The 55,036-nt window shown below is 66.6% G+C and carries 56 protein-coding genes and 1 riboswitch (2 of these 57 only partly in view); of the genes, 20 read left to right on the forward strand and 36 right to left on the reverse strand.

Annotated elements, in window-relative coordinates; all coding sequences use genetic code 11:
- On the reverse strand, positions 1-128 hold the 5' end (the start) of the coding sequence (locus H9638_RS11455) for an amidohydrolase (protein WP_191747411.1). The gene continues 1,519 nt to the left of window position 1, outside the view; the window shows 128 of its 1,647 coding nt (coding positions 1-128); it begins with the start codon at positions 126-128; its stop codon lies off the left edge, out of view.
- Positions 129-294: 166 nt separating this feature from the next.
- On the opposite strand from H9638_RS11455, the gene H9638_RS11460 reads away from it, so the two are divergent.
- The gene (locus H9638_RS11460) at positions 295-1,221 is read left to right on the forward strand and encodes a LysR family transcriptional regulator (RefSeq protein WP_191747413.1); all 927 of its coding nucleotides are present in this window, start codon (positions 295-297) and stop codon (positions 1,219-1,221) included.
- A gap of 84 nt (positions 1,222-1,305) precedes the next feature.
- On the opposite strand, the gene H9638_RS11465 is transcribed toward H9638_RS11460, so the two are convergent.
- The 3 genes from H9638_RS11465 to H9638_RS11475 are packed head-to-tail and all read right to left on the reverse strand — an operon-like array spanning position 1,306 to position 5,165.
- A complete protein-coding gene (locus tag H9638_RS11465; protein WP_191747415.1) occupies positions 1,306-2,877 on the reverse strand; it encodes an APC family permease in 1,572 nt (523 codons plus the stop codon).
- A complete protein-coding gene (locus tag H9638_RS11470) occupies positions 2,874-3,788 on the reverse strand; it encodes a universal stress protein (RefSeq protein WP_191747417.1) in 915 nt (304 codons plus the stop codon). The genes H9638_RS11465 and H9638_RS11470 overlap by 4 nt, the downstream gene beginning before the upstream one ends.
- A gap of 6 nt (positions 3,789-3,794) precedes the next feature.
- On the reverse strand, positions 3,795-5,165 hold the full coding sequence (locus H9638_RS11475) for a flavin monoamine oxidase family protein (RefSeq protein WP_191747419.1): 1,371 nt from the start codon (positions 5,163-5,165) through the stop codon (positions 3,795-3,797).
- Between the two features lie 182 nt (positions 5,166-5,347).
- Here H9638_RS11475 and H9638_RS11480 point away from each other — a divergent pair, with 182 nt between their 5' ends.
- The gene (locus tag H9638_RS11480; protein ID WP_191747422.1) at positions 5,348-6,034 is read left to right on the forward strand and encodes a TetR/AcrR family transcriptional regulator; all 687 of its coding nucleotides are present in this window, start codon (positions 5,348-5,350) and stop codon (positions 6,032-6,034) included.
- A gap of 105 nt (positions 6,035-6,139) precedes the next feature.
- Here H9638_RS11480 and gabT read toward each other — a convergent pair whose 3' ends face one another.
- The gene (gabT, locus tag H9638_RS11485) at positions 6,140-7,495 is read right to left on the reverse strand and encodes a 4-aminobutyrate--2-oxoglutarate transaminase (RefSeq protein ID WP_191747424.1); all 1,356 of its coding nucleotides are present in this window, start codon (positions 7,493-7,495) and stop codon (positions 6,140-6,142) included.
- A 153-nt stretch (positions 7,496-7,648) separates the two neighbouring features.
- On the opposite strand from gabT, the gene H9638_RS11490 reads away from it, so the two are divergent.
- The 3 genes from H9638_RS11490 to H9638_RS11500 all read left to right on the forward strand — a co-directional run bounded on the left by H9638_RS11490 (position 7,649) and on the right by H9638_RS11500 (position 10,273).
- Positions 7,649-9,067 (forward strand): PucR family transcriptional regulator, encoded by a 1,419-nt coding sequence (locus H9638_RS11490; RefSeq protein ID WP_191747427.1) that lies wholly within the window; start codon positions 7,649-7,651, stop codon positions 9,065-9,067.
- Positions 9,068-9,150: 83 nt separating this feature from the next.
- Complete coding sequence (locus H9638_RS11495; RefSeq protein ID WP_191747445.1) at positions 9,151-9,777, forward strand: putative glycolipid-binding domain-containing protein; 627 nt, start codon at positions 9,151-9,153, stop codon at positions 9,775-9,777.
- Positions 9,778-9,850: 73 nt separating this feature from the next.
- On the forward strand, positions 9,851-10,273 hold the full coding sequence (locus H9638_RS11500; RefSeq protein WP_191747448.1) for a hypothetical protein: 423 nt from the start codon (positions 9,851-9,853) through the stop codon (positions 10,271-10,273).
- A 63-nt stretch (positions 10,274-10,336) separates the two neighbouring features.
- On the opposite strand, the gene H9638_RS11505 is transcribed toward H9638_RS11500, so the two are convergent.
- The 3 genes from H9638_RS11505 to H9638_RS11515 all read right to left on the reverse strand — a co-directional run bounded on the left by H9638_RS11505 (position 10,337) and on the right by H9638_RS11515 (position 13,489).
- Complete coding sequence (locus tag H9638_RS11505) at positions 10,337-11,347, reverse strand: polyprenyl synthetase family protein (protein WP_191747874.1); 1,011 nt, start codon at positions 11,345-11,347, stop codon at positions 10,337-10,339.
- An 87-nt stretch (positions 11,348-11,434) separates the two neighbouring features.
- Positions 11,435-12,781, reverse strand: a complete 1,347-nt coding sequence (locus H9638_RS11510) for a geranylgeranyl reductase family protein (RefSeq protein ID WP_191747450.1) — start codon at positions 12,779-12,781, stop codon at positions 11,435-11,437.
- Positions 12,782-13,489, reverse strand: a complete 708-nt coding sequence (locus H9638_RS11515) for a demethylmenaquinone methyltransferase (RefSeq protein WP_191747452.1) — start codon at positions 13,487-13,489, stop codon at positions 12,782-12,784.
- A gap of 145 nt (positions 13,490-13,634) precedes the next feature.
- Between H9638_RS11515 and H9638_RS11520 the strand changes: the two genes are divergently transcribed.
- The 5 genes from H9638_RS11520 (at position 13,635) to H9638_RS11540 (ending at position 18,424) form a co-directional block, all read left to right on the forward strand.
- Positions 13,635-14,954 (forward strand): isochorismate synthase, encoded by a 1,320-nt coding sequence (locus H9638_RS11520; protein WP_191747454.1) that lies wholly within the window; start codon positions 13,635-13,637, stop codon positions 14,952-14,954.
- 116 nt (positions 14,955-15,070) lie between these two features.
- Positions 15,071-15,856 (forward strand): basic amino acid ABC transporter substrate-binding protein, encoded by a 786-nt coding sequence (locus H9638_RS11525; protein WP_191747456.1) that lies wholly within the window; start codon positions 15,071-15,073, stop codon positions 15,854-15,856.
- A gap of 153 nt (positions 15,857-16,009) precedes the next feature.
- Complete coding sequence (locus tag H9638_RS11530) at positions 16,010-16,795, forward strand: basic amino acid ABC transporter substrate-binding protein (protein WP_191747458.1); 786 nt, start codon at positions 16,010-16,012, stop codon at positions 16,793-16,795.
- A 75-nt stretch (positions 16,796-16,870) separates the two neighbouring features.
- Positions 16,871-17,656, forward strand: coding sequence for an amino acid ABC transporter permease (locus H9638_RS11535; protein WP_191747460.1), 786 nt, complete (start codon positions 16,871-16,873; stop codon positions 17,654-17,656).
- A 6-nt stretch (positions 17,657-17,662) separates the two neighbouring features.
- On the forward strand, positions 17,663-18,424 hold the full coding sequence (locus tag H9638_RS11540) for an amino acid ABC transporter ATP-binding protein (RefSeq protein ID WP_318241859.1): 762 nt from the start codon (positions 17,663-17,665) through the stop codon (positions 18,422-18,424).
- Positions 18,425-18,517: 93 nt separating this feature from the next.
- Here H9638_RS11540 and menD read toward each other — a convergent pair whose 3' ends face one another.
- The 3 genes from menD to H9638_RS11555 all read right to left on the reverse strand — a co-directional run bounded on the left by menD (position 18,518) and on the right by H9638_RS11555 (position 21,935).
- A complete protein-coding gene (gene menD, locus H9638_RS11545) occupies positions 18,518-20,248 on the reverse strand; it encodes a 2-succinyl-5-enolpyruvyl-6-hydroxy-3-cyclohexene-1-carboxylic-acid synthase (protein WP_191747462.1) in 1,731 nt (576 codons plus the stop codon).
- Positions 20,249-20,270: 22 nt separating this feature from the next.
- Positions 20,271-20,768, reverse strand: a complete 498-nt coding sequence (locus H9638_RS11550) for an ester cyclase (RefSeq protein ID WP_191747464.1) — start codon at positions 20,766-20,768, stop codon at positions 20,271-20,273.
- Between the two features lie 159 nt (positions 20,769-20,927).
- Positions 20,928-21,935: an o-succinylbenzoate synthase gene (locus H9638_RS11555; RefSeq protein WP_191747466.1), complete on the reverse strand. Its 1,008-nt coding sequence runs from the start codon at positions 21,933-21,935 to the stop codon at positions 20,928-20,930.
- Between the two features lie 183 nt (positions 21,936-22,118).
- On the opposite strand from H9638_RS11555, the gene H9638_RS11560 reads away from it, so the two are divergent.
- The gene (locus H9638_RS11560) at positions 22,119-23,018 is read left to right on the forward strand and encodes a phosphatase PAP2 family protein (protein WP_191747468.1); all 900 of its coding nucleotides are present in this window, start codon (positions 22,119-22,121) and stop codon (positions 23,016-23,018) included.
- On the opposite strand, the gene H9638_RS11565 is transcribed toward H9638_RS11560, so the two are convergent.
- Genes H9638_RS11565 through pdhA form a run of 5 tightly spaced genes read right to left on the reverse strand, consistent with a single transcriptional unit; the run spans position 22,993 to position 28,842 of the window.
- Positions 22,993-24,249 carry an MFS transporter gene (locus H9638_RS11565; protein WP_191747470.1) on the reverse strand — a complete coding sequence of 419 codons (1,257 nt, stop codon included), beginning with the start codon at positions 24,247-24,249 and terminating at the stop codon, positions 22,993-22,995. The two genes, H9638_RS11560 and H9638_RS11565, sit on opposite strands and share 26 nt — an antisense overlap.
- Positions 24,234-25,085, reverse strand: a complete 852-nt coding sequence (locus H9638_RS11570) for an MBL fold metallo-hydrolase (protein ID WP_191747472.1) — start codon at positions 25,083-25,085, stop codon at positions 24,234-24,236. The genes H9638_RS11565 and H9638_RS11570 overlap by 16 nt, the downstream gene beginning before the upstream one ends.
- Positions 25,086-25,136: 51 nt before the next feature.
- Positions 25,137-26,606, reverse strand: a complete 1,470-nt coding sequence (locus H9638_RS11575; RefSeq protein ID WP_191747878.1) for a dihydrolipoamide acetyltransferase family protein — start codon at positions 26,604-26,606, stop codon at positions 25,137-25,139.
- A 2-nt stretch (positions 26,607-26,608) separates the two neighbouring features.
- Complete coding sequence (locus tag H9638_RS11580) at positions 26,609-27,676, reverse strand: alpha-ketoacid dehydrogenase subunit beta (protein ID WP_191747474.1); 1,068 nt, start codon at positions 27,674-27,676, stop codon at positions 26,609-26,611.
- A 17-nt stretch (positions 27,677-27,693) separates the two neighbouring features.
- Positions 27,694-28,842 (reverse strand): pyruvate dehydrogenase (acetyl-transferring) E1 component subunit alpha, encoded by a 1,149-nt coding sequence (gene pdhA / locus H9638_RS11585; RefSeq protein WP_191747475.1) that lies wholly within the window; start codon positions 28,840-28,842, stop codon positions 27,694-27,696.
- 249 nt (positions 28,843-29,091) lie between these two features.
- Here pdhA and H9638_RS11590 point away from each other — a divergent pair, with 249 nt between their 5' ends.
- A complete protein-coding gene (locus tag H9638_RS11590; protein ID WP_191747476.1) occupies positions 29,092-29,544 on the forward strand; it encodes an Lrp/AsnC family transcriptional regulator in 453 nt (150 codons plus the stop codon).
- 120 nt (positions 29,545-29,664) lie between these two features.
- Here H9638_RS11590 and H9638_RS11595 read toward each other — a convergent pair whose 3' ends face one another.
- The 11 genes from H9638_RS11595 to paaA all read right to left on the reverse strand — a co-directional run bounded on the left by H9638_RS11595 (position 29,665) and on the right by paaA (position 38,200).
- Positions 29,665-29,928, reverse strand: coding sequence for a DUF6480 family protein (locus H9638_RS11595; RefSeq protein ID WP_191747477.1), 264 nt, complete (start codon positions 29,926-29,928; stop codon positions 29,665-29,667).
- Between the two features lie 95 nt (positions 29,929-30,023).
- Positions 30,024-31,280 carry a Dyp-type peroxidase gene (locus H9638_RS11600; protein WP_191747478.1) on the reverse strand — a complete coding sequence of 419 codons (1,257 nt, stop codon included), beginning with the start codon at positions 31,278-31,280 and terminating at the stop codon, positions 30,024-30,026.
- On the reverse strand, positions 31,280-31,876 hold the full coding sequence (locus tag H9638_RS11605) for a copper chaperone PCu(A)C (protein ID WP_191747479.1): 597 nt from the start codon (positions 31,874-31,876) through the stop codon (positions 31,280-31,282). The genes H9638_RS11600 and H9638_RS11605 overlap by 1 nt, the downstream gene beginning before the upstream one ends.
- Positions 31,877-32,015: 139 nt before the next feature.
- Entirely contained in the window at positions 32,016-32,648 is a 633-nt protein-coding gene (locus tag H9638_RS11610; protein WP_191747480.1) for a copper resistance CopC family protein, read from the reverse strand.
- Positions 32,649-32,703: 55 nt separating this feature from the next.
- Positions 32,704-33,321: a hypothetical protein gene (locus H9638_RS11615; RefSeq protein ID WP_191747481.1), complete on the reverse strand. Its 618-nt coding sequence runs from the start codon at positions 33,319-33,321 to the stop codon at positions 32,704-32,706.
- A 153-nt stretch (positions 33,322-33,474) separates the two neighbouring features.
- A complete protein-coding gene (locus H9638_RS11620; protein WP_191747880.1) occupies positions 33,475-34,242 on the reverse strand; it encodes an enoyl-CoA hydratase/isomerase family protein in 768 nt (255 codons plus the stop codon).
- 47 nt (positions 34,243-34,289) lie between these two features.
- Entirely contained in the window at positions 34,290-35,453 is a 1,164-nt protein-coding gene (gene paaE / locus H9638_RS11625) for a 1,2-phenylacetyl-CoA epoxidase subunit PaaE (RefSeq protein WP_191747483.1), read from the reverse strand.
- Between the two features lie 2 nt (positions 35,454-35,455).
- Positions 35,456-36,019, reverse strand: a complete 564-nt coding sequence (gene paaD / locus H9638_RS11630; RefSeq protein ID WP_225217345.1) for a 1,2-phenylacetyl-CoA epoxidase subunit PaaD — start codon at positions 36,017-36,019, stop codon at positions 35,456-35,458.
- Between the two features lie 5 nt (positions 36,020-36,024).
- On the reverse strand, positions 36,025-36,843 hold the full coding sequence (paaC, locus tag H9638_RS11635) for a 1,2-phenylacetyl-CoA epoxidase subunit PaaC (protein ID WP_191747485.1): 819 nt from the start codon (positions 36,841-36,843) through the stop codon (positions 36,025-36,027).
- On the reverse strand, positions 36,840-37,202 hold the full coding sequence (gene paaB, locus H9638_RS11640; protein WP_191747488.1) for a 1,2-phenylacetyl-CoA epoxidase subunit PaaB: 363 nt from the start codon (positions 37,200-37,202) through the stop codon (positions 36,840-36,842). The genes paaC and paaB overlap by 4 nt, the downstream gene beginning before the upstream one ends.
- Positions 37,203-37,204: 2 nt before the next feature.
- Complete coding sequence (gene paaA / locus H9638_RS11645) at positions 37,205-38,200, reverse strand: 1,2-phenylacetyl-CoA epoxidase subunit PaaA (RefSeq protein ID WP_191747490.1); 996 nt, start codon at positions 38,198-38,200, stop codon at positions 37,205-37,207.
- Positions 38,201-38,402: 202 nt separating this feature from the next.
- Here paaA and H9638_RS11650 point away from each other — a divergent pair, with 202 nt between their 5' ends.
- The gene (locus H9638_RS11650) at positions 38,403-38,990 is read left to right on the forward strand and encodes a hypothetical protein (protein ID WP_191747493.1); all 588 of its coding nucleotides are present in this window, start codon (positions 38,403-38,405) and stop codon (positions 38,988-38,990) included.
- Positions 38,991-39,058: 68 nt separating this feature from the next.
- On the forward strand, positions 39,059-41,242 hold the full coding sequence (locus H9638_RS11655) for a S9 family peptidase (RefSeq protein ID WP_191747495.1): 2,184 nt from the start codon (positions 39,059-39,061) through the stop codon (positions 41,240-41,242).
- A 137-nt stretch (positions 41,243-41,379) separates the two neighbouring features.
- On the opposite strand, the gene H9638_RS11660 is transcribed toward H9638_RS11655, so the two are convergent.
- Positions 41,380-42,147 (reverse strand): DedA family protein, encoded by a 768-nt coding sequence (locus H9638_RS11660; protein ID WP_318241860.1) that lies wholly within the window; start codon positions 42,145-42,147, stop codon positions 41,380-41,382.
- 157 nt (positions 42,148-42,304) lie between these two features.
- Between H9638_RS11660 and H9638_RS11665 the strand changes: the two genes are divergently transcribed.
- The 3 genes from H9638_RS11665 to H9638_RS11675 all read left to right on the forward strand — a co-directional run bounded on the left by H9638_RS11665 (position 42,305) and on the right by H9638_RS11675 (position 44,946).
- Positions 42,305-42,781 (forward strand): hotdog fold thioesterase, encoded by a 477-nt coding sequence (locus H9638_RS11665; protein WP_191747497.1) that lies wholly within the window; start codon positions 42,305-42,307, stop codon positions 42,779-42,781.
- Positions 42,782-42,906: 125 nt separating this feature from the next.
- Entirely contained in the window at positions 42,907-44,250 is a 1,344-nt protein-coding gene (paaK, locus tag H9638_RS11670) for a phenylacetate--CoA ligase PaaK (protein ID WP_191747499.1), read from the forward strand.
- A 60-nt stretch (positions 44,251-44,310) separates the two neighbouring features.
- Positions 44,311-44,946, forward strand: coding sequence for a TetR/AcrR family transcriptional regulator (locus H9638_RS11675; RefSeq protein WP_191747501.1), 636 nt, complete (start codon positions 44,311-44,313; stop codon positions 44,944-44,946).
- 102 nt (positions 44,947-45,048) lie between these two features.
- On the opposite strand, the gene paaZ is transcribed toward H9638_RS11675, so the two are convergent.
- Positions 45,049-47,142 (reverse strand): phenylacetic acid degradation bifunctional protein PaaZ, encoded by a 2,094-nt coding sequence (gene paaZ / locus H9638_RS11680; RefSeq protein ID WP_191747503.1) that lies wholly within the window; start codon positions 47,140-47,142, stop codon positions 45,049-45,051.
- A 267-nt stretch (positions 47,143-47,409) separates the two neighbouring features.
- Between paaZ and H9638_RS11685 the strand changes: the two genes are divergently transcribed.
- Complete coding sequence (locus H9638_RS11685) at positions 47,410-48,426, forward strand: SGNH/GDSL hydrolase family protein (RefSeq protein ID WP_191747505.1); 1,017 nt, start codon at positions 47,410-47,412, stop codon at positions 48,424-48,426.
- Between the two features lie 81 nt (positions 48,427-48,507).
- Here the strand turns inward: H9638_RS11685 and H9638_RS11690 are convergent, their stop codons facing one another.
- Positions 48,508-49,554, reverse strand: coding sequence for an NAD(P)-dependent alcohol dehydrogenase (locus H9638_RS11690; protein ID WP_191747506.1), 1,047 nt, complete (start codon positions 49,552-49,554; stop codon positions 48,508-48,510).
- Between the two features lie 131 nt (positions 49,555-49,685).
- Positions 49,686-49,825: riboswitch (SAM riboswitch) on the forward strand.
- 18 nt (positions 49,826-49,843) lie between these two features.
- On the opposite strand from H9638_RS11690, the gene H9638_RS11695 reads away from it, so the two are divergent.
- Positions 49,844-50,242 (forward strand): hypothetical protein, encoded by a 399-nt coding sequence (locus tag H9638_RS11695; RefSeq protein ID WP_191747508.1) that lies wholly within the window; start codon positions 49,844-49,846, stop codon positions 50,240-50,242.
- An 18-nt stretch (positions 50,243-50,260) separates the two neighbouring features.
- On the opposite strand, the gene H9638_RS11700 is transcribed toward H9638_RS11695, so the two are convergent.
- The 5 genes from H9638_RS11700 to H9638_RS11720 form a co-directional block, all read right to left on the reverse strand.
- Positions 50,261-51,007 carry a tyrosine-protein phosphatase gene (locus H9638_RS11700; RefSeq protein ID WP_191747510.1) on the reverse strand — a complete coding sequence of 249 codons (747 nt, stop codon included), beginning with the start codon at positions 51,005-51,007 and terminating at the stop codon, positions 50,261-50,263.
- Positions 51,008-51,103: 96 nt separating this feature from the next.
- Positions 51,104-51,952: a 3-hydroxyacyl-CoA dehydrogenase family protein gene (locus H9638_RS11705; protein ID WP_191747512.1), complete on the reverse strand. Its 849-nt coding sequence runs from the start codon at positions 51,950-51,952 to the stop codon at positions 51,104-51,106.
- Entirely contained in the window at positions 51,949-52,704 is a 756-nt protein-coding gene (locus H9638_RS11710; protein ID WP_191747514.1) for an enoyl-CoA hydratase/isomerase family protein, read from the reverse strand. Before H9638_RS11710 ends, H9638_RS11705 begins: the two co-directional genes overlap by 4 nt.
- Entirely contained in the window at positions 52,705-53,916 is a 1,212-nt protein-coding gene (locus H9638_RS11715; protein WP_191747516.1) for a thiolase family protein, read from the reverse strand. It lies immediately after the preceding gene.
- Between the two features lie 169 nt (positions 53,917-54,085).
- Positions 54,086-54,328 (reverse strand): hypothetical protein, encoded by a 243-nt coding sequence (locus H9638_RS11720; RefSeq protein WP_191747518.1) that lies wholly within the window; start codon positions 54,326-54,328, stop codon positions 54,086-54,088.
- Positions 54,329-54,443: 115 nt separating this feature from the next.
- Here H9638_RS11720 and H9638_RS11725 point away from each other — a divergent pair, with 115 nt between their 5' ends.
- The gene (locus H9638_RS11725; protein ID WP_191747520.1) at positions 54,444-54,884 is read left to right on the forward strand and encodes a VOC family protein; all 441 of its coding nucleotides are present in this window, start codon (positions 54,444-54,446) and stop codon (positions 54,882-54,884) included.
- Here the strand turns inward: H9638_RS11725 and H9638_RS11730 are convergent.
- Positions 54,877-55,036: the 3' portion of an AzlD domain-containing protein gene (locus tag H9638_RS11730; RefSeq protein ID WP_191747522.1), read on the reverse strand. 152 nt of this gene lie beyond the right edge of the window; only the last 160 of its 312 coding nucleotides appear in the window; its start codon lies off the right edge, out of view; the stop codon is at positions 54,877-54,879. The two genes, H9638_RS11725 and H9638_RS11730, sit on opposite strands and share 8 nt — an antisense overlap.

Here is a 55,036-nt window from a genome sequence, read left to right on the forward strand (position 1 = left end):
TGAACCCCATCAAGTTCGGCGTCAAGTCCGGCAATCCGCCCACCGAAGACGCCGACGCGGCTGGCCAGGGGATAGTCCGGATCCATGGTGCGGAACCGTCCGTTGGTAAAGATGGCATCTATGCGCAATTGGGCTTCCTAGCTTTAGGCCCGGCGCCGGAACATGTGGGGGAACGGGTTCCAGCGCCGGGAGACCTGCGGGGGCGCCGGGCGGACTCCAGCGCAGGATCTACACTGCAGCAGGTATGACATAACTGTCTAATGAATTTTCCGCACTGTGCCATAACCTATTGACATGATGGACCAGCGTGAATTGCAGTATTTTCTGGCCGTGGCCAACCACGGCACCGTGAGCGCCGCCGCAGCCGCTGTCTACGTTTCCCAGCCGGCTGTTTCCCGCCGGATTGCCGGATTGGAACGGAAGCTGGGGGTGCGTCTCTTTCGGCGGACAGCCTCAGGAATGAAGCTCACACCGGCCGGGGAACGCGTGCGCGAACTGGCGCAGGACCTGCAGAACCGGCAGGACAGGGCGGACGGGGTGCTGGAGGCTATGCGCCGGGGACACCAGTCCTTTACCGTCGCCTGCCCGGAAACAACCGCGAACTTCTTCATCGCCCCGTTCATTGCCGGGGGCGCCCCGATCGCAGACATCCAACCTGCTCATCCCGGTGAGGTTTATGCCCGGTTGTCCACCGGGGCGGACATGGCGGTTAATACCTCTGCGCCGCCGTCCCATCTGCGCGGGCACCATCTGGCCTCGGCACCGGTCTTTGTCCACTTCCGGTCCGGTGACCGGCTGGCCGCTGCCGGCGCCGAGGTGGAGCTCGCCGACGTTGCCCGCGAGCCTGTCCTGCTTCCGGGCCATGGCAGTGCAATCGGGAAAACCGTCAGGGACACCGCCCTCGCCGGCCGAATCGACCTGGCCCTGGCCCGGACCACGAGCAACGGCACCATGGCGCAGGCCATGGCGGCAGCCGGCCATGGAAACGCGGTCACCATTGAACCGGCAGGCTTCGGCTTGAAGAGCGCGTTCCTGATCCACCGGGGCAGGCGCCTCAGCATTGGCCTCTACGCGGGCTGGGAATCCGACCACTATGCTGCCGCCGAGCTTGGCGGGCTGGCCACCGCCCTCGGAGCCTGGATGCAGGACAGGGTTCCCCGCCTGGCGGGCCTGGCCCCCCGCTCCCCCGCTGCGCCTTCGGAACACCCGGCGTCGTCCTGACCTGTCCGTCGGCCGAAACGGGAAACCCGCGGCACTCCCCTCAACAGCGGGGGTGTCCGCGGGCTTCCCTGCAGGCTTTGCCGGCTAGATCGACGGCACGTCCTCCTTGCCGGGGGACTCATCCGGGGCGCTGCCGGAGTGTCCGACCCGCAGCGTCTCACCCCGGAAGAACCCCGGATGACGCCGGTACATCAGGAGCATCAGCACGGCACCAAGGGCGATGACGCCCATCCCCAGCACGAAGACCAGGCCAACACCGCCCACGGAGGAACCGGAACCGTACGCGGGATCCATGGAATCGATGGCCGTCTTCAGGAACATCACCCACAGGATGATGCCGCCAAGGGCCGGAGCCAGGAACTTCAGCAGGAAGTTGCGCATTCCGCTGAAGGCTTCCCGCCGGAAGTACCAGACGCAGGCCAGGGCGGTCAGCCCATAGTAGAAGCAGATCATCAGGCCCAGGGCGGTAATGGTGTCCCAGAGCGCGTTCTCGGACAACAGCCGGGTGATGACGTAGAACCCTGCCGCGGCCACGGCAGCCGCCACGGTGGCATAGCCCGGGGACTTGTGCGCGGGGCTGATCCTGCTGAAGCTGCGGGGCAGGGCACGGTAGTGTCCCATGGCCAGCAGCGTGCGCGCCGGAGAGACGAAGGTCGACTGCAGCGAGGCAGCGGAACTGCTCAGGATGGACAGGGACATCAGGATGGCGAACGGGCCCATCACGGGACCGGCCAGCACAGCAAAGATGCTCTCCTGGTTTTCCGGGTTCCCGGCACCCAGTTCCCCGTCTCCCACACCGGCGTAGGAGATCACGGCGAGGGCGATCATCATGTAGATCAGCACGATCACGAACACGGTGGCCGTGGCCGCGCGGCCCGGGGTTTTGTCCGGGTCCTTGGTTTCCTCGTTCATGGTGAGGGTAACGTCCCAGCCCCAGTACACGAAGATGGAGAGGGACACACCGGCGGCGAACGCTGAGAAGGATTCAACGGCGAACGGGTTGAACCATTCGGCACTGATCTGGGTGGGGTCAAAGGCCGTCCCGTTAGCTACATGGACGAACGCGGCCACGGAGAACCAGGTGAGCACCACCAGCTGGAAGGCTACGAGGACGTACTGCACGGTTTTGGTGGTTTCGACGCCGCGGTAGGAAATCCAGCAGGCCACGGCAATGAACACCAGCGTCGTTGCTATGTTCAGGGGAAGGTTCAGGGTCAGGTCTGCCAGGGCGTCATTGCCCGTCACCTGTGCCAGCATGAGGTAAAAGAAGTCCACCGCGACGGCGGCGAGGTTCGAGAGCACGATGATGGTGGCGGCAATCAGCCCCCAGCCGCCCATCCAGCCGACCCAGGGCCCAAAAGCCCGGGTCGCCCAGGTGAACGACGTCCCGGAGTCCGGCATCGCGGTGTTCAGTTCGCGGTACCCGATCGCTACCAGGATCATCGGGATGAAGCCGACCAGGAAGATCGCCGGGAGCTGGACCCCCACCTCGGAAACGGTGGGGCCGAGCCCCGAGGTGAGGGTGTAAGCCGGGGCGATGCAGGAGATGCCGATGACGACGGCGCCGATCAGGCCAACCTGCCCGCCCTTCAGTCCCTTGCTGGAGAGCCCGCTTCCTTCCGCGCCCGGGCGCGCTGCTTTTGAGTTGGCGCTCATTGCGGTTCTCCTGTCTGCGGTGCGGGTGCAGCCGGCCGCTCTGCAGTACCGGCCGTACTCGGGGTGCCCATGTAGCCGCGGGGCACCACGACCATCGGGACCGGGAGGCTGCGCAGTACTTTCGAGGCCGTGGTCCCCAGGAACAGCTGGTTGTGCAGGGCGAGGCGGCTGGACCCGATGATGAAGATCTCCCCATCCTCGAAGTCCAGGTTGTCGACGGCGTTTTCGATGGTGCGTCCCTGAGCGACCTCGCCGGTGACCTGGCACCGGCCGCGGGTGAGCGTTTCAGCCTTGGCGACGCGGTCGGCAACATGCAGCCTGGCTTCATCCAGGGCCGCACTCTCCGATGAAGCCAGCGCCACGAGCGAGAGCAGGCGCAGCGGCAGGCCGCGCTGGGCGGCAGACGCGGCTCCGACTTCCAGGACGTCCTCGGCCCCGCGCCGTTCCCCGACGGCACAGGTGACACGGGTAATCGGATCGGTCCGGCTGTAGCCGTACGGGGCCAGGGCCACGGGAACGTGGGCGGCGTGGAGCAGGGCGTTGGCCACGCTGCCCACCGTGTAGCGCTTGAACAGGCCGTTGCTGCCGGCGCCGACCACAATGAGTCCGGCGCCGAACTCGGCAGCGGCGTCAATGAGTCCGCGCGCATCGGAGTCGGCTGCCCGGATGTGGCCCCGCGCCTCGATGTCTTCCGGCACCATGGCCAGGGCCTCGTCCAGCCAGGCCCCGAGCTGTTCAGCCAGCAGCGTGGCGTAGGACCGTTCCGGGGGATAAACCGCCGCATAGGGCGACTGTTCGGGGTCGATCATCACCAGGTCCAGGGACGCCCCCTGGCTGCGCGCAAGCGCACAGGCCAGGTTCAGGGCATCCCTGCCCCGCTCCGTCGCGGCGTAGCCGACTACGTAGCGCACTGGAGATTAGCCCTTGAACCGTGACAGGATCCGGTCCGCCGTCTGCGCGCCCATCCGCACGGCGCCGTCGACGTGCTGGTAGCCCTCGGCTGCCAGGTCGGAGCTGGACCAGTAGATGGGGCCAACCGGAACCAGCTGGTCCGGGCCGTAGCGGTGCAGGCCGCCCAGATCGTAGCTGGCAGCGTAGGCGCCGCGGGTCCACTCCTCCGAACCCCAGTCGGATTCGTAGTAGACCTCGGGAGTCAGCGCTTCTTCGCCCAGGTAGCCGGCGATGGATTTGAGGATGGCCTGCTTGCGCTCTTCGGCGCTAAGTTCGAACATCGCGTCTGCCTTTTCGTCAGACACGAAGCCCACCAGGGTGCCGCGGGGGTCGCCGTGGTTGGTGTTGTCGTAGACCTCCTGGACCAGCTCGTGCGCGCCGAAGCAGGTGCCGGACAGCCCGGATTCGCGCCAGAACGGTGTTGCGTACACGGCGTGGACCTTGATGACCAGGCCCAGGGACTGGTGCTGGTGCATCTGGTGCTGGCGGCGCGGCAGCGGCGGGTCGAAGGAGACCCGGGAGTAGAGGTTCGGCGGCACTGCCATGACCGCGTAGCGTGCGGTGACGCTGACGCCGTCGGCAATGGCGGTGACGGAGGTGCCTTCGGCGCCTTCCGACCAGCGCAGCGTGCGGACGGGAGCGTTCAGGACGACGTCGTCACCGAGTTCCGCTGCCATGCGTTCGGAAACCTGCTGCATGCCGCCGGCAACGCGGCGGTCGAGGATGAAGTCCTCGTCCACAAGGTTGGAGAAGGAGCCTGCGGAGGCCGACATCAGCAGGGCCTGCAGGGTCGAGAAGGAATGTGCCGGCTTGGTCAGCATGCCGCCGGCCACGAACAGGCCGATGTTGTTGCAGGCTTCCTCGTCGTCGGACTGGCTGCGCAGCCAGTGGTGGAAGGAGATGGTGTCCAGTTCGCGGGCGTCCGGGTGCGTCCACGGCGCGGCCGGATCGGTCTTGGCCGTGAGCTCATCCAGCAGGTTGATGAGGCGTTCCATTTCCCTGGCCGTCTCTTCGGCGACCGGGAACATCTCCCCCGTGTAGCGGACGGCGCGGTGGTCCGCGCCGATGTAGACGGACTCGCCGTCCCGGTAGCGCTGGAAGGTCTCCAGGCCCAGTTCCTCCACCAGCTCGCTCAGGACTTCCTGGTCCGGGGAGATCCACTGTCCGCCGATTTCAAGGAAAGCACCGTCGATGGTGTCCGACCAGGTGCGGCCGCCTACCCTGTCCCGGGCTTCCAGCACGGTGACGCTCAGGCCGGCGGCTTTCAGCTTCCGGGCGGTTGTCAGGCCGGACGGGCCTGCGCCGATGATGACTACGTCGCGTTCCAGGTTCTGCACTGTATTTCCTCTCTCCTGCGGCCGACCGCCGGCCGCGCAAATGAACCACCATCAAGAACTCAATAAATGAATAGCGTTCATTTTGTATCGACACTCTAGCCGACACCCGGCGCCGTGGGGAGACTTTGTGCGAATATTAATTCCGGGTGCCGAAGTGCCCGCCAGACCATCGGAGGAAATGGATGCCGGCAGCACGCACCAAGCGGACGGCAGGGCGTCCGCACCAGCGCGTCCTGACCAGGGAGAACATCACCGAGGCGGCTCTGGCGGTGATCGGCACCAGCGGCTACGGCGGCTTCACCATGTCCTCGCTGGCCGGAAAACTCCAGGTTGCCCCCTCTGCCCTGTACAACCATGCGTCCTCGAAGCAGGAGGTCCTGCGCTGGATCCAGGACGATCTGATGGCCAAAGTGGACGTCACCGGGTTTACCGCCGGCCCCTGGGAGGACGCCGTGCGCACCTGGGCCCGTTCCTACCGTGATGTGTTTGTCCGCCACACCCCGCTGATTCCCGTGATCGCAGTGCTCCAGGTCAGCGGTGCGCCCCGCACCCTGGCCATGTATGAGGCGGTAACGGCCGGATTCCTGCGGGCGGGCTGGCAGGAAGCACGCATTATCCCGGCAATTATTGCACTGGAATCCTTCATTTTCGGATCAGCGTTCGATGCCGTTGCGCCGGAGGATATCTTCGAAACCGGCCCGTTGACCGACGAAAGCCCCCGGTTCAGCTCCGCCGTGGCCGCTGCGGCTTCGAGAGTTGGCGGCCAGGGAGCGGATGAAGCGTTTGAGGCCGGATTGGAGGCCCTGGTCCGCGGGTTCTCGATGCCCCGGCAGAAGCAGGTGCCCCGGCAGGAAGAACAGCACAGCTAGCCTGGCCGCAGCTGCAGTCACAAAAAGGGGCGGCATCCGGTTCATCCGGACACCGCCCCTTTTTTAGGACGTCTTGACGCTCGACGGCGCTGCGCGCCGCCAGCCTTAGGCCTGGGCGCGGATAGCCGCTTCCAGGACGTCGAGACCGTCGGAGAGCAGCTCGTCGCTGATCACGAGCGGGGGCAGCAGGCGGATGACGTTGCCGTAGGTGCCGCAGGTCAGGATGATGACACCCTCCTGCAGGCAGGCAGCGGCGATGGCCTTGGCTGCGTCAGCGTTCGGGGTCTTGGTACCCGGCTTGACGAGCTCCAGCGCCAGCATGGCACCGCGGCCGCGCACCTCGCCGATCACGCCGGTTTCCTCGGCGACCTTGCGCATGCGGGGAACCGTGATTTCCTCGATGTGGCGGGCGCGGCCGGCCAGATCCTGGGACTTCATGGTCTCGATGGCAGCCAGCGCCGAGGCGCAGGCCACCGGGTTGCCGCCATAGGTGCCGCCCAGGCCGCCGGGGTGGACGGCGTCGAGCAGCTCGGCGCGGCCGGTGACGGCGGAGAGCGGCATGCCGCCGGCAATGCCCTTGGCCATGGTCAGGATGTCCGGGACAACACCTTCATGGTTGACGGCGAACCACTCGCCGGTGCGGCAGAAACCGGACTGGACTTCGTCGGCGATGAAAACGATGCCGTTTTCCTTGGCCCACTCGGCCAGGCGGGGCAGGAAGCCCTCAGTCGGGACGATGAAGCCGCCTTCGCCCTGGATCGGTTCGATGAGCAGCGCGGCGAGCTGGTCTGCGCCGATCTGCTTTTCGATGGCGAGGATAGCGCGGTTTGCGGCTTCAACGCCGGTGATCTCCGGGTTTTCTTCGCGGAACGGGTAGCTCATCGGCATCCGGTAGATCTCGGAGGCGAACGGGCCAAAGCCGGTCTTGTAGGGCATGGCCTTGGCAGTCAGGCCCATGGTGAGGTTGGTGCGGCCATGGTAGGCGTGGTCGAAGGCGACAACGGCCTGGCGTCCGGTGGCTGAGCGGGCGATCTTGACGGCGTTCTCCACGGCTTCAGCACCGGAGTTGAACAGCACGGTGCGCTTTTCGTGGTCACCGGGGGTCAGTTCGGCCAGCTTTTCGGCGACCTCGACGTAGCCTTCGTACGGGGTGACCATAAAGCAGGTGTGCGTGAACCGGGCAACCTGCTCCTGGGCTGCAGCGACCACGGCCGGATCGGAGGCACCCACGCTGGTCACGGCAATGCCGGAGCCCAGGTCGATGAAGGAGTTGCCGTCAACGTCCTGGATGATGCCGCCGTCGGCGTCCTGGACGTAAACCGGAACACTGGAAGCGACACCCTTGGCAACGACCGCCGCACGGCGTTCGCTCAGCGCAGCGGACTTCGGGCCGGGGAAGGCCCCGGTGATATTCCGCTTCTGCTCCAGCCGGTAAGTCGGTTCGATGGCTGATGTGCTCATGGTTCTGCCTTTCGGGAACAAAGTGTGGGGCGGCGTCAGTCCGCAATGATCCCCAACTTACGCGCCGGAGAACCCGCTGGGGACAGCCACCCGCACAATGGCTGCATTCACTTGACGTGCAAACGCCCAATCCAGCCAGCATATAGTTGTTCGGTGCCTATCTCACTTTCTGATCTGCTCGCTGCCGAGGGCCTGGGCCTGGAGGTGCGCGGTACTGCTGCGGTCAGTCCGGAGCCGGTGCAGTGGGTTGCCGTAACGGAACTGGAAGACCCTTCCCCTTTCCTGGGCGGAGGAGAGGTTGTCCTCACCACCGGCATGCGGCAGCGGACGGGAGCAGCGCAGCGCCGGTTCGTGGAAAGCGTGCACCGGGCGGGTGCCCTGGCCATTGGCTTCGGCACCGGGCTCAGCCTGGACCGGGTTCCGGGACCGCTGGTGGAGGAGGCCAACCGGCTGGGGCTTCCGGTCTTCGAGGTTCCCTACAAGACCCCCTTTATGGCGGTGGGGAAGCTGGTGGCGGACGCACTCTCAGCCGATCATGTGGGGCAGCTCCACAATCTGCTCTCCGGCCACCAAATCCTGGCTAAAGCACTGCTCTCCGGCCAGGGGCTGGAAGGACTGCTGCGCGAGCTGGCGCAGATCCTCGGCACCAAGGTGGCGCTGCACCAATATGGTGCGCTCATCTACTCCGCCGGCGAGGCATCCCTCCCGGAGACAACCTGGCACACCACGCCGATCGCCACCGGACTGCGCGACCGCTGCACCCTCGCCGTGGCCGAACCGTTCCGTGCCCCGGACCTCATTGCCTACGCGCAGAGCCTGATCAGCGTGGAACTGAATAACCAGGCCAGGCGCCGGGTACGGGACCGGGCAGTCAACGGCCAGCTGCTGGCGGACATTGTTGACGGCAAGCTCAGCGGCCCGGATGCAGTGCACCGGCTGAGCTCCTCCGGGGTGAGCACCGGCCGGAGGCAGCTGACCCTCCTGGTGGAGGCAGCCCCCTCACAGGCCCGGTCACTGCCCTCCCTGCCGCTGCCGCCGGGCTTCGATCCAGCTGTGACGGCGATCCTCGAAGACAGGCTCGTGATCCTGTTCCCGGACGGAAATGCCGCGGAGCTGGCCGCAGCGCTCAGCAGCTACCTCCGGAACGCCGGGATGACGGCCAAGGTCGGCGTCGGCGGGGCGTACGCGGAACCGGCAGGCCTGCGCTGGGGCTATTACGAGGCCAAGGAAGGCCTCCTCCGTGGAGCTGCGGTCAACCAGCCGGACCGGCTGAGCCTGGCGTCGCTGCTGATGGCCAGCCGTGATGTACCGCTGGCGGACCTCGCGGCAGAAGCGCTGGATCCGCTCCTCGCCTTCGACGCAGCGCACGACGCCGATCTGGTGGCCACGCTGGAAACTTACCTGGCACTCAACGGATCGGTCGCTAAAGTAGCCCATACCCTCGGCCTGCACCGCAACACCGTGCGGTACCGGCTCTCGCAGATCGCTGACCTGTCCGGGTACGACCCCGCGCTCACGGCTGACCGCGTGCATCTTTACCTGGCCCTGAGCGTCCGCCGGCTCGCCGGCTGAACCTCCGGCTCCGGATTGCCCTGCGGCAGCGGGTCCGCGGTTTTGTGCCCCTTTGGGCCGGACTTTACGCTGTAGGAATGGACATGCCCGCGCAGCCCGCCAGGACCCTTCACTGGGCGGGCATTGACGACCCTGAACGCCGGGACTCCGCCGTCGTGTCCTTCCGTGCCGGAGAGCTGGCTGCCAGCGGCACCTCCACCTGCGCTGAGTATTCAGCGGCATGGACCCTGAACACCTCTCCGGGCTGGGTCACCCGCCGCCTGCAGGTGCACGTCACTGGCGAGGGCTGGACCCGGTCCCTGGACCTGACGCGGTCGGTGGACGGACGCTGGGATGCCCAGGTGGAGACCAGCGGCGACCCTGATCTGCCCGAACCCGGGATCGAAGATGCACTGGCGCTGAACAACGCCCAGGACTGTGACCTGGGCCTGTGCCCGCTGACCAACACCATGCCGATCCTCCGGCTGGACCTGCTCAACAATGCCGCGCCGCCGGACGAAACCCGGCTCACCATGGCTTGGGTGGAGATGCCCAGCCTGCGGGTGCTGGCCAGCGAGCAGGTCTATTCACAGGTCTCCCCTTACCGCGCCGAACGCGGCAGCGCGATCGTCCTCTACTCCTCCGCGACGCGCGGTTTCACCGCGGAACTTACGGTCGACGCCGATGGTGCGGTCCTGGATTATCCCGGCCTCGCCCGGCGGACCGGCTAGGCCTGGAACCGGGCACTGCCGCTCGCGGCTAGGATTGAAGTACGCCCTTCTGCAACTTTGGAGAACCCCCGCAATGAGTGAAATGTTCCTGGAAAAGTTCCGCGCCCTGGTCCCGAAGTATCTGGAAGACCAGTGGCGCCCCGAAGACGGCATTCCTGCCGCGGAACTGGACGAGCTGCTGGAGGAACACGACTTTTCGATTCCGCTGGTGCTGCGCGAGTTCTATCTGGCGCTCGGCGGCTGCGAAGACCTCATGGAAGCCTTCCACTTCTTCTGGGATCCCGATGAGCTGGAGGTCGAGGACGGCTACCTGCTGTTCCTCGAAGACGAGGAAGAGAAGTTCACCTGGGGCTTCCGCGCCGACCAGCTGGATGTTCCGGACCCCATCGTCTGGCGCCGCAACAATGCCCGCGGCGACTGGCAGAGCGAAGAGGGCACCTTCAGCGAATACACCTTCGACATGTTCGAGTGGGTTTTCGAGGAAGACGAAGACTAGAGACCTAAGCCCCCGCCTGGTTTCCGCGGGTGCGCTTGCGCACCCGCGGATCACCGGAGGTGCTTAGGCGTCGCGCTCCACCACGGCTTCGGCGAATGCAGCCAGCGAGGCCTTCACCACTGAATCCGGCATCGGGTCCAGCGCCGCGACGGCGTCGGCGGCCCAGCTGCGGGCTACTTCCCACGCCTGGGCGGTCGCCCGGTTGCCACGGACGGCTTCCACCGCGGTGGCCAGCGCCTCGTCAGAGGTGAGGTCGCCATCCACCAGTTTCAGGACGGCAGCGGCTTCGGCATCTCCTTCTGCGGCATTGCGGCGCAGCAGCAGGACCGGCAGGGTCGGAACCCCTTCGCGCAGGTCGGTTCCCGGGGTCTTGCCGGATTTGTCCTTGAGGCCGGCAACGTCGATCACGTCGTCAGCGAGCTGGAAGGCTACACCCACCTTCTCGCCGTACTCCACCATGATTTCCACGGTCTGCGCGTCAGCGCCGCCAAACAGTGCCCCCAGCTGGCCGGAGGCCGCGATCAGCGATCCGGTCTTGCCGGCAATCACGGAGAGGTAGTGCTCAATGGGATCCTCGCCGTCGGCCGGACCCACCGTTTCGTTCAGCTGACCCAGGACCAGCCGCTCGAAGGTCCGGGCCTGGATGCCCAGTGCCTCGCCGCCCAGGACTGAGACCAGGGACGAAGCGCGGGCGAAGATCAGGTCGCCGGTCAGCACGGCAACGGAGTTTCCCCAGACTTCGTGGGCGGTCGGAGCTCCGCGGCGGACCGTGGCCGAGTCCATCACGTCATCGTGGTACAGCGTGGCAAGGTGTGTGAGTTCAACGACGACGGCGGCCGTGCGGACGTCCTCATTGCCCGGGTCGGTGCCGAGGTGGGATGCCAGGAGGACCAGCAGCGGACGGACGCGCTTGCCGCCGGCTTCAAGCAGGTGCCGGGATGTGGCATCCGCGAAGGGATCGGCATTCGCGATGGCCTCGCGCAGCTGCGTTTCCACTTTGTCCAAACCGGCAACGATGGCCGGACCCAGGACGGGGTCCTGGGCGAGGGGGGCGAATCCGGGAGGAAGCACCATCTCGGTGTCCCCGGCTGCGGCCGGGCTGGCATTGGTGGATTCAGTCACTGTTCAAGGCTAACTTCTCGTCGGGACGGGTTGGCAGGATTAGGCATTGCTGGCACCGCCGGTGGCACCCGTGGCCCTGGCGGGCTGCGGAACGGTGTCCTGGTTGGAAGCGGCCGGGACAAGCATTTCCATCAATGCAATCACTCTATCCTCGATCCCCCTGGGGGACGCGTCCACAAGGTTGGCCAGCATGCGGACAACAAACTTCATAAGGACCGGAACCGGCATGCCGGTGCGCAGTGCGAGTTTCATGACAGCAGGCTTACCGATCATCCCGGCGAATATCCGGCCGATGGTGAAATGGCTGCCCCACTCGGAGCGGACACGGTCCGCATAGCCGGCCAGCACGCCGTCGTACGCTGCCTGTGCCGCCAGCTGGCCGGGTGTGCCGGCCGCCTGAGTGGCGGAAACAATGTAATCCGCTGCGAACCGCGCAGATTCCATGGCGTAGGAAATACCTTCGCCGTTGAACGGACTGACCATCCCCCCGGCGTCGCCGAGCAGCAGCAGCCCGGGAGAGTAGTGCGGGGTCCGGTTGAAGCCCATCGGAAGGGCCGCGCCCCGGATCTCTCCCACCTGGTTCTCCGGCGTGAAACCCCACTCTTCAGGCATGCCGGCGGTCCAGTCCCGCAGCACCTTACGGTAATCCAGCCGGCCGAACTCCTTGGAGGAGTTCAGGATTCCCAGGCCAACGTTGGAGGTTCCGTCGCCTACGCCGAAGACCCAGCCATAGCCGGGCAGCGGATTACCGGCGGCATCCGGGAGTTCCAGCCAGCCTTCCATCCAGTCGTCATTGGTGCGCGGGGACGTGAAGTAGGTGCGGACGGCCACGCCGAGGGGACGGTCATCGCGTTTCTCCAGTCCCAGGCTCAGGGCGGTGCGGCTGGAGTTGCCGTCCGCCGCAAGGACCACGTCCGCGGTGAACTCGCGTGTTTCTCCCGTGCGCCGCCCGTTTTCGTCCAGGATGTTTGCGCTCACGCCGCGGACCCGGCCAGAATCATCGCGCAGCGCGGCGGTCACGCTGTGCCGTTCCAGGATGCGGGCACCGGCAGCCTGGGCATGCCGGGCCAGTTCCTCGTCGAAGCCCAGCCGGGTGCGGATCAGGCCATAAGAAGGGAAATCGGACAGGTCCGGCCAGGGAATTTCGATTGTTCGTCCGGAAGCGATCAGGCGCAGGCCCTTGTTGCGGCGCCAGCCGTCAGCTTCCTGATGAGGCAGGCCAAGGAGCTGGATTTCCCGCACGGCCCGCGGCGTCAGGCCGTCGCCGCAGACCTTTTCCCGTGGGAAGGAGGTCTTTTCCAGCACGGTCACGTCGATCCCGGCCGAAGCCAGGTAATAAGCGGCGGTGGAACCGGCGGGTCCGGCTCCAACAATCAGGACGTTCACTTAAACAGCGGTCTCCGCAGGTTTGACCGCACGGTGGATGGCCACAATCCCGCCGGAGAGGTTCCGGTAGGCCACGTTCTGCCATCCGGCAGCGGAAATCCAGGCAGCCAGACCGTCCTGGTCCGGCCAGGCGCGGATGGACTCAGCGAGGTACACGTAGGCAGTGGGGTTGGAGGCCACCTTGCTGGCGATCGCCGGAAGGGCGCGCATCAGGTATTCGGTGTACATGGTCCGCCACACCGGGACCACCGGGGAGGAGAACTCGGCGATGACCAGCGTGCCTCCCGGCTTGGTGACGCGGTACATCTCTTCGAGTGCCTTCTGCGGCTCGTTCACGTTGCGCAGGCCAAAAGAGATGGTGGCTGCATCGAAGGACTCGTCGGCGAACGGCAGGTTGGTGGCGTCGCCGGCAACGAAGTCGATGTCCGGGCGGCGGCGCTTGCCGACCTTCAGCATGCCCAGGGAGAAGTCGCACGCAACTACGGAGACACCCGCGTCGGCGTACGGCTCGCTGGAGGTTCCGGTTCCTGCGGCCAGGTCCAGGACACGCTGTCCCGGACGGGCGCCCACTGCGTCCACCACAAGCCGGCGCCAGCGGCGCGTCTGCCCCATGGACAGCACGTCATTGACGATGTCGTATTTGGGGGCCACCTCATCAAACATGGCAGCGACTTCATCAGGGCGTTTTTCCAAAGTTGCGCGCTTCACCCGCCCATTGTCTCAAACAATAGTGAGGCCGCCGAACCGGCGGACTACCCGTTTACGGTTCGTCACACACCGGTGTGAGACCAAGCGCCATCTTGGTGCCCGGAATGCAGGCCGCACCCGCAGTCGGAGTAGGGTTGGAGGCACTATGACCACCCTGCGTTCCCTTACCGTTCCCCTGGGCGTGCCGTCAGCCGCCATCGGATTACTGGAGTACCTGGTCCGCGACGACCAGCTCTGCTGGATCCGCCGCGGCGAAGGCCTGGTGGGTTTCGGCGAAACCCTGCGCTACACCTCCACCGGACCTGGCCGGTTCGCTGCTGCCCGGAACTGGTGGGCGGATATCGCCGCTTCCGCCGTCGTCGAGGACCAGGTGGCCGTTCCAGGGTCCGGGCTGACAGCCTTTGGCTCGTTCGCTTTCTCCAAGCGCTCACCGTTCGCCTCCCGCCTGGTGGTCCCGGAAATTATTGTTGGTTCCCGCAACGGAACCGCCTGGGTCACGCAGACCACTGCCGACCCTGACCTCGTCCTGGACGGCGAGAGCGTCTACACCGCACTGGCAGGTTATATGGACGATATCTCCGGCGAGCAGCTGCCCGAAGACGGTGACCAGATCCGCCCAGGGGTCCTCTCCGAGTCCGAGTGGAAGAACGCCGTCGCCCGTTCCGTAGCCCACATTGCTGCCGGAGACCTCAGCAAGATCGTGCTGGCCCGGGACATCGTCGCTTCCCTCTCCTCCCCCATTGCCACTGCGCAGGTGCTTCGGGAACTGGCACTGCGCTATGAGAGCTGCTGGACGTACGCCGTGGACGGCCTGATCGGTTCCACCCCCGAAATGCTGATCAAGGTGGAAGACGGCAAGGCACAGGCCCGGGTGCTTGCGGGCACCCTTGACCGCGCGACCGCACCGCTGGATGACCCCGGCTATGCCAAGCGGGTCCTGGCGGGCTCCGAAAAGCAGCAGCACGAGCACGCAATCGCTATTGACTCCCTGACCCGCCAGCTGGAGCCGTTCACTTCGTCCATGACCAGCCACAGCGAACCGTTCGTCCTGGAACTGCCGAACGTCTGGCACCTGGCCTCTGATGTCACCGCTGACCTTCGCACCGTGGACGGCGCCCTGCCCACTCCCCTGGACCTGGTCGAGGCCGTGCACCCCACTGCCGCCGTCTGCGGCTTCCCCACCAGCGTGGCCGGGGAGCTGATCAGCGAACTGGAGCACATGGACCGCGGCCCCTATGCGGGACCGGTGGGCTGGCTGGACGCTGCCGGTAACGGCGAGTGGGGCATTGCGCTGCGCGGAGCCGTCATTGAAGAGCCGACGGCGGTTCGCCTCTATGCAGGCTGCGGCATCGTTTCCGGTTCCAACCCTGCTGCAGAGCTGGAAGAGACGTGGAGCAAGTTCCGGCCAATGCTTGAGGCGCTGGGACTGGACCGGACCCGCGTGCTCTCGGGCCAGGTTTCCTGAAACGGCAGGGCACCGCGGGCCGGCGGTACAATTTAGGTAGCCGGAGCGCCGCCGCGGACGCCCCGCCCTACCCCCACCGGAGCCACCGCTCCGCAACGATTTAAGGTTCTAACTCCATGCACCACAAAGCACGCAAAGCCGTTGCCGCCGTCCTGGCAATCGGCGCCCTCAGCCTGTCGGCCTGCAGCTCAGGTTCGGATTCAGCCGATGATTCGGGGCTTGACCTGGTGAGGGCAGGCACTCTGACAGTTTGCTCCAATGTCCCCTTCCAGCCCTTTGAGTATGTCAACGACAAAGGTGAATACACGGGTTTCGACATGGACCTGACCCGTGAGATCGCCGCCGGCATGGGCCTGGACTGGACCGTCCAGAACGTCAGCTTTGACGGACTGCAGAGCGGCACCGTCCTGGCAGCGAGCCAGTGCGACCTCATCGCCGCGGCGATGTCGATCACGCCCGAACGCACCGAAAAGCTGGCCTTCTCCGAGCCTTACTACGACTCGCTGCAGTCGCTGCTGGTTCCCGCTGATTCTGCGGTCACCTCCCTCGAGGACCTCCGCGGCAAGAAAGTGGGCGTCCAGCAGGGCACCACCGGCGAGTCATACGCCCGGGCGAACGCCGACGGCGTCGAAGTTGTTTCATTCCAGACCGACGCCGAGTTGTTCCCAGCGCTGCAGGCCGGCGCCGTTGACGCTGTACTGCAGGATCTGCCGGTGAACCTCGACCACACGGACGGCGGGGCGTTCACGATCGTTGCAACCTACGAGACGGATGAAGCCTACGGTTTCGCCATGAAGAAGCAGGGCAGCGAGGACCTTGTTGCTGCCATCAACGCCGAGCTGGCTGAACTCCGTGCGAACGGCAAGTACCAGGAAATCTACGACCGCTACTTCAGCGAGTAGGACTGCCCGCAGCGGCGCGCCGGACAGGACAAACAGGCACACGGCACTTGGACAAAAACAGCATGCGTACAATCTAGACTGCTTGCCATACGAACAGGTGACCTTGGTCCCTGCCCAGCACTGTCCAGCTCGTCATAGAGAAGGTAGCCACTAATGCCGTACAAAGCACGATCCTCCGTCCTGGCCGCTGCGGCGTTGTCTGCACTGGTACTCTCCGCCTGTGGTGGAGAGGGCGATGATTCTGCCTCTGACTCCGGGATGAACCTCGTTTCCGAGGGCACCCTCACGGTCTGCTCCGACATTCCCTACGTTCCGTTTGAGTATGAAGAGAACGGTGAGTACGTCGGGTTCGATATGGACCTCATCAAGGAAATCGCGTCCGGGATGGACCTTAACCTCGAGGTGAAGGATTCCGGGTTCGACGGCCTGCAAAGCGGCACGGTCCTGGCTGCCGGCCAGTGCGACCTGATTGCCAGCGCCATGACCATCACTGAGGAACGCCAGGAGCGGATGGCCTTCTCCGACCCGTACTACGACTCGCTGCAGTCCATCCTCGTTCCCGAGGGTTCGGACATCACCGGGATCGAAGACCTGGCCGGCAGGAACCTCGGTGTCCAGCAGGGCACCACCGGCGAAGCCTACGCACGGGAGCAGGCACCGGACGCGAAAATCAGTTCCTTCCAGAGCGACGGCGAGCTCTTCCCGGCCCTGCAGTCGGGCCAGGTCGAAGCCGTCCTGCAGGACCTCCCGGTGAACCTGGAACACACCCGGGACGGCGAATTCACGATCGCCGCCAAGTTTGAGACTGACGAGTCCTACGGGTTCGCGATGTCGAAGACCGGCAGCGAAGAACTGGTTTCCGCGGTTAATGAGCAGCTCGCTGCGCTGCGGGACAACGGCAAGTACCAGGAAATCTACGACAAGTACTTCACCGAGTAACACCGACTTACCCATCGCCGTCCCGGGCACACCCCGCCCGGGACGGCGCCATCACTTCCGCGGAAGGCCCCTTACTTGAAACCGTCCACCCGTAGACGCCTCACCCGGGGCATCCTGTATGCCATCTTCGTCCTGGCAGTCCTCGCCGTTGTCCTGCTCGCAGACTGGAAAGCGATCGGAGTCAACTTCTTTGACCCCGAGGTGGCCCGCAAGGCCTTCCCGGACATCATCACGGTGGCTGTAAAGAACACCATCATTTACACCGTGATCGCTTTCATCGGCGGTCTGGTCCTGGGCCTGATCCTGGCACTGATGAAGCTCTCTCCCGTCGGTCCGTACCGCTGGGCGGCCACGATCTACATCGAGATCTTCCGGGGCCTGCCCGCACTGCTGGTCATTTTCGCGATGGCCTTTGCCGTACCGATCGCCTTCGCCTGGCGTCCCCCGGGCGGCAGCGCAGGTGCGGGCCTCATCGCCCTGATCCTGGTGTCCGGTGCCTACATCGCCGAGACCATCCGCGCCGGAATCCAGGCAGTCCCGCCCGGACAGGTTGAGGCTGCCCGTTCGCTTGGCATGGGCCCGGCCTGGACCATGATCTCGGTGACCCTGCCCCAGGCGTTCCGGATCATCACCCCGCCGCTGACCAACGAGCTGGTGATCCTGATTAAGGACACCTCGCTGCTGTTCATTGCCGGCATGGCACTGCAGGACCGGGAACTGACGACTTTTGCCCGGGACTCCGTCTCTCAGTCCGCCAACGCCACCCCGCTGGTCCTGGCGGCCGTGATGTACCTGATCATCACCCTGCCGCTGACCCAATTGGTCGCCAAACTCGAACGCCACAACCAGAGAGGCCGGTAGCCCAGCGTGAGCACAGCTGCATCTGTCCCATCCGCAAACCAGCCCGCCATTGAAGTCCGCGACCTGCATAAGTCCTTCGGCGACAATGAGGTCCTCAAGGGCATCGATTTCCACGTTAACCAGGGCGAGGTTGTCTGCGTGATCGGCCCGTCCGGCAGCGGCAAGTCCACCCTGCTGCGCTGCGTAAACCGGCTGGAGGAACCGACCAGCGGCCTCATCCGGGTCGAAGGCGTCGACATCACCGATCCGGAAACAGATCTGGACGCCGTCCGCACCCGCATTGGCATGGTCTTCCAGCAGTTCAACCTCTTCCCGCACCTGAATGTGCTGCAGAACCTGACCCTGGCCCAGCGCCGGGCCAAGAAGCGCGGCAAGGCTGAGGCGGAGGAAACCGCCATGAAGAACCTGGCCAAGGTGGGCCTGGCCGACCGCGCGAAGGCGTTCCCCGCCCAGCTCTCCGGCGGCCAGCAGCAGCGTGTGGCGATCGCCCGCGCCCTGTCCATGGATCCGGACATGATGCTCTTCGACGAGCCCACCAGCGCCCTCGACCCGGAGCTGGTCGGCGACGTCCTCGAAGTAATGCGCCAGCTTGCCGAGGAAGGCATGACCATGATGGTTGTTACCCATGAGATGGGCTTTGCCCGCGAGGTGGGCGACCGGGTGGTCTTTATGGACGGCGGCGTCGTCGTGGAGCAGGGCAACCCCGTGGATGTCCTGGGCAACCCCCGGCACGAGCGCACCCGCTCATTCCTTTCCAAGGTCCTCTAAGGGCCCGTCCGCTGCCGGTTTGGGAGATCGCTGCCGTTCCGCGGCGGAGCGAAATCCCAAACCGGCAGCAGAATCCCAAACCACGCCTTCTGGCTAAACCCCCGCTGCCAGGGACTCCTTCACGGCCGCCTGCACCCGGCGGTGCAGGGAGCGCAGCCCGGTGCGCTGCACCGGTACCTCGATTACCGCCCGGCCGCGGATCGGCGCTTCCAGTGCCGCCGTCAGTTCCTCCGTTGTCCGGGCTGTCTGGTGGGGCACTCCGTAGCCGGCGGCCAGTCCGCCGATGTCCGCCCGGTGCGGGGTGCCGAAGAAACGTTCGACGACGCCGCGGTATTCTTCCCGCTCCCCCAGCTCCCCGTGTTCAAGCAGGCTGAAGATTCCCCCGCCGGAGTCATTGAGCACCACCAGCTGCAGGTCCGGTTCCGTTTCGCCGTCTCCCAGCAACAGGCCGCCGGCGTCGTGCAGGAAGGTCAGGTCTCCCAGCAGCAGGCGGGTCGGGATGCCCTGGGCCAGCGCAATACCGGCCGCCGTGGAGATGGTGCCGTCGATTCCGGCCAGGCCACGGTTGGCGTACACGTCCAGCGGGTGCCAGTGAGTGGACGCCACCAGGTCCACGTCCCGGATCGTGTTGGAGGACCCCAGCACCAGGTTGCCGTCGGACGATTCCCACACCATGCCGGCCACGTGCAGTCCGGTGAGTTCAGCCTCGGACGCGAGCAGCGACTGGATGGAAGCTTCCGCCACACCGGAGGCCCGCTGCCAGGATTCCAGCCAGCCCGGTGCTCCGCTGCCGGCAAAGGCGAGCAGCGCCCCCAGATCCGAGATGACCGTCTCCGGCCGTTTGCCCGGCTCAAACCAGTTCACCGGGCGGGGCACATAGAGCGCCTTCCGCACCTCAGGCCGGGCCAGGAGGGCAGCAACCGGCCGGGACAGGGTGGGACGGCCAAAGACCACCACGCGTTCAATCTGCCCGCCAAGCTCCCCGAGCAGCAGCCGGTAGGCCGGAATGGCGTTGGGGCCGAACCGGGCATTCGACGAGGGCTCCGCGAACAGCGGCAGGCCGGCCCGCTGGGCGAACATCGCCGCCACTTCCCCGGCGCCGTCGCCGGCCACCACCACGGTGTGGTGCGCTCCGGCCAGCTCCGCCAGGGTTCCGGGTTCCCGTTCGGCCGGTTCGGGAAACAGTATCCCGCCTCCGCCACCGGCTGCCGGCACCAGGGCGTCGGCGGCGGTGGGGACCAGCGGGTCACGGAAGTGCAGGTTGATGTGGACAGGCCCTGCGGGCGACGTCCCGCCGACCCGGCCGAAGGCCTCGGAGATTGCCTCCGCCGGGTCCTCCCCAGCCTCCACGGAAGCATGTGCGGCCGGGAACCGGCCGAAGATCCCGTGCTGCACGGTGGTCTGGTTGGCACCGCTGCCGTGCAGCTCGGAAGGACGGTCCGCGGAGAGGACGACCAGCGGGATGCCGGCATGGTGGGCCTCCATCACGGCCGGGAGCAACTCCCCGACGGCCGTGCCCGAGGTTGTGACCACGGCGGCTGGCCGCTGCCCGCCGCGGGAGAGGCCCAGCGCCGTGAATCCGGCAACCCGCTCGTCGATGCGGACATGGACCTGGACCAGTCCCTGCACCTGCGCCTCCGCCAGGGCATAGGCAAGCGGAGCGCTGCGCGACCCGGGGGCCAGGACCACGTCCCGCACGCCGGCTGCCGCGAGGGCGGAGACGGCCGAGCGGGCTGCCTGCAGGGAACTGAGGCTCTTTGCCGCTGCCGGCTCGGCAGCGCCGGTGGAGGAAAACTGGCGGGGGGACTTCGAAGATCCGGTCACCTCTCCATCCTAGGGTTCATGGTCAGGGACCGTGCCCTCCGGGCCTGCCCCTAAACTCTCCCGGAGGCCATTCCAGCGGGTCCGGAGGCCTCAGGCGCCGGAGCACACCTGTCTGCTGAAGCAGGGAGAAGCGGTCCGGCACGCCCCAGTGCTCAGTGATCCTGCCGTCAACCACCGTGGCGACGTCTATGACGGTGAGCTCGACGTGCTTTCCGCTGGGCGGCCCGAAGAACGGACCTGTGTTGGTACCCATGCCGTAAAACCGCGCCCACCCCGTGTCACCGCGGGTGGCCCAGTCCTGCAGTTCATAGCTAATGTCCGGCATAGCCTCGTGCACCTGGCGGATGGCTTCCTTGACGTGTTCGATGGCTTCTGCGCCGCTTCCGTCGAGGCCGAACTGGTGCTCGATGAGGTCCGGTGAGAAAAGCTCGTCCACGATCGAAGTGTCCCCGAGGGCAAAACCCTCGAAAAGGACCCGCCGCAGTACGCTGACACTTTCCGGCAGCTGGGTCTGGTCCATTCTCTGTGTCCTCGCCACTGGGAGTGCGGCCGCACGGTCCGCACCCCGGTAGTGTCTCAGCCGGACAGCTGCGGTTGAGGCATTGGATAAATAGACAATAGGCCCTGCGAAACCGCGGAGGAAGGGAGGGCCGCTGTTCAGCCGGGCCGCCGCCGGAGCCTATCCGTGCGCTGCTGCGCCCAGCCTGCCGTGGACCCGCTCCAGCCGGTCCAGCCACCACTGCCGGCGATCCGCGGAGGCAGCAAAGCGTTCCAGCAGCTCCTCGGACACCGGCACCTCCCGCACAGCCAGCCCGCCGCCGTCGGGCACCAGGGAATCCTCCGTGATATCCCCTGCCATCAGCGACAGCGTGCCAAGTCCGCAGGCGTACGGCAGCTGGGGCAGGGAAGCTGCCAGCGCCACTCCGGCGCGGATCCCCACCGAGGTATCCAGCGCGGAACTGACGACGGCGGGAAGCCCGGCAGCCGCCACGATGTCCAGGGCGCGGCGCACCCCGCCCAGCGGCGCCACCTTAACCACAATCAGGTCTGCGGCATCTTCGCGTGCCACCCGCAGCGGATCGGTTTCCTTGCGCACACTTTCATCGGCGGCGATCAGCACGGGAACGCCTCGGCGATGCAGTTCCAGCCGCACCTCGCGCAGCCCTGCGATCTTCGGCACAGGCTGTTCGGCGTACTCCAGCCCGGCTTCGGCCAGGGCTTCCAGGGCTCCGACTGCGGTGGGCACGTCCCAGCCGCCATTGGCGTCCACCCGGATGCCGGCAGTTGGAAGAAGCCGGCGGACCTCAGCCACCCGGGCCAGGTCCTCCGCCACGGACTGGCCGCGTTCGGCAACTTTCACCTTTACTGCGCTCACGTCACCGAACCGGGCCAGGACACCTTCCACCTGCTCCACCGGAACTGCGGGTACGGTCCCGTTGACCGGCACCGAGCGGCGGAGCGGATCCGGATATCCCTGCCAGGCCGCTTCCACGGCCGCGGCGAGCCACGGAGCAGCCTCGGCGTCGTCATATTCGGGAAACGGCGCGAACTCGCCCCAGCCCGCCGGACCGCGCAGGAGCAGCGCCTCACGGTGCAGGATTCCGCGGAATTTCACCCGCATGGGAATCGAGACGACGTGCGCCTGTCCGCGAAGGGTACTGAGGCCGGGAAGGGTATTCGAATCCACCCAGCCAGCCTACCCGCGGGACGCCGCCGGCAGACCGCGTGCCGAGGTGGGCCGCCGCTGCAGCCGGGAGGACCGCCGTGCCGCAGTCATACTGGCGGCAGCCGGACGATATTGAGGAGCAGGTGTGCGGCGCGGTGGACGGCGCACAGGAAACCGTCATGGACCTGTGGCACGCTGGAGGGAATGGATACGCGCAATCTCCTGAGCAAACGGACACCGGCCCGCCGCCGGGCCGGGCATAACCCTGCCCTGTTCCTCTTCGCCGCACTGCTGGCCGCGGCGGGTGCTGCCCTGACCTACTTCGGTTTTGTGCGCACCACCACCGGGCAGCTGGCCGATGAATCGGCGTGGCGCGAGGCAGAAGTGGTGGCACCGGCCACGCATGTCCCCGCCCTCGAGATCCTGGATAACCTGCCGCTGCTCTCGGTCTTCATCGCCCTTGCCGTCATCGTGGCCGTCACCATCGCCCGGAAGCGTCTATCCCCGGCCATCATCGCCGTCGCTGCCATGGCCGCGGCCAATCTGGCGACCCAGCTGCTGAAAAACCTGCTGCTGGACCGTCCGGACCGCGGCGTAATTACCCTGGACTTCAATTCCCTGCCATCAGGGCACACCACCCTGGCGGCCTCCGCCATGGCCGCCATTTTCCTGGTCGCTTCCCCTCGCTGGAGGCCCGCCGCCGCTGCCCTGGGCGGCACCTACGCAGTGCTGGCCGGAGCGGCAACTTTCTTCAACCTCTGGCACCGCCCGGCCGACGTCGTCGCGGCGTTCTTTGTGGTGTCCACCTGCACGCTGATAGGCGGCTTGGTGATGCTGAGGACAAATCCGGACTGGAACTCCTGGCCCGCGGGCGGGCGGAGCGCCGGAACCAGGTTCTGGACCGGCGCCTGCATCATAGCGGGAGCCCTTGCACTGACAATCGCCGCCGCGGTGTACGCATATGCGCGCTGGGGGACCGGTATCGCCGCCCTGGACGGCAGCCCGCTGTACTTCTGGAGCGGCCTAGCACTGATTGTGGGAGTCGGTTACAGCCTGGCCGCGCTGGGCTCGCTGCTGTTCAGCCAGCAGGCGGGCGACCGCTAGCCGCACCAACCGGGGGCCGGCCCTTGGGCACCCAGCGCCACAGGACCACCGCACCCGCCACCCCCAGCAGCGCCGTCGCCCCGATCCCCGCGGAGAGCGAGAGCACCGCCGTGACCCCGGCGAGGAGGCCAGGACCGCCTAGGGTGCCGATGTCGGAGAGCAGCCGCCAGATACCGAGGAACTGCGGGCGTCCGGGCTGCGGGGAAAAGTCCGCCCCCAGGGTCATCACGATCCCCGATCCGATGCCGTTCCCGAAGCCGATGAGCAGCGCGGCGGCCAGCAGTCCAAGCGGGCTGGACGTCAGCGGCAGCAGGGCCAGCCCCAAGGCCATCAGGAGCATGCAGGGCACCGCTACGGCACGCCGTCCGCGCAGGTCCATCACCCGCCCGGCCGGGTAAAAAATCAGCATGTCGATGCCCGCGGAGATCCCGTAAATGATTGCTGTCTGGGTGGGGTCGATGCCCAGGTGCTGCGCCCAGAGCGGGATCACGGCCTGCCGGGTGGCCCGGACGGCAGCAATCAGCAGCACCCCGATTCCAACCGTGCGGAAAACCCGGGAGTGGCTGGTCAGGATGGATCTGATGGTCGGCGGGGCAGCCGCGTTTACGGCTTCCGCGCGTTGTCCGTTTCGCCGGCGCCGGCCCGTCCGCTGAACACGGACCGTGGGCTCCGGCACGGTCAGGCTGAGCACGCCGGCGGCCAGGGCGGCCCCGGCCCCCACCCAATACGCCCCTGGTGTACCGGCGAAGTGCATGGCTGCCGCGGCCGCGAAGGGGCCCAGGAACACACCGATCCGGTTGGATCCGCCCAGTGTGGAGAGCGCCCGGGCACGGTAGTGCAGCGGCACCGCTTCGGTCACGTAGCTCTGCCGTGCCAGCCCGAAAACGGCACCAGCCATACCGACCATAAAGACGGCAACCGCAAAAACCCACAGCACCGGGACGACCGCGGCCAGGACCATGGCGGCCGCGCACCAGGCCGCCGCCCCTACCAGCGCCCATTTCTCCCCAAACCGGGTGGTGATGAGGGTGGCGGGAACGTTGGCGACGAGCGACCCGATGCCGGTCAGGGTGACGATGAGGGCAGCCAGGGCAACGGTTGCCCCCAGATCGCTGGCGGTGAGGGCGACGACGGGCAGGATAGCCCCTATGGCGGTTCCGTACAGGACGGTCGGCCCGAAGGCCGGGACGGCAATGCTGCGCAGGCTGAACGTGTCTATTGCTTCAGCCATTTCCACCGGGCGAGGGTCCGCAGCCGGGTGAGCAGCGCACGTGACTGTTCCGGTCCGTAGGGCAGGATCGGCACGGCCTTGGTCACATCCGTGGAGGCCTGTTCCATGGCACTGCGCGTCACGGCGACGGCGGTGCGCATCTTGTTCATCTGCGTGGTCACGAAGTCCATGGTCACCGGTTTGCCGTGGCCGGGCACCACGGTGGCGTAAAGGTCTTCGAGGGCGGTGATTTTGCCCAGGGTCCGGATCCACTCCTTCGGGAAGGAGTCGCCGAAGTTCGGATCGGCCCCTTCTTCAACCAGGTCGCCGGCAAACAGGACGTCTCCCGCCCCCACCAGGAGATCGTGGTTCGTGTGGCCGCGGCCCAGGTGGAACAGGGTCACGGAGATTCCGCCGAGGTCCAGGTCTGCGGGGCTGCCGTCCACCAGCCGGTTCGGCACGGCAATGCCGGTGTAGCCGCCGGTGCCCGAGGCCATGGCGGGTTCGACGGCGGCTACCGCGGCCCGCTGCTTTTCCCCGTCTTCCGCGATCACCGCGGCGCAGGCGCTGGTAGCCCAGATCTCCTCCACGCCGTGGGCCAGCACGTAGCTGTTGCCGTAGAAGTGGTCGAAATGCGCGTGGGTATTGACGGCGGTGACCGGCAGGTCCGTGAGCTGCCGGACGCCGTCGAGGATGGTTTTGGCCTGGGCCGGACCGGCGCCGGTGTCGATCAGCAGGGCGCGCTCATCACCGATGACCAGTCCGGTGTTCATTCCCCAGCCGGGGTTGGTCCGCACGTAAATGCGCGGCGCAACCTCCAGCCAGTCATTCGGAATCTGCTGGCCTGCCTGCGTCATGGTGTCCGTCCTTCGGGTCTGTCCGGAACCAAACCTACCGCGTATCGGACATCACAGGTCTGCCAGCACGCTCCCGGGGTTCTCTATTGCGTCGGCGACGTAACGCAGGAAACCTCCTGCGGTCCCGCCGTCGCAGACCCGGTGGTCGAAAACCAGGGTCAGTTCGGTGAGCTTACGGACAGCCAGTTCTCCGTCCACGACCCACGGCTTGTCGATGATGCGGCCAATGCCCAGGATTGCTGATTCGGGATAGTTGATGATGGCCGCGCTGCCGTCCACCCCGAAGACCCCGTAGTTGTTCAGGGTAAATGTTCCGGAGGTGAGCTCGGCGGGTGTGGCTGCCCCGGACCGGGCCGCAGCCGTGAGCCGGCGGATCTCGGCGTCGAGCTCCCGGGCGCTTAGCTTTTCAGCGTGCCGGATCGAGGGAACCATGAGGCCCCGCTCGGTCTGCGCCGCGAAGCCGAGGTTCACGCCGTCGAACGCCAGAAGCTCCGCTTCACCGGTCCCGTTGCGGACATAGCGGGTATTCAGCTCCGGGAAACGACGCAGGCCAGCCAGGACGAACCGGGCCAGGAACGCCATCAGTCCCGGGGTATTGTCCGGATCCCGGCGCTTCAGGCCGGCGCGCAGTTCCAGCAGCGCAGTGGCGTCCACGTCCACCCAGACCGTCGCTTCGGGGATTTCGGTGCGGCTGGCGCTGAGGTTGGCGGCGACCGTGCGGCGCAGACCCTTGACCGAGGTGCGGCTGGTGATGCCCAGCCCGGAACGCGGATCCGTGCCGGGCGCGGTGTCAACGGCGGCGCCGGAAGCGGGGGCCGGGGCGGGTGTGCGGGAGGGCATGGGCGGGTGGGTGCTGGCGCCGGCAATGGCCTGCTCGACGTCGCGGCGCAGGATCAGCCCGTCCGCACCGCTGCCGGACAGGGCGGTCAGTGACAGTCCGGCTTCGCGGGCCAGCCGCCGCACGAGCGGGGAAATGCAGCGCGGAGCCTCGAGCGCCGCGGTGGCGGCGTGAACTGCCACGGCCTGCACAGCCGCCGGAACAACGGCGGACGCAGCAGCAGCCGGCGGGAGCGCTGACCCGCCCGCGCGGCCCGGACGCGGCGCGCGGGTCCGGCGGTTGGTTCCGTGGTTGCCCGGGGTCCCGTAACCGATCAGCACGTTGCCGGATCCGGCACGTTCCTCCTGCCTGTAGGCTTCCCCGGCGGCGTCGGGCGCACCTGCGGGTGCCGGCACCGCTGCGGTATCGCCTGCGGGTGTGGCAGCTGGTTCCGGGAGCCCGGCAGCCGCCGTCGTGCGTACCGAAATCAGCGGCTTGCCGACGTCGATGCTCTCACCGGCGGCGCCGTGCAGTGCCTCCACGATCCCGGCAAACGGCGAGGGAACCTCCACCAGGGATTTCGCGGTTTCCACCTCGGCCACCGGCTGGTCCACGGCGATCGTGTCCCCCTCGGCGACCAGCCAGTTCACCAGCTCGGCATCGGTCAGGCCTTCACCCAGGTCAGGGAGCAGGAAGGTACGCACGCTCACTTGTCCTCCCACTGCAGTTCGTCAACGGTGTCCAGGATCCGGTCCACGCCGGGCAGGAAGAAGTGCTCCAGCTTCGGCGCCGGATAGGGAATGTCGAAGCCTGTGACCCGGAGCACGGGGGCCGCGAGGGAATGGAAGCAGCGTTCCTGGATGCGGGCAACGATTTCGGAGGCCACGGACGCGAAACCGGGTGCTTCTGAAATGACCACGGCGCGGCCGGTCCTGCGCACGGACGCGCAGACGGTTTCGTCGTCGAACGGCACAATGCTGCGGACGTCGATGACTTCCAGGCTGCGGCCCTCGGCGGCGGCGGCTTCCGCAGCGGCCAGGGCGGTGGAGACGGACGGTCCGTAAGCGATCAGGGTTGCGTCGGTTCCCTGCCGGGCGACGGCGGCTGAACCGATCCCGGTTCCGGGCTGGGTGTCATTGGCTGCACCGCGGGATGCGTCGGCCTCGGCGCGCAGCCCGGCCAGGTCCACCTCTTCCTTGGTCCAGTACAGTTTCTTGGGCTCCAGGAAGACCACCGGGTCCGGGTAGCGGATGGCTTCGCGCAGCAGGGTGTAGGCGTCGGCCACGGTGGCCGGAGCCAGCACGGTCAGACCGGGCGTGTGCGCGTAGTAGGACTCCGAGGAATCGCAGTGGTGCTCCACTCCCCCGATTCCGCCGGCGTACGGGATGCGGATGACCAGGGGCAGCTTGACCTTCCCGCGGGTGCGGTTGGACATCTTGGCCACGTGGCTGACCACCTGCTCGAAGGCGGGGTAGGCGAACGCGTCGAACTGCATCTCCACGACCGGGCGCATCCCGTTCATGGCCATGCCCACGGCCATGCCCATGATGCCGGACTCGGCCAGCGGGGTGTCGAAGCAGCGGTCCTCGCCGAAGCGGGCCGTCAGGCCGTCGGTGATCCGGAAAACACCGCCGAGCGGGCCAACATCTTCGCCGAAGATAACAACGTTTGGATCTGCTTCCAGTTCATCGGCCAGGGCCGTGTTCAGGGCCTTGGCGAACGTCAGGGACACCTTCGTGGAAACGGGCGCCGGTGCGTGGTCTGTGACTGTCATGGTGGTTCGTGTCCCTCTTAGGCCTGGGTCCGGGAGAGTTCGTCCTGCAGCAGGGCGGCCTGCTCGGCCAGCTGGGGAGTCCGCCGCTCATAAACGAAGTTGAAAAGGTCCATTGGCTCGGGCTCAGTGTCGGTGTTCAGCCCGTCGCGGATGCGGGACGCGACCGTCTCGGCATCTGCGGCCATGGCTTCCTCCGCGGCGTCGTCGAGCAGCCCCAGATCGCGCAGGTAGGTGCGCAGCCGCGTCAGCGGATCCTTCGGCACCCACTCGGCGACGTCAGCCTCGGAACGGTACCGGGTGGCGTCGTCGGCGTTGGTGTGGGCCTGCATGCGGTAGGTGTGGGCTTCCACAAGGGCCGGGCCGCCGCCTTCGCGGGCCCGTTCGACGGCGGTGCCCAGGACGGCCAGGAGCGCAGCGGCGTCGTTGCCGTCCACCCGCTCGCCGGGCATCCCGTAGCCGATGGCCTTGTGCGCCAGGGACGGTGCCACGCTCTGGTTCTTCAGCGGCACGGAGATGGCATATTCGTTGTTCTGGACGAAGAAGACCACCGGGACGTGGAACACGGCGGCAAAGTTCAGGGCTTCATGGAAGTCGCCTTCGCTGGTGGCTCCGTCGCCGCACATGGCCAGGACAACGGTGTTCTCGCCGCGCAGCTTCGCCGCGTGGGCCACGCCGACGGCGTGCAGCAGCTGGGTGGCCAGCGGAGTGGCCTGCGGTGCGACGTGGTGTTCGTACGGGTCGTAGCCGGCGTGCCAGTCCCCCTTGAGCAGGGTCAGCACCTGCAGCGGGTCGACGCCGCGGTGGACGACGGCGACCGTGTCGCGGTAGGTCGGGAACATCCAGTCGCCGTCGGACAGTACGGCTGCGGCGGCGATCTGGCAGGCTTCCTGGCCGTGGGATGACGGGTAGACCGCCAGGCGGCCCTGCCGGACCAGGGCATTGGCCTGGTCATTGATCCGCCGTCCGGTCACGAGCCCTTCGTAGGCGGACCGGAGGGCGTCTCCGTCGGGGAGCGGGTACTTGTCATTGTGGCGGTGGGTGCCGTCCGCGGTGATCAGCTGGACCGGGGACGCGGAGGGCAGCATGGTGTCGGTGCGGTCCTCGTTATCCTCCGGACGCTGACTCTGCGCGGACCCGGGATGTGTGTGGCCGGTGGGAATAGTCATGGAAGCCTCCGTCATCAGCGGCGGATGCGGACAGGCCTCGAAGCGGCTCACTGCATATCAGCAATCTGACAGCAGCAATCTGCCCCTGCAAGCCCAGCCACACGGGTGGAATTTCTGTAAGCCCAGTATGGATAGACCTACGATTCGCATCCAGCTTTGCCGGAAATCCTAGATTTTTGGGTGTGAAAACCGTACGCTGGTGGACAAGTTGTAAAAGTGAGCTGGATTACTTTGAAGGATGTAGACACTATGGCGGAGACTCCGGCCGCAGCACTGGATGAGATCGACAAGTCCATCCTGGAGGAGCTGACCCGCGACGGGCGCGCCTCAGTGAGCGCTGTGGCCGAGGCGGTCCATATCTCGCGCGCCCATGCCTATTCGCGGATTTCCAAGCTGACCAGCTCCGGCGTGCTGACCCGCTTCACCGCCGTGGTGGATCCGGTGAAGGCCGGGCTGCGGTCCAGTGCCTACGTCACGCTCAAAGTCCGCCAGCATTCCTGGCGTGAACTGAAGGACGCGCTGCGCAAGATCCCGGAGGTGCACCACGTTGCCCTGGTGGGTGGCTCCTTTGACGTGATCCTGCTGGTCCGGGCGGAGGACAACCTGCACCTGCGCCAGGTCATCTTCGACCACCTGCAGTCCATGCCCGGAGTCCTGGACACCCAGACGTTCCTGGTCTTCGAAGACCTCGATATCCGCTGAGACTGGATTCAGCTCCAGCGGATTAACCCCAACGGCCGCCGCAGTACGGGTGCGAACCCGGAACTGCGGCGGCCGTTGGGCACGCGGGGGCAGGAACGCCTGCTGCCAGCGTCAGGGGAACTAGTCTTCGTCGTGCCCCTGGTCCATGCTCATCTGGTTTTCTGCCGGCGGAGTCTCGCCCGGAGGCACTCCGCCGCCGGGTTCCAGTCCCGTGATGTTGCCTTCTGCGGGATCGGGGTTGGCGCGGCTGCCCTTCTCTCCGCTTCCGGCGTGGTTGCCGGTGCCCTCACCGGTCCCGGGACCCTTCTGCGCCGCGGCCGCTTCGGCGTCCTTGGGCTTGTCTGGATTCGCCGGATCGTTGTTCGGGTCATAGCTCTGTGTCATCGTCGCCTTTCGGTCGGGCCCCGCCAGGGGAACGGGAAATCGATCAGCATGCTGATGAATCCAACCTAGCGGGGCCACGCCGCGGGAGCAATCTGCTACTCGAAGAGGCTCTCCCCCACGAATCCGCCCTCCCGCGCGCCCGGCGGGACAGCGAACACCGCCGAACCAATCGGCGTCGTCCATTCATTGAGCAGGTCCAGCTTGTCCAGGCGCTCCTGGATGGGCACAAACTGGGCCGTGACATCTGCCTGGTAGGAGACAAAGACCTGGCCGGCATCGGAGACGGCTCCCCCGGGTTCCGGCGCGGCGTCGTAATTGTAGGAACGCCGCAGGATGCGCTGCCGCGGATTATCCGGCCGGGCGCGGCGCATGTGCGCGTAGTCCGGAATCACCGGGAACCCCAGGGAGGTGACGGCCTCGAAATCCGGCTCGTCGTGTTCAGCGGAGCCGGTCAGCGGTGCGCCGTTGGCCAGCGTCCGTCCGACCGATTCCTCCCGTCCGCGCCGGTCCAGTTCATCCCAGGTGTCCAGGTTCATAGCTATCCGGCGCACGACGACGGACGTTCCGCCTTCCAGCCAGGCCGGAATCTCGGTATCGCCCCAGACCACGCGGTCGAACTCGGCCGTCCCCGGCACAGGATTCGCCGATCCGTCCACCTGCCCGAAGAGGTTCCGTGCGGTGGTGCCGGCCTGTTCGCTGCCATAGGCGCGGCGGAATCCGGACTGGATCCAGCGCACGACGGCGAAGGACCGGCTGTCCTTGAGCAGCATGCGCTGGGCATGGGCGAGCGTCAGCGGATCATCGGCACAGAGCTGCAGCAGCAGGTCGCCACCGTTCCAGCGCTCCTGCAGGGCGTCGATGCCAAAGGCGGGCAGCGGAGCCAGCCAGGCCGGTGCCAGGTGCGGGGCGACGGCGGCCACGAGCCGCGGCCCGAACCCGAACGTCACGGTCAGCCGGGCCGGCAGAACGGCCAGCTCGGCCTCTGTGTCAGCAAGGGCGGGCTGCCCCTGGGTCAGGGCAGCGGCGTCGTCGCTGAGCAGGCGCAGCAGGGACCGGATGCGGTCCCTGCCCACGCCGTCGCGCAGGTCCAGCGCCACAAAGGACGCGTGGGCCGGCGGCGGGGTTTCAATGCCTGCCTGATGAAGACCGAAGAACGGGACAATCTGGCTGCCGTTGGCGCCGGCCTCGTCCAGCCCGGTCCGGACCAGGTCCGGGGCAGCGGATCCGGCCCGGCCGGCGGCCAGCTGCGCGCCGGCTGCGGCAACCGCACCCAGGCCGGCTGCTGCCCCGCCGAAGAGCAGGTGCCGGCGGGCGACTCCCCCGTTGCGGGGTGGAGCTGATTCCGGGCTCATCAGTGGTCCACAGTGCCGTGGGTGTCTTCAGTGCCGTGGGTGTCATCAGTGCCGTGGCTGTGCTCGTGGTCTGCGTCGGCGTCGGCGCCGCCGCCGTAGTTTTCATTGGCTCCGGCAAAGTCCTTGGCGATGACCTCGATGCCGGTGGTGCTGCCGTCAGCCAGTTCCAGGGTGATCGGCAGCGTGTCTCCCGCAAGCAGGCCGTCCTCCAGGCCCATCAGCATCAGATGGCTGGCGCCGGGTCCCAGCAGGTATTCGCCACCTGCCGGAATGATGAACCCGCCGTCGATCTCCTGCATGGTCATGGCGCCGTCAGCTCCGGCTGCCGTTTCATGCAGTTCAACGGAGGCGGCTGCCGGAGAGTTGGCGGCGACCACGGTGAGGTCGTCAGCGCCGCTGTTTTTCAGGGTTCCGAAGACTCCGGTCATGCCGCCGGCGTCCGCGGCCTTGGCCCAGGCGCCGGTGATGGTCAGGGAGTGCGCCTGTTCAGCCGCGGCTGACGACGCGGTACCGGAAGCCGGGGCGTCCGCTCCACAGCCGGCCAGCCCGACGGCGGACAGGGCGAGGACTGCTGCTGCAAGGGGGATTTTTTTCATGGGGAAGGTACTCCAAAGGGGTAAGTGTCCGGGCACGCACAAGGGGCCGGAAAAGGGTGTGGGAGTCCTGCGGCGCCGCACCGGCACCGCAGGAAAGGGCTCGCGCCGGGCCGTCAGGCCCGGCGCGGAAGAGGTGAAGCTAGGCGTTGCCGCCGCGGCGGCGCTTGTTCACGACGACGACGATGACGTAGATGATCACTCCGATGAGGGCTCCGCCCAGGGCCGTCAGGACCCAACCCATGGGACCGAAAGTGCTGGTGTTTTCACCCGAAGCTGTGGTGGCGGATTCTTCGGGAGCCGGAGTTGTGGCTTCGGCAGTCGGAGTTGCAGCCGCTGTGCCCGTTTCAGCCTGATCGGTGGCCGCGCCGCTGGAGACAGGTGCACCCACGGTGAAGCTGAACGCACCGGTGATCGGGTGTCCGTCGCTCGAGACGGCCCGCCAGGTGACCTGGTACTCACCGTCGGTAAGGGCGGGAAGCTTCTGGACCAGGGTTTCCCGGTTCAGGACCGGTTCGGACTCGACCAGGTTGGTCCCGGAGGCATCAGCGACGATCACCTGGTTGCCCAGGTCCATCAGTTCGGCACTGAACACGAGTTCAATTTCGGCAGGCGCCTCGTCCAGCACCGTACCGTCGGCCGGTGTGGCAGAAACAAGTTCATCGTGGGCCAGGGCAGGCGGAGCGGCTACCAGGAAGAGGGCAAGGGCACCGAACAGTGCGGTGGCGAGAAGGACGGCGCGCGTACGGGCGTGCTGGAAAAGGGAGGTTGTCATTACTGCTTTCCGTTCCGTGGCGGAACTGCGGTTCGTGTGGATGCGCTCAGGGCGCTTAGGCGGACACGAATGCAGCCGGCGGGCCACGATGGCGGAAAGTCAGCAGAGGTATGCCCAGATTACGCAGGCCCCTTGGACGGTAGGCGAGCACCCGGGCCACCGGGCGGGGAAGGTGCTCCGGCTGGAACAGCGGGAGCAGGGCGCCGGGCCGCAGCCCCAGGGCTTCGCTGAGCCTGCGGGCCGTTTTCTCGCCGCAGGCCAGCAGCCACACCGTCGCGGCTGCCGCGAGGGCGTGGCTGAACCACATGAGGAGTCCCGCGGCGGCGGCCGCCTGGGCAGGCTCGGCCGCGAGGGAACGTTCGGCCACGCCGGTAAAGAAGGCGGTGTGGCCGGCATGTCCTGCCTGGGTCCCGACCGTTGCCGGCGCGGACCCCAGGCTGAACAGGAAGTGGAAAAGTCCCTGGCTGAAGACCACCGCCGCGGAGAGCCGCAGCAGTGAGAGCGAGCGTCCAGCGAGAAGGCAGCTGAACATTCCGGACAGTGCCAGGGAGAACAGGACGATGGCGGGCTCCGGTGTGGAACCTCCGCCAAGCACATGCGACGCGGAGGCGACAGCCGTGGCCGCAAATGCTGCGGCCCAGCCACGCACCAGGCGTGCGGCACGCACAGTCATGAGTCCTCCTCGGGCACCGGATGCCGGGCAGGGTGGTGCTCCGGCCCTGTCATTCTCCCGGAGTTTGGCGGTGCTGTCGAATGGGACGGCACCGCGGTGACAGCCGGCCAGGCTGGGCGGCCCGGCACCCCTTCCGGCCGGCACCGGGGCTAGTTAACCCTTGAAGTGCGGCTTCCGTTTATCCACAAAAGCTGCAAACCCTTCCGCGTAGTCCTCGGTGCCGCAGAGCACGCCCTGGGCCTTGTTTTCGTCCTCCACGGATTCCCACAGGCCCAGGCGCTGGTCGCGGATCTGGGCGACCAGTTCCTTCGAAGCACGGAACGCACCGGTGGCGCCGGTTGCGACGCGGGCAACCGTGGCGCGCGTGGCCTCCAGCAGGTCATCGGCCGGGAACACGCGGCTGAATAGTCCGGCAGCCACAGCCTCGGAACCACTCATCAGGTCCGCGGTGTAAATCAGGTCAAGCGTGCGGTGCGCGCCGAGGCGCTCGGTGAACAGCCAGTGCCCGCCCGAGTCCAGGGTCGCGCCGAGGTTGGCGAACGGCGAGCCGATCTTGGCACTGTCTGCCACGTAGACCACGTCGGTGGCCACCAGCAGGCCAAGCCCGACGCCGAGGCAGGCACCCTGGGCGGCGGCGAACGTGGGTGCCGGAAAGGCCGCCATTTTCTTCAGCAGCGGGGTGACCAGGTCCCCCAGGTAGCCATAGGCGTCGTCGTTGGCCGGGTCGACGGCGGAGATGTCCCGTCCGGCGCAGAACGCCCGGCCCTCACCACGCAGCAGCAGCGCCCGCACCCCGGCGGCCGCGGCGTCGTCATAAGCCCTGGACAGGTCCGCCAGCCCCTGTTCGTCCAGGGAGTTGAGCTTCTTCGGCGCGTTCAGCACCACTTCGGCTATGCCGTCACGGATGCTCAGCTCGACCATGGAGCCGGTGGATGCGGGGGTCTGCTCACTCATGGGGATCTGGGCTCCTAGGCGTCGTAGTCGACGGTCACTTCGGGACTGGTGGGACGGCTCTGGCAGGTGAGGATGTAGCCCTTCTCAATCTCGTCCGGTTCCAGCGCGTAGTTCTCTTCCATCTCCACCGTGCCGGTGACCACCTTGGCGCGGCAGGTGCCGCAGACACCGCCGGCGCAGGCGAAGGGTACGTCCGGGCGGACCCGCAGTGCGGCGTTGAGGATGGACTCGCGGGCGTGGGTGGGGCTGGCGACCTTGCCCTGCAGCCCGTCAAGCCGGAAGCTGATTTCGAAGTTGTCCGCGGAGGGGTCCACCTTGACCGGACGGCCAATCTGGCCTTCCGGCCGGCCTGGCTGGCCGGTGGTGAAGAGTTCGAAGCGCACTTTTTCGGCTTCCACGCCGCGTTCGGCGAGGGCGTCGCGGCACATCTGTACGAGTTCAAAGGGACCGCACAGGAACCACTCATCCACGTCCCGGGTCGGCAGGACCGATTCGATCAGGGTGGTCAGCTTCTCCGAATCGATCCGGCCGGAGAGCAGCGGGGAGATGCGCTGTTCGCGGGAGAGCACGTGGTGCAGCGCGAAGCGGGCGGGGTACTTGTCCTTCAGATCGGCGAGTTCCTCCAGGAACATCACGTCCATGGCGGCCTTGTTGGCGTACACCAGGTCGAAGCGAACGTTCTCCGACGCCGCCAGCACTGTGCGGGCGATCGAGATTACCGGCGTGATGCCGGAGCCCGCCGCGACGGCGACGAAGACGTTCTCCTCGGTGACGTCGATGTCCTCCGGATGGTTCATGGCGTTCATCGGATGCTTGGAAATGAACCCGCCGGTGGGGCTCATGACGTCCAGGACGTCACCGGCTTTCAGCGATTCGTTGGCCCAGGTGGAGAACCGTCCGCCCAGGCCCCGCTTGATGGCGACGCGGATCTCCCCCGGTGTCGGCTCGGCGCAGATCGAATAGCTGCGGCGTACCTCCTGCCCGTCCAGCGTGGTGCGCAGGGCAACGTATTGTCCCGGCAGGTAGTCGAAGGACCCTGCCAGGTCCGTGGGCACCGCGAACGTAACTTCGATGGCGTCTTCCGTGAGCCGGCGGACTGCACTGACCGTCAGCGGGTGGAAAGCCGTACGACGGGATGCCGGGGCCGCACCGGCGGCCTCGGTGGTGGAGGTTGTCATAGTTAGAGCACCTTGAAGTAGTCGAAGGGTTCCTGGCAGTCGCCGCAGACGTAGAGCGCCTTGCAGGAGGTGGAGCCAAAGCGGGTCATTTCACGGGTATTGAGTGAGGAGCACTGCGGGCATTTGACGCTCAGTCCCAGCCGGATGGGACCCGCGGCGGCCCGCCCGGTGGGCGGCGCGATGCCGTACGCATTGAGCTTGGTCTTACCGGCTTCGCTCATCCAGTCGGTGGTCCAGGCCGGCGCGAGCACCAGGTCCACCCGGACTCCGGCATAACCTGCCGCCACCAGCGCGGCGGTGACGTCCTCACGGATCGCGTCCATGGCCGGGCAGCCGGAATAGGTGGGGGTAATGGCCACCCGGACCTGGTTTCCGTCCATGAGTTCCACGGCCCGCAGCACCCCCAGGTCCTCAATGGTGAGGACGGGGATTTCCGGGTCGCAGACTGTGGCAGCCACATCCCAGGCGGCAGCGGCGGCGGGGTGAACCGGGCGGAGCGCCGTGCTGGAATCCGGGTCCGTCCTGGAATCCGGGAGGTTGTCTCTGGCCATGTCTGTCTGGTTCATGGCTGTTACCAGGACGCGCCGGGATGTTCGCGGGCCAGGACCTGCATTTCAGCCAGGAGCGGGCCAAGGTACTCACTGTGCAGCCCCTGGCGTCCGCCGCCGGGAGCGGGCTGGACTTCGGGGACTTGGAGTTCAGCCTCGGCCAGTACGGCGCCGACCTTTTCGTCGAAGGCTGCCCGCAGTGTGGAGGGCAGGACGGCGGTTCCCTCGAGGGAGCGGACCAGCTCGTCATCCTCGAACAGTTCGCCGACGTACGGCCAGATCAGTTCCAGGGCGCGGATCATGCGGGTGCGTGATTCCTCGGTGCCCTGACCCAGGCGCAGCACCCACTGGGCGCTGTGGTCCCGGTGGTAGTCAACTTCCTTGACGGCCTTGGCTGCGATGGCAGCCAGAGTCTCGTCCTTGGAGGTGAGCATGGCGGTGTAGAGCTCGAATTGGTAGAACGACACCACCAGCTGGCGCGCGATGGTCCGGGCAAAATCACCGTTTTCCTGCTCCACGATGTGGGCGGAGCGGTAGTCCCCCTCACCGCGCCAGTACGCCAGGTCATCTTCTGATTTGCCCCAGGCGGTGCCGGCATAGGTCAGGAAGGAACGGGCGTGGCCAAGCAGGTCCAGTGCGATGTTGGAAAGGGCAATGTCCTCTTCCAGCTCAGGAGCACGGGAGATCCACCAGCCCAGGCGCTGGGCCAGGATGAGTGAGTCGTCCCCCAGGCGCAGGGCGTATTCAGCGGTGTCGGCGGGTGCCTTGGCATCCGAGGCGGCAATGTCCTCCGGGCGGAGGGCATTGCCCGGGGTAATGCGGGTGGCGCTGTCCGAGCTCACAGGTGCTTCACCCCTTCAGACTTGCGGTAGTACGTGGCGTGCCGGTAGTCCTTGCCCTGCGGGGACTCGAAGAACTGCCCCTTGGCATCCGGATCGCTGGAGATGATGGCTTCCGCGGGGACGACCCAAAGCGAAACGCCTTCGTTGCGCCGGGTGTAGAGGTCACGCGCGTTGCGGAGGGCCATATCCGCGTCCGGTGCATGCAGTGACCCGGCATGCACGTGGGAAAGCCCGCGGGAGGAACGGACAAAAACTTCCCAGAGCGGCCAGGCCGCGCTGACGCCTGATCCGGGCTGGGCAGAGGAATCGGTACCTACCGGCTTAGCGCCGTCGTCACCCGTTGTGGAACCGGAAACCATGCTTATGCCACCTCAGTCTTTCGTGCCTGTTTTGCGGCGTAGGCCGCCGCTGCTTCGCGCACCCAGGCGCCGTTCTCATGTGCTTCCCGGCGCCGTGCCAGACGCTGGGCATTGCACGGGCCGCGGCCGGCGAGGACTTCCTTGAACTCATTCCAGTCGAGGGGCCCGTATTCCCACTTACCGGTTTCTTCGTTGAACCGGATCTGGTCATCGGGGAGGGTCAGGCCCAGGACCTTGACCTGCTCGAAGATCATCCCGACGAACCGCTGCCGCAGTTCATCATTGGAGAAACGCTTGATGTTCCACTTCATGGACTGCTGGGAATTCGGTGAATTGTCATCCGGCGGGCCGAACATCATCAGGGATGGGGCGTACCAGCGGTTGATCGCGTCCTGCGCCATCTGCCTCTGGGCTTCAGTGCCGTTGGCCAGTTCCAGCAGGATCTCGAATCCCTGCCGCTGGTGGAAGGACTCTTCCTTGCAGACCCGCACCATGGCCCGGCCGTAGGGGCCATATGAGGCACGGCACAGCGGCACCTGGTTGCAGATGGCAGCGCCGTCAACCAGCCAGCCGATGGCCCCCATGTCCGCCCAGCTGCGGGTCGGGTAGTTGAAGATGCTGGAGTAGCGGGCCTTGCCGGCAATCAGATCCTCGGTCATCTTCTCGCGCGGGGTGCCCAGGGTCTCGGCTGCGGAGTAGAGGTAGAGGCCGTGTCCGGCTTCATCCTGGACCTTGGCCATCAGGATGGCCTTGCGCTTGAGCGAGGGCGCACGGGTGATCCAGTTGGCTTCCGGCTGCATTCCGACAATCTCTGAATGCGCGTGCTGGGAGATCTGGCGGACCAGGGTCTTCCGGTAGCCCTCCGGCATCCAGTCCCGCGGCTCAATCCGGGAATCCTCGGCGATGATCGCGTCGAAAGCGGCCTGCCCGGCCTGGTCCTCGGCACTGAAGGCCGGGACGGCGTGCAGGTCCCGCTGCGCGTCGGTCTGCGTAGCCATAAAAGTCACCTCACTGTTTTCCACATGGCCGCGGTCCGGACCACGGAAGTATCCCGGCCAATAATTACCGACCGTTCGTTCAGGATATGGGTGTGAGCGGCGGCACGTCAAGGCGGCACCGGTTCGGTGCCGCCGGCCGGCTGCGAAGCTGCCTCGGGCCAGTCATATCCTTGGATATGCACACCCAGCAGCTACCTTGGGAATGGCACAGATCAGCGGCGGAGGAAGCACCATGGTGAACAGCGGGCAGACGGAGCGCACCAGGCTTCGCGCGCGGATCAAGGACCGGGTCTCCCCGGCCCTGGCGGCGCAGCTGCTGGTTCCCGCACTGCTGGGACTGCTGGGATTCTGCGCCGTTGCCGCAGCCGTCGCCTCCACGGGCGGAGTCCTGGGTATCACCGTGACCGGACTCGCCGTCGTCGTTACCCTGCTGCTGGCCGCGGGAGCTGCACCCTTTTACGTTCCCTTCCTGCTGGCCGGGACCTGGTACAAGCCACTGGGCGTTCTGGCCACTGTGGCGGCCTTCCATCTGCTGCTTTTCGCGACGATCGGAAGATCGGTCCTGATGACGGTGTCCGCTGTCCCAGTGGCACTGGCCGGGGGCGGGCTGCTCCTGCTCACATCACTGTGGTCCCAGTTCCACCACGGCCCGGCCGCCGAGCCGGTCATCGGCCCCGCCATGCCGGAGGATGCCCGCCCGTTCACGCACACGCTGGTGCTGGTAACGGTCAACTGGGTGTTTTTTGCCGCCGCAGGTATGTTCAGCGCCTGGTTCCTGCTCGGCCGCTGAGCCTTCGCCCGCGGCATAACCGCCCCGGACCGCCTTCCGCCGCGGGCCAGGCTGGATATATTCGGAGGATGACTACTACGCAGCCTCCCGTCGCCAAGAAGGTACCCACCGAGCGCATCCACCACGGCCAGACGTTCGTTGACGATTACGAGTGGCTGCGCGAGAAGGAAAACCCCGAGGTGATCGCGCACCTTGAGGCCGAGAACGCCTACACCGAGTCCGTGACGGCAAACCAGGAGGAACTGCGGCAAAGGATCTTCGACGAGATCAAGGCCCGGACGGTGGAAACCGATCTCTCGGTCCCGGCCCGGAAACGCGGCTGGTGGTATTACACCCGGACCGAAGAGGGCCAGCAGTACGGCATCCACTGCCGCACCGCGGCGCAGGACACCGGAGACCTGCATGCCGACTGGACCCCGCCCGTCGTCGAACCCGGGGTTCCGGTGCCCGGCGAACAGATCCTGATCGACGGCAACGCCGAAGCCGAGGGCAAACCCTTCTTCTCCCTCGGCGGCCTCGCCGTCACGGAGGACGGCAACCTGCTGGCGTACTCAGAAGACAATGCCGGGGACGAGCGCTTCACGCTGCGCATCAAGGACCTCCGCACCGGGGAACTGCTGCCGGACGTGGTCAGCAACGTTTTCTACTCCCTGGCCTTCTCCCCCGACGGCACCTGCGTCTTCTACACCGTGGTCGATGATTCCTGGCGCCCGTACCAGATCAAGTCCCACACCCTGGGCACCCCGGTGGAGGACGACGCCGTTATCTACCAGGAAGACGACGTCGCCATGTGGACCGGCTTCGATCTCTCCGCCGACCGGACGCAGCTGCTGATCGGCATCAGCACCTCCGAGTACAGCGAATACCGGGTGCTGGACTTCGACGATCCCACCGGAACCGTCCGCACCCTTATTCCGCGCAGCGAACGCATCCTCTACGAAGCCGAGCCGTTCACCCGCGGCGGGGTGCGCCAGTACCTCATCACGCACAACCGGGATGCGCTGAACTCCATGGTCTCCCTGGTCGCGGAAACCGAATTCACCAAACCGTTGACCGAACAGGACTGGCACACCGTCGTGGCGCACGACGACGCCGTCCGGGTCAACGGGGCATCGGTCACCCGCACGCACGTCCTCGTTTCGGTCCGCAAGGACACCACCGAGCGGGTGCAGGTCCTGCCGCTGGAGGGCCTCGGCACCCCTGCCCAGCCCAGCCCCACCGAACCCGCCTTTGACGAAGAGCTGTACACGGCGGGCCTGACCAACGCCGAGTACGATTCCCCGATCATCCGGCTGAGCTACACGTCCTACCTGACTCCGCCGCGGGTCTATGACTACATCCTGGCCAGCGGCGAATTGGAACTTCGCAAGGAAACCCCGGTCCGCGGCGGCTATAACCCCGCCGACTACGTTGCGGAACGGGATTGGGCGACGGCGCCGGATGGCACCCGGGTGCCGCTTTCGGTGCTGCGCCGCACTGAGGTACAGCGGGACGGCTCCAACCCGGCACTGGTTTACGCTTACGGCAGCTACGAAATTTCCATGGATCCGGCGTTCAATATCGCCCGGCTGTCGCTGCTGGACCGCGGAGTCATCTTCGTCGTCGCGCACATCCGCGGCGGCGGAGAAATGGGCCGCGCCTGGTATGACCAGGGCAAGAAACTGCACAAGAAGAACAGCTTCACCGACTTCGTTGCCGCCACCGATCATGTGGCCGCCTCCGGCTGGGTGGACCCGGCCCGGATCGCTGCGATGGGAGGCTCCGCCGGCGGACTGCTGATGGGCGCCGTAGCGAACCTGGCCCCGGAGAAATATAAGGCGGTTGTGGCGCAGGTGCCGTTCGTGGACGCCCTGACCTCGATCCTGGATCCGGATCTGCCGCTCTCAGCCCTGGAGTGGGAGGAATGGGGCAACCCCATCACTGATCCCGAGGTCTACCGCTACATGAGCGAGTACACCCCGTATGAGAACATCCGCGCCGTGGACTACCCCCGGATCGCGGCGGTCACCAGCTTCAATGACACCCGGGTGCTGTACGTGGAGCCGGCCAAGTGGGTCGCCAAACTCCGCGAAGTCACCACCGGCTCCGAACCGATTGTGCTGAAGATCGAGATGGAAGGCGGCCACGGCGGAGCGTCCGGACGGTACGAGGCGTGGAAGGACCGCGCCTGGGACTATGCCTTTGTCCTGGATGCCCTGGACGCCCGGGACCTGCTGCCGGCCGCCGGTTCACCGGTGCAAACGAGCAGGTAATACAGCCAGCGGCGGGAGCCGGGTGCGTTGCATCCGACTCCCGCCGCTGTGTTTAAGCCGTGTTCGGGGTAGTGAGAAAGCCCTACCGGTAAAACGATCCTCCGGCGCTCCTTTCCCGCGCACCCGCGCGGGCCGCCTTAGTCAGCGTTGCCGGCCTCCGGAGCCTGTGGGCGGGGCCGGGGATGCGGGGCCGGCTGGTCTGGCGGCGAACGGCGACCTGACCGGTTGTGGCCTGGACGGCGGCCTGGCCGGATAAGCCCGGCCACCACAAAGACCAGAGTCAGCGCGATGACACCAAGGAAGATCAGGTCCAGGTTGTCCCGGACAAAAGGCACCCGGTCTCCCAGCAGGAAACCCAGCAGGGTGACGCTCAGGGCCCAGACGGCGGCGCCGATGGCGTTGTAGGCGATGAACGTCGCGTAATGCATCCGCCCGACTCCAGCCACCACGGGCGTGAAGGTGCGGATGACCGGAATGAACCGTGCCAGCACTACCGCTTTGCCGCCGTGACGGGCGAAAAACGTTTCCGCACGGGTGACGTTCTCCTGCCGGAACAGCCGGGAATCCGGCCGGTTGAAGACCACCGGCCCGGCCTTCCGTCCGATGAAATAGCCAAGCTGGTCACCGGCGAAGGCGCAGAGGGCAATGAACAGGATCAGCAGCCAGATGTTTATCTGGATCGCCCCGGTGGCCACCAGGAGGCCGGCCGTAAAGAGCAGGGAGTCGCCCGGGAGGAAAAACCCGATCAGCAGGCCGGTTTCCACAAAGACGATTCCGCAGACCAGCAGGACCACCCAGGGTCCGATTGCAGGGTCGGCGAGAAACACCTGCGGATCCAGCCATTCCGGCAGCAGGGAGGACATAACAGGCTGCAGCGCTCCCGGCACTGCCAAGGGAAAGGTCACTTTCACAGGGTATGCCATGCCCCGTACAGCCGCCTGGGAGCACCGCTGACCGCGGAATTCTCCCGGTCACACACCCTGCGCACCCTCAACAAATTTGACAGTGACAGCGCTCACAGGATTACCTAATGAACATTCGGTAAAGAAAAGTGAGGGCCCCATGGCTGACTACGGTGTCACCACCCCGGACCGCGAACTGCGTCCGGCCCACCCCATCCTCGAAAATGATGCCACCTCCGACTGGCTGGGCATCGACGTCGTCCGCCTTGGTAATGGCGAGGCTGTCATCACCATGGAGCTGCGGCCGGAGATGCTCAACGGTTTCTCCATTGCGCACGGCGGCATGGTCTTCGCCTTTGCAGACACTGCCTTCGCTCTGGCCTGCAACCCCTCCACCGCAGATTCCCTTGCCGGGATGGAGACCATAACGGTGGCATCCGGCGCTGACATCAACTTCATTTCCTCAGCCCGGGCCGGGGAAAAGCTTCGGGCAGAAGCAGCCCGGCGTGCAGGCGCGGGCCGCAGCGGCGTCTACGACATCGAGGTCACCGCCGAAGCGCCGGATGGGAGCAGCCGGGTCATCGCGGAATTCCGCGGACGATCCCGCACCATCCCGAATCCCGCCCGCCAGTCCTAGCCCGCACCAACTGCTCCCCGCCCGGCGGAGCTGCACCGCCGGGCAGATATGCCAAAACACTTCCCCTTCCGCCGCACGCCCTGCAGAATCAGCCCCACCACCCCCTCCCCGAAGGTTTCCAGCGCATGAATACCGTCTCCACCATCAAGGCCACCGCAGCCGACCCCGCCACCCTCGATCCCGAGGAGCTGATGAGCCGGGCGGAAATCGAAGCCCTCCAGCTGACCCGCCTGCAGGAAACGGTGCGGTACGCCTATGAGCGGGTACCGCTGTACACGAAGAAGTTCGACGACGCCGGTGTCCACCCGGACGATCTCAAGGAGCTGGCGGACCTCGCCAAGTTCCCGTTCACCACCAAGGAAGACCTGCGGCAGAGCTATCCGTTCGGGATGTTTGCCGTCCCCATGGAGCAGGTGGCCCGGATTCATGCGTCCTCCGGCACCACCGGCCGGCCAACGGTTGTTGGCTACACCAAGGGCGACCTTGACCGCTGGGGAACCCTGGTGGCCCGGTCGCTGCGCGCCTCCGGCGTGAAGTCGAACTACAAGGTGCACAATGCGTACGGCTACGGCTTGTTCACCGGTGGTCTGGGCGCGCATTTCGGTGCCGAGAAGCTGGGCTGCACGGTGATTCCGATGTCCGGCGGCCAGACCGAGCGGCAGATCCAGATGATCCAGGACTTCGAGCCGGATACCATCCTCTGCACTCCGACCTACCTGCTGACGATTGCCGATGCCATGAAGAAGGCCGGCATCGATCCGCGTTCCACGTCGCTGAAGAACGCCGTGCTGGGCGCCGAGCCCTGGACCGAGGAAATGCGCCACGAACTCGAAGTCCTGCTGGACCTCGATGCGTGCGACATCTACGGCCTGTCCGAGGTGATGGGCCCGGGTGTGGCCGGCGAATGCGTCGAGACCAAGGACGGTGCGCACATCTGGGAGGATCATTTCCGCCCCGAGATCATCGACCCGTTTGATGACACCCGCGTCCTGGAAGACGGTGAACACGGCGAGCTGGTCTTCACCTCGCTCACCAAGGAAGCCCTGCCGATCATCCGCTACCGCACCCACGACCTCACCCGGCTGCTGCCGGGCACGGCCCGTCCGGGCATGCGGCGGATGGGCCGGATCACCGGACGCAACGATGACATGATCATCCTGCGCGGCGTGAACCTGTTCCCCAGCCAGATCGAGGAAATCGCCCTGCGCATTCCCGCCCTGAGCCCGCACTTCCAGCTGGAAATCACCCGGCCGGACCGCATGGACGAGCTCACGGTCAAGATCGAGCGCCGCACGGAATCCAGCTCGGAGGACTGCCTCCGAGCCGCAGCCGAACTCAAATCCCAGATTAAGATCCACGTGGGCTCCTCCTGCACCATCAACGTGGTGGAGCCGGGTTCCCTGGCCCGTTCCAGCGGCAAACTGCGCCGGATCTACGATCTCCGCAAGAAGACGGAAGCCCAGGCCTAACTCCGCTTTCGGTTGGCCGGCCTGGTCCGGCCAACCGAACGTTCATGGGAAAATATCCAGATGGCTAAGACTCCGACCTCCCCTGCTTCCCCGCCCGCTGCCGCCAACGGCACCCGCCGGGGCCGGCCGGGTTATGACCAGCAGACCGTGCTGAACATCGCCGTCGACGTCTTTAACCGCCACGGCTACGAGGCAACCTCCATGGGCATCCTCGCGGAGAACCTGGGCATCACGAAGTCCGCCATCTACCACCATGTGCCTTCGAAGGGCGACCTGCTGCGCTTGGCCCTGGACAATGCGCTGGGCGGATTGGAAGGTGTCCTGGATGATCCGCGGGCTTCCACCGGACCTGCCGATGCGCGGCTGGAATTCGTCCTGCGCGGAACCATCCGGGTCCTGACGGACCGCCTGCCGTTCGTGACACTCCTGCTGCGCCTGCGCGGCAACACCGACATTGAGCGGGATGCCCTGGCCCGGCGCCGCGAATTCGATCACCGGGTAGCCCAGCTGGTCGACGCAGCGCGGTCCGAGGGTTCCCTGCGCGGCGATATTGACCCGCGCACCACCACCCGGCTGCTGTTCGGCACCATTAACTCGATCGTGGAATGGTACAAGCCCGGCGGGCCGATCGGCGCGGACAAACTCGCCGACGACGTTATTTCCATGGTGTTCGACGGCCTCCATAAAAAGGCCTGACCAAACCCCTCCGCCGCTGGACGTTCCCGCCTCAGGGACTACTTTGTGACGCAGTAAAGCCCGCCTGACTTCCCAGGCGGGCTTTACTGTATCTCCGGAAAGCTAGGCGCGTTCCTTCTCCACGAGGGTCAGGACGTCGTAGGTCGCCACGATCTCGTTGTTCTGGTTATGCAGGACGGCGTCCCACGCCACCTCGCCGTACTCATCCGTTTCCCGCGGGGTGATGCGCTTGGCGGTCAGCGTGACCCGGATCGAATCACCCGCGGCCACCGGAGTGATGAACCGCAGATTCTCCAGGCCGTAGTTCGCCAGCACAGGTCCCGGCGCCGGTTCGACGAACAGCCCGGCACCCCAGGACAGCAGCAGGTAACCGTGGGCCACGATGCCGGGGAAGAACGGGTTCGCCTCGGCAGCTTCCTGGTTGGTGTGGGCGTAGAAGGTGTCACCGGTGCTGTTCGCGAAAGCCGTAATGTCCTCGAGCGTGACCTCACGCAGTTCCGAGGCCATGGCGTCGCCGACCTTCAGCGTGGCCAGGTCCTTGCGGAACGGATGGGTTTCATCGAAGTTCCGGTCTGCTCCGGTGTGCCAGACGCCGGTGATGGCCGTCAGCATGTTGGGCGAGCCCTGGATGGCGGTGCGCTGCATGTGGTGCTTAACTGCGCGGATGCCGCCCAGTTCCTCGCCGCCGCCGGCGCGTCCCGGGCCGCCGTGGACCAGGTGCGGCACGGGTGAGCCGTGGCCGGTCGATGACCGCGCATCCTCACGGTTGAGCACGTGCACGCGGCCGTGGTGGCCGGCGATGCCGGTCACCAGTTCGCGGACGGTCTGCGGATCGTTGCTGCAGACCGTGGCGACGAGCGAGCCGCCGCCAAGCGCTGCCAGCCTGACGGCGTCGTCAGTGTCCTCGTAGCCGATCACCGAGGCGACGGGCCCGAAGGCTTCAACCGAGTGCAGCGCCTGCGCCTCGGAATTTTCCCAGGTCAGCAGGACCGGAGCCATAAACGCACCGTCCTCGGCCACGCCGCGGGATCCGTCGGCCTGCACAGTTTCCGGAGCGTCAAGGCTGCCGTAAGCGATGGCGGCACCGGCGTCGAGCAGTGCCTGCACTGATTCCCGGACGCCGTCGCGCTGCTCGGTGGAAGCCAGGGCGCCCATGGTGACGCCCTCAGCGCGCGGGTCGCCCAGGACAACGCGTTCTTCGATCCGTTTGGCGGCGGCAGCAACGACGTCGTCCACCAGGGCGTTTGGCACGATCGCGCGGCGGATGCTGGTGCACTTCTGGCCGGCCTTAACCGTCATTTCGGTGACGAGGGACTTCACGAAGGCGTCGAACTCCGGGGTGCCCGGAACGGCGTCGGGTCCCAGGATCGAGGCGTTCAGGGAGTCGGTTTCACTGGTGAAGCGCACCCCGCCTTCGATGACGTTGGGATGGTTCTTCAGTTTGTTGGCGGTCGACGCCGATCCGGTGAAGGAGACCATGTCCCGGTAGTCCAGGTGGTCCAGCAGGTCCCGGGCGGAACCGGAGATCAGCTGCAGGGACCCGGCGGGCAGGATGCCGGATTCGATCATCATGCGCACGGCGGCTTCGGTGAGGTACCCGGTGGGGGTGGCGGGCTTGACGATCGTCGGCACACCGGCCAGGAAAGCGGGGGCGAACTTCTCCAGCATGCCCCAGACGGGGAAGTTGAACGCGTTGATCTGCACGGCGACGCCGGGAATGGACGTGTAGATGTGTTCGCCGATGAAGGAGCCGTCCTTGGAGAGGACTTCCGCAGTGCCGTCGATGACCACGGTGGCGTTCGGCAGTTCGCGGCGGCCCTTGGACCCGAAGGTAAAGAGCACGCCGATGCCGCCGTCGATGTCCACGAGGGAGTCGATTTTGGTGGCGCCGGTGCGGGCGCTGATTTCGTAGAGTTCCGGGCGGCGGCCGTTGAGGTACTGCGCCAGTTCCTTGAGCTTCAGTGCGCGCTGGTGGAAGGTGAGTCCGGCCAGGCCGCGGTGGCCCACGGTCCGTCCATGCTCGACCGCGGCGGCCAGGTCCAGTCCGTCGGTGCTGACCAGGGCCAGGAGTTCGCCGGTGCTGGCATCGCGGACTTCGGCCGGGTTCGCGGCGGCGAGGCTGCCGCGCTCCGGGGTCCACCATTCGTCCTGGACGAAGCTGGGGACGACTTGCACGTCTATGGCGGTTGAGGTCATCTTTGACGGACCCTTTCGATTCTGGACGTTCGTTGTCCGGTCCGGGGTGAACCAGCGGGGCATCCCGGCGGGGCGCACCCATGGATAACTGACCGGACGGTCGGTAATAAATCCAGCCTACATGAGAGTGCGCTGGAGCACACCACCACGGGGCGCCCCGGAATCGGGTTTGCCCTGCCGGGCGGCGTTTTGGCGGTTGCGCGTTCCGCATCGGGTGTCCGGGCGTTAGCTTGAGTGCTCCCCGTCCCCTGATGAAGGAGTCCCGTGATGCGCCGGAACCGGATGAGCGGCTGGAGCCGGGCAGCACTGCTGCTGGCCGTGGGAAGCGGATTGGTTGCCGGCGGGATTGCCGCCCCGGCGTCCGCCGCGGGGCCTGGAGCTGTCCAGGGTAAAGGGCCCAACGCCGGTCACCACGCCTGGCACAGCAGCGGGCACGGCAAGGGCACACACCGGGGGTGGCATCAAGGCCGGAACCAGGGCCGGGATCACGGGCAGAATCACGGTCGGGACCGCAGTTTCGACTACGCCGCGCTAGGCGACTCCTATGCCGCAGGCTACGGCGGGGGTGCGCTGCTGGATGCGTGCGGCCGGACGGCGGAGGGATATCCGGCACTGCTGGACGGGCTCGACGGCGTCGCACTGGTGTCGAACCAGTCCTGTGCCGGTGCGACGGCGCTCAGCACTCCTCCGGGACCCCCCGAGGGCCCGGTGGACCTGCCGGAACAGATCGAGGCGCTGGCGGCCGGCGGGCTGATCGGCCGCGGCACCGATCTGGTCACGTTGACGATTGGCGGTAACGATGTCCGGTTCGGCGACGTGGTTGCGGCCTGCGCCGGTCCGGAGCTGCCGGCCACCTGCGCCCCGGCGCTTGAGGCCGCGCAGGCCTACGCCGAAACCACGCTCGCCGCCCAGCTGCAGGTATCGCTGGCCCGGCTGCGTTCGCTGGCACCCCGGGCCGAGCTTGTCCTGACCGGCTATCCGCACCTGTTCGAGGAAGGTGCACCCGGGCCGCTGAGCCCTCCAGCCCAGGCCCTCTTCAACGAAGGCACCGATAAGCTCAACGCGGTCCTGGCCGCGCAGCTGGGCCGGGGCTCGACCTTTGTGGACGTGGTGGACGAGTTCGCCGGACACGGCGTGGGGTCGGCCGATCCGTGGATCATCTTCGACGGCGGGCCGTTTGACCTCCACCCGAACGCCACCGGTTACCAGGACGGTTATCTGGCCGCGATCACGGCCGACGTCGATCTGCCCTCATGGCACGGCGGCTGCCGCGGCAGGAGTTAGCGCCAGCCGCACGAGGGCCCAAAGCACGACGGCGGTGCCCGCCATACGCGGGCACCGCCGTCGAACTGTGGTTGGGAAGTGTTACTTCATGTGCGGAACAACGACGGCGCGGCCGCTGAGCTCCCCCGCCTCCAGCTTCCGGTAAGCCTCCAGCGCGTTGTCCATGCTGTAGAGCTCAACTTCCGGCTTGATCTGCCCGGCGCGGTACATGGCCACCACTTCGTGCAGGTCCTCGATGGTGCCCCAGTAGGTGTTGGTCATGGTGGACTCGTACGGCGTGGTGAAGAAGCTCCACTCGTACGATCCGCCGGCAATGCCAACAACGGTAAACCGCGACTGCGGGGCCATCGAAGCGGCCGCGGTCTTGATGGTCGGACCCACCCCGACGAAGTCGAACGCGGCATCCACACCGCGGCCGCCGGTGATCTCCCGGATGCGTTCCACCTGGCCCTCACCGCCGGGAACCACGATGGCCCCGGCAGCTTCGGCCTTCTGCATGGCCTCTTCCTTCATATCGGTGGCGATCACGGTGGCGCCGGTGAGCGCCTTGAGGATCTGCACGGCCATCTGGCCCAGCCCGCCAAGGCCGATCACCAGGGCGTATTTGCCGCCCCCGGCCAGGTTCGGCAGCGAGTTCTTGATGGCGTGGTACGGCGTCAGTGCCGCGTCGGAAAGCGGCGCCGCGGCGACGGGATCGGCGTCACCCAGCGGGACCAGGTTCCGGACCGGGACCACCAGGTATTCGGCCATGCCGCCGTCGCGGCCCAGCCCCATGCCCAGGTAGGGCATCTCGGCGGCGTTCTCGCAGTAGGTGTCCTGCCCGCGGGAGCAGGCCTTGCAGTGCCCGCAGCCCACCGGGCCGTAGACCAGGTAGGCGCCGCCGATCTCCACGCCACTGACGCCTTCGCCGAGCTCTTCGACCCAGCCGGAGTTTTCATGGCCCAGGATGAAGGCGGGCGGAATCGAGCCCGGCGCGCCTTCGGCGAAGTCCTTGTAGAGTGCGACGTCGGAGTGGCAGGCACCGGCGCCTGCCACCTTCAGCAGGACCTCGCCCGGGCCCGGCTTCGGCTTTTCGACCTCTGTCAGGGACGGGAATGTCTGCCACTTCTCAAATACAACTGCACGCATAATGCCTTCTTCTTTGAATCGGTGCGGCGGAGTTTACCCGCCACCTCCACCATATATGCCTTTACATCTACATGGCCTGGCGGCTAACGGGGCTTCCGCCCCGGGGGCCGGTTGCGCTAGTGTTTGCAGTGCTTCACGAGATGTGGCCTCCCAGGCCCGGGACCCCGGGTAACGGAAAAGCTCCGACTGGCCTCACACCAACCCCATTGTTCGGCGGGTGGTTCGGATGACGAAGCGGTCCGCCTCCAGCCGGAGCGGGCAAGGACAACTCCTCCGAAGGACAAACACTGTGGCTTATTCCAGTGACTCCCCCATCCGCAGTATCGCTTCCGTGCGCCCGGAGCACGCGCCGGCCCCGTCCGGTCCCCTGGGCGGCTACGACGACTGGGTCGACGTGGAAGTCCATGCCGACCCCGGGCTGGACGTTGTAGCCCTGGTAATTGACGGCACCCAGCAGCTGATGTGGCACCAGGACACGGCCCGGGTGGCGCTGGCCCTGGCCTCCGCTGCCGGAAATCCACAGTGGTGCGCGCTGCACTCCATCCTGCTGGTCCCCGGCGGCTTCAACGGCCCCGCCGGCAGCTCTTTTTTCTGCTTGGCCGCCACGGAGCGCGCGCACCGGTGCCCGGAGAACACAGTCCCGGCTGAGGTCCCGCATTCCGTCCCGCAACCGGCTTCACGCCCGTAGCGGCTCCCCGGCAGCGCGTCAGCAGGCTTTATCCAGCAGCCGTGCCCGAAGCCGATCCAGCGTCTGCCTGTCCGCCCCAGCCCGGAGCAGGAAATTCCAGCTGTCCAGGCTCCCGGCCACGGCCAGAAGTTCCTGCTGTGCGGCAGCGCTGCGCCCGGCAAGTCCGTGGTCATCCAGCGGACGCTCCCGCGGCTGCTTCTGGAGCCGGTGCCACTCATTGATTCCGGCGAAGGCAGCCGCATAGTCCGCGGCGATCGCCTCCGGTGCCGCACCTGCGAGCTGCAGCAGGAGCAAGGTGACCAGCCCCGTGCGGTCCCGTCCGGCGGAGCAGTGAATCACGACGCCGCCGGCAGGGGCTTCGGCGATAGTCCGGGCTATCGCAGCGAATTTCTCCGGCCAGCGCGCAAGGTTGTCCAGGTAAAAGCGCGGTGAGTTCATATATGGTCCGGTGAGCACGGTGAACTCGGGATCAGCGGCTTCCTGGGTGGGCCGGTTCAGCACCGCTATGTGCTGGACGGCCGACGGCGGCACTGCCGGATCGGTGTCCCGCCGGCCGATTTCGCCCTCGTTCCGCAGGTCCACCACGGTGCGGACACCGGCGTCGTATGCCTGCTGCCAGCCACGGGCAGTGAGCCATTCGGACCGTCCCATCCGGTAAATCCGGCCCGGCTGAATGCTTCCGCCACCGGCCACGGGGATGCCTCCGAGGTCCCGGGCGTTCACTGCACCTTCCCAGTCCACTGCTCGGTTGCTGCCGCTGTCCATGGCTCCAGCGTAGGGGGTGGGCGGAACCGTGCCCACAGCTGGCGGTGCTGCGCCGGCAAGGCAGGATGGGCTGCCCCTCATGAGCTCAGCGCCGGGTCAGCTCCAGTCGAAAAAGCCCTTGCCGGACTTCCGGCCGAGCTCGCCGCGGGCCACCTTGTCCCGCAGGATCTGCGGCGGCTCGAAGCGCGGACCAAGGGTGGAGGCCAGGTACTCGGCGATGCCGAGCCGGACATCCAGGCCCACAATGTCGGTGGTCTTCAGCGGACCGGTCGGATGCTTGTAGCCCAGCACCATGGCGGCGTCGATGTCCTCCGCCGAGGCCACGCCTTCCTCGACCATCCGCATGGCTTCCAGGGCGATCGCCACGCCCAGCCGCGAGCTGGCGAAGCCGGGGGCATCGTTGACGACCACGGGTGTTTTGCCCAGGTCGGCAACCCATGTGCGGGCTTCAGCGGCCAGTTCCGCGGAGGTTCGTTTACCGAGCACCACCTCGATCAGGGTCGATGCCGGAACCGGGTTGAAGAAGTGCAGGCCGCAGAACCGGTCCGGGCGCTGCAGTTTCTCCGCCAGTTCGGAGACGGAGAGCGAGGAGGTGTTGGATGCCAGCCAGGCATCGTGGTCCAGCTGTTCCTCGACCGCCACCAGCGCCGTCGCCTTCAGGCTGAAGTCCTCCGGCACCGCTTCGACCACCAAACCGGATCCGGCGAAGTCGGCGTAGTCGGTGGACACGCTCAGCCGCGTGGTGAGGGCCTCCAGCGGTTCAGACGCAGTGCCGCGCTCGACACTCCTGGCCAGATTCCCGGCCACGCGTTCGTAGGCTGCCTGGGCGGCGGCGTCGTCACGTTCCACCACAACGACGGCGGCGCCGGCCGTGCAGAAGGCGTGGGCAATGCCTGCGCCCATGCGGCCACCGCCGAGGACACCGACCTTGGGAGGAACTGTCATTTGTTTTTCTTCCTTTCCAGGAAAGCCTGCATGCGGTCGAACTTCGCCTCGGATTCAAAGAGGATGCCCTGGGCGAGGGTGTCGATCACCGGGTGCGCCTCAGCGGGGGCATGGAACACGGATTTGGTGATGCGCACGGCCAGGGGGTCCTGTTTGGCAATGCGGTCGGCCAGGGCGTTCGCTGCGTCCAGCAGGTTCCCTGCGTCATGGACTTCTGTGACCAGGCGGGCTGCCAGAGCTTCCTCAGCGTTCAGGATCCGGCCCGCCAGGAGAATCTCCTTGGCCAGCGGCTCCCCAACGAGTTCCTTCAGCCGCCAGGTGGCACCAGCGGCGGCCATGATGCCCAGCGATGTTTCCGGATTGCCGATCTTCACCGACGGCGTGGCGAGGCGGAAGTCGGCGGCGAAGGCCAGCTCCGCTCCCCCGCCCAGCGCATAGCCGTCCAGCGCGGCGATGACCGGCATGGGCAGTTTGGCGATCCGGTGGAAGATCGAGGAGTTGATGCCGCGCAGGGCGTCTTCCCGGCGGCGTTCGCGCAGCTGGGCGATGTCCGCACCGGAGGCAAAAACGCCGTTGGTGCCGGAGAGGATCAGGATCTTCGGGTCGCTTTCCAGCGCTGCGCAGAGTTCGTGCAGCTCATCGACCATGGCCTGGTCAATGGCATTGCGGACCTCGGGCCGGTTGAGGACGGCGGAAATCCGGTCCCCGCCAACGGTGACCTGCAGCGTGGTGAAGTGCTCGAAGCCCGCCATTTAGAGCGCCTCAATCAGCATCGCGGTTCCCTGCCCAACGCCCACGCACATGGTCGCAATGCCGCGGGAAGCGCCTTCGCGTTCCATGCGGCCCAGCAAGGTGATGGCGATGCGTGAGCCGGAGGAGCCCAGCGGGTGGCCCAGGGCGATCGCGCCGCCGTCGTTGTTCACGATTCCCTCATCCAGGCCCAGGCGGCGGATGCAGGCCAGGGACTGGGTGGCGAAGGCTTCGTTGAGTTCGACGGCGCCGATCTGATCGAGGCGGACGCCGCTGCGCTGCAGCACCTTCTGCGTCGCCGGAACCGGGCCGATGCCCATGATTTCCGGCGGCACACCGGCGGAGGCGCCGTCGACAATCCGGGCGCGGGCGGTGAGCCCGTACTCCTTGATGGCGCGCTCGGAGGCAACGATGATCGCGGAGGCGCCGTCGTTCAGGGAGCTGGCGTTGCCGGCGGTGACAATTCCGCCGGGCTTGACCACCGGGCGCAGCTTGCCGAGGACCTCCAGGGTGGTGCCCTCGCGGGGGCCTTCGTCGGTGTCCACGACGGTGTCGCCCTTGCGGCCCGGAACCGTGACCGGGACGATTTCGTCCTTAAAGCGTCCCGCAGCGATGGCGGCCAGCGCCTTTTCGTGTGAGCGGACGGCGAACGCATCGGCGTCTTCCCGGGAGATGCTGTCCGTGGCGGCCAGTTCCTCCGCGGTTTCCGGCATTGAGTAGGTCATCTTGCCATCGCGGGAGAGATCCCCGGAGGCGAAGCGTTCGTTGGCGAAGCGCCAGCCGATCGAGGTGTCGAAGGTGTCGCCGGGTTTGGCGAAGGCCTTGGTGGGTTTTTCGGTGACCCACGGCGCGCGGCTCATGGACTCGGTGCCGCCGGCAATGACAATGTCCGCGGCGCCGGCCTTGATCATGTGCGAAGCCATGATGATGGCAGACAGCCCCGAAGCGCAGAGCCGGTTCACGGTGATGCCGGGGACGGTGTCCGGGAACCCTGCGAGCAGCGCGGCCATGCGGGCGACGTTGCGGTTCTCTTCGCCGGCACCGTTGGCGTTGCCGAGGATGACTTCGTCAACGACGGCGGGATCCAGGCCTTCGCGGGCCACCAGTTCCTGCAGCGTCAGGGCCGCGAGGTCGTCCGGGCGGACGCTGGAGAGCGCGCCCCCGTAGCGGCCCACCGGGGTCCGAACTCCGCCTACGAGAAAAGCCTCAGCCATGTCTGCTCCCAAAGAGTTGCCAGTCTGCCGCCGGGCTTCGCTGCCCGCGGCTGCCGGATTTACCGACCAAACGTTCTATAAACAATTGCAGACAGGGCCGGGACGGTCAAACAGTGACGGATCCTCCGGATAGTTTGGGTAACGTACCCGGGTCCGGTGCGAAGCCAGGTCAGTCCTGCCGGAGTTCCGCGGTCAGGTCAGCGACATCCGTCCGGCTGGGGGCAGTCCAGCCTGCCTGCCAGATTGCTGAGCAGGCTTCCCGGACAGCCCTTACCTGCCGCGCCGAGAGGCCCTCGAAAAGGTCCGGCCACCGCACCAGGGGATCCAGCCCGGCGGGAATGACCGCGGGAGCGATCCAGTTCGGCTGCCTGCCCATTAGGCGCAGCATTACGTCATCGTGGAACTCCAGCATGTTTTCCCCTCTATCCCGGTGCCGTCCGGTCCGGCACAACTGAATTATCTTCATGCGGACACAAATCGTCCTGAACGCCGCCCACCCGGACTTCAGCGTGCCCTAGGTTTAGGCCATGGCCTACGACATCCAGATCTGCATCGACTGCGAAAACGCCCACGCCCAGGCTGACTGGTGGGCCACAACCCTTGGCTGGCCAGTGGAGGAAACCAACCAGGGCTTCATAGATGACATGCTCGCAAAAGGCTATGCCTCCCCGGCTGACCTGATCGAGCACAACGGTGTCCGGATGTGGCGCGGTGGTTCCGCCATCCTGCAGCCGGTTCCGGACGCTTCGCCTGTGACACCCATGCGCATCCTGTTCCAGCCGGTTCCGGAACCGAAAACCGTCAAGGACCGGATCCACCTGGACATCCGGCTGGCCGGAGCTGACAGGGACGCTATCCGCGCGGACCTCGAGGCGCGGGGTGCGAAGTTCCTCTGGGAGGCCTATGAGGGTCCGCATGCCTGGTACACGATGGCAGATCCGGAGGGCAACGAATTCTGCATCAGCTGAGCAGCCGCAGTGCTCCCGCAGTGCCTCCCGCCGCCAGGAGAACTGCAATCAGCGGCAGCCGGAGCACCGCTGCCAGCGCGCCCGCGAGTACGCCGGCCATCCTGGGCCAATCAGCGAGCTGCTGGCCGTCGTACAGGGTTGACGTGGCGGCG

Origin of the sequence: Arthrobacter pullicola (genome assembly GCF_014836875.1) — a bacterium.
Classification (GTDB): Bacteria; Actinomycetota; Actinomycetes; order Actinomycetales; family Micrococcaceae; genus Arthrobacter_B; species Arthrobacter_B pullicola.

What these genes read in the sequence shown, in the direction of transcription:
- H9638_RS11460 (WP_191747413.1), top strand. Translation starts at nt 295, where the DNA reads ATGATGGACCAGCGTGAATTGCAGTATTTTCTGGCCGTGGCCAACCAC.
- H9638_RS11465 (WP_191747415.1), bottom strand. Translation starts at nt 2,877, where the DNA reads ATGAGCGCCAACTCAAAAGCAGCGCGCCCGGGCGCGGAAGGAAGCGGG.
- H9638_RS11480 (WP_191747422.1), top strand. Translation starts at nt 5,348, where the DNA reads ATGCCGGCAGCACGCACCAAGCGGACGGCAGGGCGTCCGCACCAGCGC.
- gabT (WP_191747424.1), bottom strand. Translation starts at nt 7,495, where the DNA reads ATGAGCACATCAGCCATCGAACCGACTTACCGGCTGGAGCAGAAGCGG.
- H9638_RS11495 (WP_191747445.1), top strand. Translation starts at nt 9,151, where the DNA reads ATGCCCGCGCAGCCCGCCAGGACCCTTCACTGGGCGGGCATTGACGAC.
- H9638_RS11500 (WP_191747448.1), top strand. Translation starts at nt 9,851, where the DNA reads ATGAGTGAAATGTTCCTGGAAAAGTTCCGCGCCCTGGTCCCGAAGTAT.
- H9638_RS11505 (WP_191747874.1), bottom strand. Translation starts at nt 11,347, where the DNA reads ATGGTGCTTCCTCCCGGATTCGCCCCCCTCGCCCAGGACCCCGTCCTG.
- H9638_RS11520 (WP_191747454.1), top strand. Translation starts at nt 13,635, where the DNA reads ATGACCACCCTGCGTTCCCTTACCGTTCCCCTGGGCGTGCCGTCAGCC.
- H9638_RS11525 (WP_191747456.1), top strand. Translation starts at nt 15,071, where the DNA reads ATGCACCACAAAGCACGCAAAGCCGTTGCCGCCGTCCTGGCAATCGGC.
- H9638_RS11530 (WP_191747458.1), top strand. Translation starts at nt 16,010, where the DNA reads ATGCCGTACAAAGCACGATCCTCCGTCCTGGCCGCTGCGGCGTTGTCT.
- H9638_RS11550 (WP_191747464.1), bottom strand. Translation starts at nt 20,768, where the DNA reads ATGGACCAGACCCAGCTGCCGGAAAGTGTCAGCGTACTGCGGCGGGTC.
- H9638_RS11560 (WP_191747468.1), top strand. Translation starts at nt 22,119, where the DNA reads ATGGATACGCGCAATCTCCTGAGCAAACGGACACCGGCCCGCCGCCGG.
- H9638_RS11565 (WP_191747470.1), bottom strand. Translation starts at nt 24,249, where the DNA reads ATGGCTGAAGCAATAGACACGTTCAGCCTGCGCAGCATTGCCGTCCCG.
- H9638_RS11570 (WP_191747472.1), bottom strand. Translation starts at nt 25,085, where the DNA reads ATGACGCAGGCAGGCCAGCAGATTCCGAATGACTGGCTGGAGGTTGCG.
- H9638_RS11580 (WP_191747474.1), bottom strand. Translation starts at nt 27,676, where the DNA reads ATGACAGTCACAGACCACGCACCGGCGCCCGTTTCCACGAAGGTGTCC.
- pdhA (WP_191747475.1), bottom strand. Translation starts at nt 28,842, where the DNA reads ATGACTATTCCCACCGGCCACACACATCCCGGGTCCGCGCAGAGTCAG.
- H9638_RS11590 (WP_191747476.1), top strand. Translation starts at nt 29,092, where the DNA reads ATGGCGGAGACTCCGGCCGCAGCACTGGATGAGATCGACAAGTCCATC.
- H9638_RS11595 (WP_191747477.1), bottom strand. Translation starts at nt 29,928, where the DNA reads ATGACACAGAGCTATGACCCGAACAACGATCCGGCGAATCCAGACAAG.
- H9638_RS11600 (WP_191747478.1), bottom strand. Translation starts at nt 31,280, where the DNA reads ATGAGCCCGGAATCAGCTCCACCCCGCAACGGGGGAGTCGCCCGCCGG.
- H9638_RS11605 (WP_191747479.1), bottom strand. Translation starts at nt 31,876, where the DNA reads ATGAAAAAAATCCCCCTTGCAGCAGCAGTCCTCGCCCTGTCCGCCGTC.
- H9638_RS11610 (WP_191747480.1), bottom strand. Translation starts at nt 32,648, where the DNA reads ATGACAACCTCCCTTTTCCAGCACGCCCGTACGCGCGCCGTCCTTCTC.
- H9638_RS11615 (WP_191747481.1), bottom strand. Translation starts at nt 33,321, where the DNA reads ATGACTGTGCGTGCCGCACGCCTGGTGCGTGGCTGGGCCGCAGCATTT.
- H9638_RS11620 (WP_191747880.1), bottom strand. Translation starts at nt 34,242, where the DNA reads ATGGTCGAGCTGAGCATCCGTGACGGCATAGCCGAAGTGGTGCTGAAC.
- paaE (WP_191747483.1), bottom strand. Translation starts at nt 35,453, where the DNA reads ATGACAACCTCCACCACCGAGGCCGCCGGTGCGGCCCCGGCATCCCGT.
- paaD (WP_225217345.1), bottom strand. Translation starts at nt 36,019, where the DNA reads ATGAACCAGACAGACATGGCCAGAGACAACCTCCCGGATTCCAGGACG.
- paaB (WP_191747488.1), bottom strand. Translation starts at nt 37,202, where the DNA reads ATGGTTTCCGGTTCCACAACGGGTGACGACGGCGCTAAGCCGGTAGGT.
- paaA (WP_191747490.1), bottom strand. Translation starts at nt 38,200, where the DNA reads ATGGCTACGCAGACCGACGCGCAGCGGGACCTGCACGCCGTCCCGGCC.
- H9638_RS11650 (WP_191747493.1), top strand. Translation starts at nt 38,403, where the DNA reads ATGGCACAGATCAGCGGCGGAGGAAGCACCATGGTGAACAGCGGGCAG.
- H9638_RS11655 (WP_191747495.1), top strand. Translation starts at nt 39,059, where the DNA reads ATGACTACTACGCAGCCTCCCGTCGCCAAGAAGGTACCCACCGAGCGC.
- H9638_RS11665 (WP_191747497.1), top strand. Translation starts at nt 42,305, where the DNA reads ATGGCTGACTACGGTGTCACCACCCCGGACCGCGAACTGCGTCCGGCC.
- paaK (WP_191747499.1), top strand. Translation starts at nt 42,907, where the DNA reads ATGAATACCGTCTCCACCATCAAGGCCACCGCAGCCGACCCCGCCACC.
- H9638_RS11675 (WP_191747501.1), top strand. Translation starts at nt 44,311, where the DNA reads ATGGCTAAGACTCCGACCTCCCCTGCTTCCCCGCCCGCTGCCGCCAAC.
- paaZ (WP_191747503.1), bottom strand. Translation starts at nt 47,142, where the DNA reads ATGACCTCAACCGCCATAGACGTGCAAGTCGTCCCCAGCTTCGTCCAG.
- H9638_RS11685 (WP_191747505.1), top strand. Translation starts at nt 47,410, where the DNA reads ATGCGCCGGAACCGGATGAGCGGCTGGAGCCGGGCAGCACTGCTGCTG.
- H9638_RS11690 (WP_191747506.1), bottom strand. Translation starts at nt 49,554, where the DNA reads ATGCGTGCAGTTGTATTTGAGAAGTGGCAGACATTCCCGTCCCTGACA.
- H9638_RS11700 (WP_191747510.1), bottom strand. Translation starts at nt 51,007, where the DNA reads ATGGACAGCGGCAGCAACCGAGCAGTGGACTGGGAAGGTGCAGTGAAC.
- H9638_RS11705 (WP_191747512.1), bottom strand. Translation starts at nt 51,952, where the DNA reads ATGACAGTTCCTCCCAAGGTCGGTGTCCTCGGCGGTGGCCGCATGGGC.
- H9638_RS11710 (WP_191747514.1), bottom strand. Translation starts at nt 52,704, where the DNA reads ATGGCGGGCTTCGAGCACTTCACCACGCTGCAGGTCACCGTTGGCGGG.
- H9638_RS11715 (WP_191747516.1), bottom strand. Translation starts at nt 53,916, where the DNA reads ATGGCTGAGGCTTTTCTCGTAGGCGGAGTTCGGACCCCGGTGGGCCGC.
- H9638_RS11720 (WP_191747518.1), bottom strand. Translation starts at nt 54,328, where the DNA reads ATGCTGGAGTTCCACGATGACGTAATGCTGCGCCTAATGGGCAGGCAG.
- H9638_RS11725 (WP_191747520.1), top strand. Translation starts at nt 54,444, where the DNA reads ATGGCCTACGACATCCAGATCTGCATCGACTGCGAAAACGCCCACGCC.